Source organism: Streptomyces shinuiensis, from assembly GCF_043660855.1.
In the GTDB taxonomy this organism is placed as follows: domain Bacteria; phylum Actinomycetota; class Actinomycetes; order Streptomycetales; family Streptomycetaceae; genus Streptomyces.
In genome coordinates, this window is the sequence record NZ_JBIHML010000001.1 from 2,140,612 (window position 1) to 2,196,809 (window position 56,198).

Here is a 56,198-nt window from a genome sequence, read left to right on the forward strand (position 1 = left end):
CCACCCCGAACACGATGCGCGTGATCTTCCTGGTCTCCTGCCTGCTGCCGGGGCCGCAGTTCCTGCTCTACATCGCCCTGTGGATCCTGCTGCCGGACGAGCGGAAGATGCAGCGCGCGAGTTGGTGACGCGTCTCGCACGAACACCCCTGCACAGGGGAACGGGCCGCGCGCCGGGGACGGCCCGGTGCGCGGCCCGTGGCACCTCCCGTGGGCGGGGTGGAGGGAGGGGGAGGCGCGGGAAGGGGAAAAGGAGGAGGCGCGTCAGCCCAGCAGCTTGCCGGTCTGCAGGGCGCCGGTGAGCTTGCCCGTCGGCAGGTTGAGCATCGTCGGCTTCTCCGGGCTGCCCAGCGGCAGGCCGCCGAGCAGGTCCCGCACCGGATCCTGCTGCCTGGTGTTGGGCTGCTGCCCCGCCCTGTCCTCGGCGGGGGCGGGCAGCGTCCTGGCCTGCTGGGGTGCGTCGGGGGCGGGCAGCGTCCTGGCGACCTCCTGCACGGGCAGGCTCTTCAGCGTGCCTCCGGCGGTCTTGCCGAGCCCCAGGGTGTCCGCCGCGGAGGCGGCCCCGGCGCCGGTGGCGGCGAAGGCGGCGCCGAGCACGGCGACACCGATCGTCTTCATCGTTCGCTGCTTCATCAGCTGGTACGTCCTCGTGTGGATGGCTTGAGCGGCCTCGCGAACGTAGCCAGGGCGCCGCGTCCGCCGCAAACACCCCGGAACGGCCGGGCGCCCGCGTCCGCCGCCGCGCCCGGCCGCCCGCCGCACCCTCCTCCGGCCGCATCCGGCCGGAGGAAGTGCTGGTCACAGGCCCTTGGCGGCGGCCTCCCGGAACAGCCACTCGGCCTTCAGTTCGGCGTATCCGGGCTTGATCACCTCGTTGATCATGGCCAGACGTTCATCGAAAGGGATGAACGCGGACTTCATGGCGTTGACGGTGAACCACTGCATGTCGTCCAGCGTGTAGCCGAACGTCTCCACCAGGTGCCCGAACTCGCGGCTCATGCCGGTGCCGCTCATCAGCCGGTTGTCGGTGTTGACGGTGGCGCGGAAGCGCAGCCGCCGCAGCAGCCCGATGGGGTGCTCGGCGTACGAGGAGGCCGCTCCGGTCTGGATGTTGGAGGTGGGGCACAGCTCCAGCGGGATCCGCTTGTCGCGCACGTACGCCGCCAGCCGGCCCAGCTTCACCGTGCCGTCGTCGGCGACGTGGATGTCGTCGATGATGCGCACCCCGTGGCCGAGCCGGTCGGCGCCGCACCACTGGAGGGCCTGCCAGATGGACGGCAGCCCGAACGCCTCGCCGGCGTGGATGGTGAAGTGGTTGTTCTCGCGCTTGAGGTACTCGAAGGCGTCCAGGTGGCGGGTGGGCGGGTGGCCCGCCTCGGCGCCCGCGATGTCGAAACCGACGACGCCCTCGTCCCGGTACCGGTTGGCCAGTTCGGCGATCTCCAGCGAGCGGGCGGCGTGCCGCATGGCGGTGAGCAGGGCGCCGACGCGGATGCGCCGGCCGGCCTCGCGGGCCCGGCGCTCGCCCTCTCGGAAGCCCTCGTTGACGGCCTCGACGACCTCCTCCAGCGTCAGCCCCGCCTCCAGGTGCTGCTCGGGGGCGTAGCGCACCTCGGCGTACACCACGCCGTCGGCGGCCAGGTCCTCGGCACACTCGGCCGCGACCCTCACCAGCGCCTCGCGCGTCTGCATGACCGCGCAGGTGTGGGTGAAGGTCTCCAGGTAGCGTTCCAGCGAACCGGAGTCGGCCGCCTCGCGGAACCAGGCGCCCAGCGCCTCGGGGTCGGTCTCGGGCAGACCGCCGTAGCCGCACTCGCGGGCGAGCTCGGCGACGGTGGCCGGACGGAGGCCGCCGTCGAGGTGGTCGTGGAGCAGCACCTTGGGGGCGCGGTGGATCTGGTCCGGAGTGGGGACGGTGGTGACAGTCTCGCTCGTCATTGCCGCACTCTAGCGCCTACGCGCGTAGATATCATCCTCGGGCGGGTCCCGCACCCGCCCGCGCACGGCCCGGACGCGACCCCGGGGCTTTCGATACCCAATGGTGACCGACCGGCACCGCCCGTACACCCCCGCTTCTGCGATCGTTTTCGCCGTGACTCAGCAGGCGTTGCCGCGTCGGGATGCGCGGCTGGGGCGGGCGTTCGGGGACGACCACGCGGTACAGGGCGTGGCCTTGCTGCTTCCGGGAGGGACGGCCGCGGGCACGCGCGGCCGTTCCCGCCGGGCCGCGGCGGCGATCCTGCCGCTGGCGCGGCGGCTGGCGCGGGCGGGGGCGGGGCACGACGTGACCGCGCACGTCCTCCACTACCGCTACCGCGGCTGGAACGGCGCGGACGCCCACCCCGTACGGGACGCCGAGTGGGCGCTGGAGGAGGTCACACGCCGCTACGGCGACGTCCCCGTTTGCCTGGTGGGCCGGGACATCGGCGCCCGGGCGGCGCTGCGGGCCGCGGGCCACCCGGCGGCGGTCTCCGTCCTGGCGCTGGCCCCCTGGCTGCCGGAGGGCCGCGAGGACGGCGGGGAGGAGCCGGTGCGGCAGCTCGCCGGCCGGCGGGTGCTGATCGTGCACGGCACGGACGACGAGCACACCGACCCGGACCGCTCCTACCGGCTGGCCGTGCGGGCGAAGAGGATCAACCCGGACGTCTGCCGCTTCGAGGTCCACACCGACGGCCACGCGCTGCGCCGGCACCGCGCGGAAGTCCTCGCCCTGGCCGAGGACTTCACCCTGAGCACGCTGTGCGACCGGGACTTCGCCCGCCCGGTGGCCGACGCGCTGGCGGCCCCGCCGCCGCTGGGCCTGCGGATGCCGCTGGCGGCCGGTTTCGGCCGCTCCCTGCGCCACTGAGCGCCCCGCGGGGCGCACACGGCACCCCTGCGCGCCCCTACGCCAGCAGCCGCCCCCGGCGGCTCAGCAGGAACGTCCGGAACGCCGCCACAGGCGGGGTGTCCGGGCGGCCGTCCACCCAGGCCACCCCGATCTCCCGCACCGCCCGCGGCCGGCTGACCGCCAGCTCCCGCACCCCCGGCCGGGGCACGGCCGGAGGCGGCAGCAGGGCCACCCCCAGCCCGGCGGCGACCAGCCCGCGCAGCGTCTCGGCCTCCTCCCCCTCGAACGCAATCCTCGGCTTGAAACCCGCCTCGGCGCACAGCGCGTCGAAGATCCGCCGCATCCCGTAGCCCGGTTCCAGGGTGATGAACGGCTCCTGCGCCGCCTCCTCCAGCCGCACCCGCCTGCGCCGCGCCAGCGGATGCTCCTCGGGCACCACCAGCCGCAGCCGCTGCTCGTCCAGCCGCCGCGCGACCAGATCCGGGGCGTCCGGCACCGGGGAGGTCAGGCACAGGTCCAGATCCCCGGCGCGCAGCCGCTCGATCATCGCCTCGCCGTACGTCTGCACCAGCGAGAAGCGCACCCGGGGATGGTCGGCGCGGAAGGAGCGGATCAGCCCCGGCACGGTCTCCGACCCCAGCGTGTGCAGGAAGCCGAACGCCACCTTCCCCGCCGCCGGATCGGCGTCCGCCCGCACCGCCTCCGCCGCCTGCTCCACCGAGCCCAGCGCCCGTTCCACCGAGGCCAGGAAGGTACGCCCGGCCGGCGTCAGCGCGACCGTCCGCCCCCGCCGCGCGAAGAGCGCGACTCCCAGATCGTCCTCCAGCCGGGCCATCGCCCGGCTGAGCGTGGACTGCGGCACCCCCAGCTCGCCGGCCGCCCGCGTGACGTGCTCGTGCCGGGCCACGGCGACGAACTGCGCCAGCCGCGGGGTGAGCACGGCGGCCCAGGAACCGGGGTCGATGTGAGCGGCGTCACCGGATGTGTCGGATGTAACCGAGATGTCTTTTCTGTTGCCGACCGGTGACACAGCACCCTCCCATCTCACCTTATGCACTCCTGCATGAAGACCGGCACCTTTGTGCATTGGACGCATCAGATCCTTGATCGTACGTTCGGGACATGCCTTCCGTCGATACCGGGGCGCCTGTCCGCGCAGGTGCCTCTCCCGAGCGTTTCCCGTCCTCCACCCGGCGCATCAGCCTCGCCCTCTTCGCCGTGGGCCTGGCGACCTTCGCCCTGCTGTTCTCCACCCAGCCCCTGCTGCCCGCCCTCTCGGCCGACTTCGGCGTGACGCCGGGACAGGCGAGCTGGACCGTCTCGGCCGCCACCATCGCGCTCGCGGTGGCCGTGCTGCCGCTGTCCGCCCTCTCCGAGCGCTTCGGACGGCGCGCCCTGATGACGGGCTCCCTGGCGGTCGCGGTCGCCGTCGCGCTCGCGCTGCCCTTCGCCCCCAGCATGGAGGTGCTGATCGCGCTGCGCGTCCTGCAGGGCGCGGCGATCGCGGGCATTCCGGCCTCGGCGACGGCGTACCTGGCGGAGGAGGTACGGCCCGCAGCACTGGTCGGGGCGATCGGCCTGTTCGTGGCGGGCAACAGCGTCGGCGGGATGACCGGCCGCGTCCTCACCGGCTGGGTCGCCGAGGGCTGGGGCTGGCGCACCGGGCTCGCGGCGGTCGGCGCGCTCGCCCTGCTGTGCGCCCTCGCCTACCGGCTGCTGATCCCCCGGGCGCACAACTTCACCCCGGCCTCACTGCGTCCCGCCGAGGTGCTGAACACCGTGCGCGGCCACCTGTCCGACGGGCTGCTGGTGCGGCTGTACACCCTCGGCCTGCTGTTCATGACCGTCTTCGGCGCGGTCTACACGGTGGTCGGCTACCGGCTGACCTCCGAGCCCTTCGGCCTCTCCCAGGGCCTGGCCGGCTCGGTCTTCGTGATCTACCTCGTCGGCACGGTCTCCTCGGCCGCCGCCGGGCGCCTGACCGGACGGCTCGGCCGCCGCGGCGCGCTCTACCTGGCCATCGGTGCCACCACCACCGGCCTGCTGCTGACCCTCGGCGACACCCTCGCGGCCGTACTGCTGGGCCTGGTCCTGGTCACGGCGGGCTTCTTCGCCGGCCACGCGGTCGCCTCCGGCTCGGTGGGCCGCACGGCCAAGACGGGCCGGGCCCAGGCCTCGGCTCTGTACCAGATGGCGTACTACGTCGGCAGCTCCCTGGGCGGCACGCTGGGCGCGATCGCCTACCACGCGGCCGGCTGGAGCGCGACGGTCGCCTTCTCCCTCACTGCCCTGGTCCTGGCGGCGGGCGTCACCCTCTACGCCACGCGCCGCGCGGTGGTCCAGCGCCGCCTGGCGGTCGCGCGGACCTGCTGAGCCCCGTCCCGCGGGTGTCTTTCCGGCCGGCTCAGCCGGCGGGGAAGACGCCCGTGTCGATGGTGAGGCCGAAGGGATCGGGAAGGTGGATGGTGTCCCCGAACTTCCCCGCGTGCAGCACCCGGTAGACGTCCTCCTTCGGCTCCCCGTAGAGCGTCACGGTCGGGCCGCCGGGCGCCCAGCGGTCGACCAGCAGATACAGGGGCACCCCGGCCTGGGCGTAACCGGCGGGCTTGCTGACCCGGTCGTGCCGGGCGTTGGATGACGAGGTGATCTCCACGACGAGTTCCGCATCGTCCGCCGAGACAAACCGATCCGCATCCCTCATCGCGGTTTTCGGCACGACCAGGAGGTCGGGGATGTAGATCCCGCTGCGAGAAGGAACGGAAACGCCCTGAGTCTGGTAGATGCCCCAGTCTCGGGGGATCACCGTGTACAACGCCCGCTGGATCTCGTCAGCGATGTCGTTGTGATCCTTGGCAGGCGGTGGTGACACAGTAACGACCCCATCAATGATCTCCACCTTGGAGCCCTCGGGCCCGTCCGTCTCCTCCCAGAGCCGGACCAGGTCGTCCCAGCCGTGGGCACGCCCCGGCCCCGGATCGACGGTGAGTGCGCTCATGGCGGTCTCCTCTATCGGTGCGTCACCGATCCCAGCATGCCCAACGCACCCCGCGCGGGTCCACCGCCCCCATTCACCCGAACGGGGAACCTCGCAGGTCAGGCAGCGGCGGTCCGCTCGGGCGCGGCGAGCCAGACGAGCCGGGCCGTGACGCCCGCCTCCCGCCCGAACCACCACACGGCCCGCTCCGGCGAGCCGAGCACGAGCCGCGAGGCGCCATCGGCGCCGCTCACCTGCGTACGCCCGTCCTCGTACACCGTGCCCCACGCGGCGACGCACCCGTCCAGCTCCCCGTCACCCGCATCCCACATCTGGACCACGGCGAACTGCCGCGGCGCGAGGTCCACGACCATCGCCCGCAACTCCTCCCCGAAGCCTCCCTGCCCTGCGGCTCCGGGATTTCCGTGCGGTCCGGGGCCGCCGTTCTGCGGGGATACGGTGTCCATGAACGCCTCCTGCGGAAGGGGTGTGAACGCGACTGTGCGACCTGGCGGGAGCAGCCGCACCGGTCGCGGTGTGCCTCACCGTAGCGAGGTCGGTGGTATGCATTCCATCGAAGCGAAAGAATGCATACGCTTCTTCGCTCTCCGGGGTGACCACCGGGAACCGTGTACGAGCCAGGGAGAACGACCATGCCGCCGAGCAAGGTCCCACCGACCATCCGGCAACGACGCCTGGGCGCGGAACTTCGCCGGCTGAGAGAACAGGCGGGGCTGTCCGCCACCCAGGCCGGTGAACTCCACGGCACCACCCAGGCTCGCATCAGCGGCATCGAGTCCGGTGGCTACCCGGTGAGCGCCGAACGCGTACGAGCCCTGGCCCGCTTGTACTCGTGCACGGACCAGGCCCTCATCGACGCCCTCGCCTCGATGACAGGCGGACGGACACGCGGCTGGTGGGAGGAGTACCGGGAGATCCTTCCCGCCGGAGCACTGGAACTGGCCGAGCTGGAGCACTTCGCGCGTTCCGTGCGCATCGCGTCAGCGGTACATCTTCCCGGCCTGCTTCAGACAGCCGACCACGCCCGCGCGCTCTTCCAGGACGTGGTGCCCGCGCTGTCGCCACCCGAGGTGGAACATCTGGTCTCGCACCGGATCAAGCGGCAGGCGGTGCTTTACGGCGAGAGACCGACTCCTCTGACCGTGATCGTCCACGAGGCCGCACTGCGCATGGGCTTCGGCGGTCCGAAAGTCGCCCAGGAGCAACTGCGGCACCTGCTCACCATGAGTGAACAGGATCATGTCAGCCTGAAAGCGATCCCTTTCGGCACCGGGAGTTACCCCAGTTCCGGCGCGGGCATCGTCTACCTCGCTGCCGAGGTTCCCCAATTGGACACCGTTCAGGTGGACACGGACACGCACTCGGAGTTCGTGGCCACTCAACCGCAGTTGGCCAGGTACCGAGCCGTGCTCGACAAACTGGAGGCCAACGCCCTTGAACCGGTGCCATCTCGCGATCTGATCCATGGCATCGCACGAACGCTCTGAAGGAGAAGAGAAGATGTCGACCGACAGGTGGCAGAAGTCCTCCTACAGCGGAACGGCCGCCAACTGCGTCTACGTCGCCGCGAGCGACGACGGCACCATCAAACTGCGCGAGAGCGACGACTCCGGTGCCGTTCTGACCACCACGCCCGAGAGGCTGGCCGCCTTCATACGCAGTGTGAAGACGGGCGAGCTCGACCGCTTCACCGATTCCTGACCTGGACCGGGGTGCGGTGGGGCCGGGGATGTGCGGGGGTCGGGGCCGGTCCGGGGCGAACATTCCGGACGGCATGATTTACGGCCGTTGCCGTGCACCGTTGGGTGACCCAGCGATTGGCCGCAAATCACGCCCCTGGCCTCCGGCATGGGGAACCCCGGAGTGTCCGGAACATCCGCCCCTCCCCGCCCCCTCCCGCCGTTGCCCCGCTGCGGCTGGTTCCCGGCTGTCCGTCGCGCGGTGCCAGTGCTCAGCGCTTGCCCCGACAGATCGGTCGGTCAAAGACCGTCGCAGTAGGAGTGACCGCTACGCTGCGGTGGCTGTGAGCCCAAGTGGTGCGCAGGCCGCAGCCTTCTTCCGGGACGTCCCCCGCAGCCGGACGGTCTGGCTCGTGCGGGACGAGCAGGGGAGCCCGGCGCCTCGGGATTCCGACGGCACACGGAGCCTGCCGTTCTGGTCCACCTCCGCCCGTGCCACCCGGGCGGCACGTGTGTGGGGTCACGGACTGTGGGTGGCATCGATGCCCCTGGAACAGTGGCTGGAGGCCGAATTGCCCTCCGCCGCCGAGGACGGGTTGCTGATCGGGATCAACTGGTCAGGTCCTCGTCTTGTGGGGTGGAGCTTCACCGTCGCAGAGACGCTCAATCGCCTCGCTGCCGCCGGCTGACCGGCACCGCATGCACCATCGGAATGAGCGCGGGCGGCATCGGCAGATCAGGCCCGGTCCGAAGCGCAGTCCGGGTCAGGGCGCTTCGTTCAGCTTGGAGGCGAGCCGTGTATGCCCTGTCCGCGCAGCCGTGTCGCCCTGGAAAAGGGATTGCCCCGGAGGGAGAGCTCACGTTGGCTGGTCGGCATGGCCGAACTGCATACCGATCGCCTCCTCCTTCGTCGATGGCGTGACTCCGACCTCGGACCATGGGCGGCGATGAACGCCGATCCCGAGGTCCGCGAACACTTGGGCGATGTACTCAACCGTGAACAGAGCGATGCCGCTGTGGCACTGTTCCAGGCCGAGTTCGACCGGCGAGGCTACGGGTGGTGGGCGGTCGAGGTGCAGGCCACAGGCGAGTTCATCGGCTTTGCGGGCCTGGACGAAGTGGATGACGGCATGCCGTTCACCGGAGTGGAGATCGGCTGGAGACTCGCCCGGTCGGCCTGGGGCCAGGGCTACGCCACCGAGGCCGCACTGACGGTACTGGGCTACGGCTTCGACACGCTCGAGCTTCCCGAAGTCCTCGCCGTGACCACAGCCACCAACCTTCGTTCACAGGCGGTCATGCGCCGGATCGGCATGACCCGGAACCCGGCCGACGACTTCGACGACCCCGCCGCACCCGAAGGACCACTGCGCCCGAACATGCTGTACCGGATCGCCCGCGGTACGAGAGTCTGACGTTCGCCGCGGTAGCAGGGGCATGTGCACGGAAGATGCGGTACGGCATGCGGGAAGCCGACCCGCAGCGCGCCGGACGGCATGGCTTACGGCCGCCGCTGCGGCCCGTCAGCCGACCGATCCGGTGACCCAGGCGGAAACCTCTGCGTCGAGTTCCTCGGGCGCCTTCGTGTGGCCTGGATGCCTGTAATCCAGACGGTCGGCGTCAGGGTATTTCTCGGCCCATGCTTCCGCCGCATGAGGCGGGTTGACCGGGTCCAGGGGGTTCACGAGGAGAAGCAGTCTCGGTGCTTCCTTCTTATCGGGCATCGTCCATGTGGAGTCCGCACCGGCAGGCATCACCGAGCACGGACGGTGCATGCCCGAGAGCGCGGCTCCGAGAGGATTCCTCTCCTGCGACCCCGCGCCCACTCCCCACCCCCGGTACGCCGTGCAGACGTTGGCAAGGTATCCCACGAACTCCGGAAGCACCTGACCGTCGCGGTGACGGCGGGTGTAGCTACGACTGTTGGACTCTACGACCCCTTTGCCCGCCTTGCCGATATCCGGCCAACTGGTCAGGATCTCGCGCAGTGGTTCAGCGTTCTTTCCGAGGTCGCGGGAGAGAGAGAAGAGAGCGGTCATCCGCTCGTACTCCTCGACGCCGTCGGCGAGACCGGTCTGCGTGCCGTCGTAGCCCATGTCCCGGAGCGTCCGGTGAAGCTTCTGCCAGCAGTCGGAGGCCGCATCGCTTTCGTCGCATTCCATGACGTCCTGCAAGCCCGCCTCCACCGCGAGGCTCCGCTCGACCATGAGCGTGGTCGCGGACGTGCCCGGCGGAGGCGCGGGAGCGTCCATCACCCCCCAGCCGCCGGCGCGCTCCAGCTCGGGCATCACAGCCGTTGCCCGGACCGCGCCGAACGACTGCGCGTACACCCCCGATATCTCCCCCTCCTTCTCGACGAGCTCCTTGAACGACTCCTGGTATTCCGCACGGTCGAGGCGGTAGAGGTCCATGTCGCAGGCGTTCTGGAAATCGTCGGGCCAGTTCTTCGTCTGCCATTCCGAGAGTTCGCCACCCTTCGACACGTCAGTGACGGTTTCGAGGCATTCGGCGCTGACCCCGTGAACAGCCCAGGGCTGGACGAATGTGGCCACCGCCCGGTGGCGCAACCAGGAAGGAAGAAGCGATCGGGCCGCCACGGCGTCCAGCGGACGCAGCCCAGGCCTTCCCGGGTCCCAGAGGACCAGTCCGTCCCGTTCTCCGGGTGTGCGAGCGGTCGGCGCGCCATCCTCACCGAGGGGTGCGTAGATCACCGCCCACACTCCCGTGGGGAGCAGGTGGCAGCGGACGGTCTCGTCGGCACACGGCTGAGGCTCGGGAGCTGTCGACTGCCCGCGCTCGTCAGCCCGGTACACATACAGGCCGGCGAGGACGACGACGGCCAGGGCCACCACGCCGGCGAACCAGCGGACGGCCGTGGCGCGGCCGGGGTTACGCGCCCCCGGCATGCCGCGCTTGCGTCGCACTGGTCACAGGTGTCCTTGGTCGAGGTCGAAGCTTCCGGGAGGTCAATGGACCGAGGGCTGACTGTATCGCGCGAAGCGGGAGACGAGACCGCCGGGAAGCGGTGCCGACGGAAGCGGCGAGCGTCTTCGCCCCGCGCCCGCAGCCGGGCGACGGGCCGATACCGCCCTCGGGGTCCGGACCGCACCACCGTCCGCCCGCAGCCGGGCGACGGCGGGAGGGGACGGGGAGGGGCGGACGTTCCGGACACTCCGGGGTTCCCCATGCCGGAGGCCAGGGGCGTGATTTGCGGCCAATAGGCGCTTCAGTCAGCGGTGCACGGCAACGGCCGTAAATCATGCCGTCCGGAATGTTCGCCCCGGACCGGCACCGACCCCCGCACATCCCCGGCCCCCACCGCACCCGCACCCGGAAAACAAACGCCCCCCTCCGCGTTAACCCGAAGTTGCGGAACCGGTCTCACCGAGAGAATTCCTTTCCGATTCGGAAATCGAACGGAATCAGCTCGCGGAAAGAAGGCGTCCGCCGATAGCCTGGCGCTGCCTCGTGGATCGACGCGGGGCAGCCGCGGGAGCGTCCGAGGGGAGGGCGTTCCGATCGCGGTTCCGGGGGCAGTGGAGCCGGGGGGAAATCGCCGCGCGGTAAATCGCGCGTTCCGGCACACGCAGGCGCCCGAAGGCGCCGAATTCGTTTCTCCGCCGCCCCGGAATCACCGCCGATTCACCGAAGGTGAGGACGACCCGTGCGACGCATGACCTCCGTTCTTCTGGCCCTGAGCGCTCTGGTGGGGGCCTCCGCGCTGACCGCCCCGGCGGCCGCGGCCGCCGCGCAGACCGGCCGCCCGGCCACCGTGCGGACCGCCGTACCGGCCGGCTGGGAGGTGGTCGAGGGCGGCGAGGTGGCCGCCCTGAACGGCGGGGCGGACGGCAAGCGCTCCTCCGCCCCCCAGGGCCCCGCCGCGCAGAACCTCACCGCGCAGGACCTCACCGAGCAGGGCTCGGACGCGGACGAGCTCTCCCTCATCGCGATGCAGTCGGTCCGCAACGAGCGGTTCGTCGCGACGGAGAAGAACTACCCGGCTCCCAACACCGGTGCGCTGCGGGCCCGTTCCGCCGAGATCGGCGGCTCCTGGGAGGAGTTCGTCCTCTACGACCTGGGCGCCTGAGCCCCGGCCGGCCGGACGGGAAAGGCGCCCGTACCCCACGTCCCGGGGGTACGGGCGCCTCCGCGTGAGCCCCGCCCACGGCATACGGCCGCGAGCGCGGGTGTCAGGCGATGCGGTCCAGGATCAGGGGGGTGGGCTCGGCCGAGGCCGTGTCGGCGATCCCGATCGCGTCGCCGGCAAGTGCTTCGAGCGCGTAGTCGAAGCGCTCTGGGGTGTCGGTGTGGAGGGTCAGCAGCGGGGCCCCGGCGCTCACCCGGTCGCCGGGCTTGGCGTGCAGCTCCACCCCGGCCCCGGCCTGCACCGGGTCCTCCTTGCGTGCGCGGCCCGCGCCCAGGCGCCAGGCGGCGACGCCGACGGCGTACGCGTCCAGCCCGGTCAGGACTCCGGAGGCGGGGGCCGTCACGGTGTGCCGCTCGCGGGCGACGGGCAGGGGCGCGTCCGGGTCGCCGCCCTGGGCGGTGATCATGCGGCGCCAGTGGTCCATGGCCGAGCCGTCGGCGAGCGCCTCGGCGGGGTCGGCGTCCGGCAGTCCGGCGGCGGTGAGCATCTCGCGGGCCAGTGTCAGCGTCAGCTCGACGACGTCGGCCGGGCCGCCGCCCGCCAGGACCTCCACCGACTCGCGGACCTCCAGGGCGTTGCCCGCGGTCAGGCCGAGCGGGGTGGACATGTCGGTGAGCAGGGCGACGGTGCGCACCCCGTGGTCGGTGCCGAGCCCGACCATGGTGGAGGCCAGCTCGCGGGCGTCGTCGAGGTTCTTCATGAACGCGCCGGAGCCGACCTTGACGTCCAGGACGAGCGAGCCCGTGCCCTCGGCGATCTTCTTGGACATGATCGAGGAGGCGATCAGCGGGATCGCCTCGACGGTGCCGGTGACGTCGCGCAGCGCGTAGAGCTTCTTGTCGGCCGGGGCCAGTCCGTCGCCGGCCGCGCAGATCACCGCGCCGACCGAGCGCAGGACGTCCATCATCTCGTCGTTGCTCAGCAGTGCCCGCCAGCCGGGGATCGACTCCAGCTTGTCCAGCGTTCCGCCGGTGTGGCCCAGGCCGCGCCCGGAGAGCTGGGGGACGGCGGCGCCGCAGGCGGCGACCAGCGGGGCCAGCGGCAGGGTGATCTTGTCACCGACGCCGCCGGTGGAGTGCTTGTCGGCGGTGGGCCTGGGCAGGGCGGAGAAGTCCATCCGCTCGCCGCTGTCGATCATCGCGGCGGTCCAGCGGGTGATCTCCTCGCGCTCCATGCCGTTGAGCAGGATCGCCATGGCCAGGGCCGACATCTGCTCGTCGGCGACCTCGCCGCGGGTGTAGGCGTCGATGACCCAGTCGATCTGGGCGTCGCCGAGACGGCCCCGGTCGCGCTTGGTGCGGATGACGGAGATGGCGTCCATCAGGGGGTGTTGCTCCTTGGGAGGGGTCGGGGGCGCCGGGCGCGGGTCAGCGGTCGGTGGGGCCGTCCGCGTCGGCGAGGTGGTCGGGGCCGAAGGCGTCCGGCAGGAGGTCGGACAGCGGCCGGACGCCGGAAGCGGTGTCGACCGCCAGGTCCGGGCCTCCGTGCTCCCACAGGAGCTGGCGGCAGCGGCCGCACGGCATGAGGATCTCGCCGCGGCCGTCGCAGCAGGTGAAGGCCACCAGCCGGCCACCGCCGGTGGCGGCCAGCTCGGAGACCAGGCCGCACTCGGCGCACAGCGCGACGCCGTAGGCGGCGTTCTCCACGTTGCAGCCGCCGACGATCCGGCCGTCGTCCACCAGCGCGGCGGCGCCGACCGGGTACCTGGAGTACGGGGCGTAGGCCCGGGACATCAGCTCCCGGGCCCGCTCCCGCAGCGCCGGCCAGTCGGCCCGGCCGGCGCCTGTCGCAGAGGACTCGCTCACCTACTTGCCCTCACCCTTCCGGTAGGCGTGCCCGTTGGCCTTCGGCATCCGCAGCCGCTGCGCGGACATGGCCAGCACCAGCAGCGTGGCGACGTACGGTGCGGCGCTGACGAACTGGCTGGGCACCTCGTCCACCGAGGAGTACCAGACGAACAGCACCAGGCCGGTGATCGCCGCGACCGCGCCGGTCAGGTACTTCTTCCGGTAGATCGCCCAGGCGGTGGCCAGGACCAGCAGGATCGCCAGCAGCAGGAGCAGGGCGTGGACGTTCTGGCCGCCGCCGCGCAGGTTGAGGCTGTCGGTGTAGCCGAACAGGCCGGCGCCCAGGGCGAGTCCGCCCGGCATCCAGTTGCCGAAGATCATCGCGGCGAGGCCGATGTAGCCGCGTCCGCCGGTCTGGCCCTCCAGGTAGATGTTGGAGGCGACCTCGGCGAGGAACGCGCCGCCCATGCCGGCGAAGCCGCCGGAGATCATCACGGCGATGTACTTGTACTTGTAGACGTTGACGCCCAGGCTCTCGGCCGCGATCGGGTTCTCGCCGCAGGAGCGCAGCCGCAGGCCGAAGCCGGTGTTCCACAGCACCCAGCGGCTGAGCGGGATCATGGCGACGGCCACGATCGTCAGCAGGGAGAGGTTGGTGACCAGTCCGCCGAGCAGCCCGGCGACGTCGGAGACGACGAACCAGTGCTTGGCGTTGAGCGTCGCCATCGCGTCGGACAGTCCGGGGACGGTGATCTGGCCTATGGACTCGATGGGCGGGGACTGCTTGCTGGTGCCGCTCTCCATCTCGGCGAAGGTGAAGCTGGACAGGTAGCGGGTGGCGCCGACGGCGAGGATGTTGATGGCCACACCGGAGACGATGTGGTTGACGCCGAAGGTGACGGTGGCGATCGCGTGCAGCAGACCGCCCAGCGCGCCGCCGACGACGCCCATGACCACGCCCGCCCACGGGCCCCACTGGACGCCGGCCCAGGCGCCGAACCAGGTGCCCAGGATCAGCATGCCCTCCAGACCGATGTTGATCACACCGGCCCGCTCGGCCCACAGGCCGCCCAGTCCGGCCAGCCCGATGGGGACGGCCAGCCGCAGGGCGGTGGAGGTCTGTCCGACGGAGGTGATGCCGTGGGCCCCGGTGATCAGCCGCACGGCGGAGACCAGCACCAGCAGGCCCGCGATCACGAGCATCCACTCGGCCAGTGTCAGCCGGCGGCGGGCGGGCTTCTTCGGCTGCTGTGCGGCCGGCCGCTTGTCGAGGACGGTGCTCATGCCGACACCTCCTTGCGGTTCTTCGGACCGGTGCCGTCGCCCTCGTCCGCGGCGGCCTCGGCGGCGAGTTCCTCGCCGACCTTCTGCTGCTGGCGGCGCAGGCCGTAACGGCGCACGGACTCGTAGCTGATGACGACCGCCATCACGATCAGGCCCTGCATGATCGTGGCGATCTCCTTCTCGTAGCCGTTGTAGTCGAGCGTGGGGGACGCCTTGTCGAGGAAGGCGATGAGCAGCGCTCCGAAGGCTATGCCGAGGGGGTGGTTGCGGCCGAGCAGGGCGATGGTGATGCCGGTGAATCCCACGCCCGCGGGGAAGTCCAGGCTGTAGGTGTGAGCGTCGCCGAGCAGGACGGGCATGCCGGCCAGACCGGCGACGGCGCCGGAGATCAGCATGCTGGTGAGCACCATGCGCCTGGCGTCGACGCCGCTGGCGGAGGCGGCGCTGGGGCTGGCGCCGGTGGCGCGCAGGTCGAAGCCGAACCGGGTGCGGTTCAGGACCAGCCAGTACAGCAGGCCGCACAGGGCGGCGACGGCGGTGAAGCCGTAGATCTCGCCGGCCGCGCCCAGGTCGATGCCGGGGAACCAGCCGGATTCCGGTATCTGCCCGGTGGTGAGGTTGTTGCCGCGCTGCTCGCCGAACTGGGCGGGCAGGACGAGGTAGGCGATGATGCTGGTGGCGATGGAGTTGAGCATGATCGTCGAGACGACCTCGCTCACCCCGCGGGTGGTCTTCAGGATGCCCGCGATACCGGCCCAGAAGCCGCCCACCAGCATCGCGACGACCAGGATCAGCGCGATGTGCAGGGGGCCGGGCAGGGTGACCGAGGCGCCGACGAGGGCGGCGGCCATCGCGGCGAGCCGGTACTGCCCGTCGACCCCGATGTTGAACAGGTTCATGCGGAAGCCGACGGCCACCGCGAGCGCCGCCAGGTAGTACGTGGCGGCCTGGTTGACGATGAGCACCTGGATGTCGGCGTGCACCGCGTACTCGGCCATCAGCACGTACGGCTGCACGGGGTTCAGACCGGAGGCGATCAGCACCACCGAGGTCAGCAGCACGGCGACGACGATGGCCAGCGCCGGTCCGCCGAGGGCCAGGACCATCCGCTCCTTGTCGAACTTCTTCATCGGTCCTCTCCCCCGTCCCGGCCCGTGGCGGCGGTCCCGTCGGCGGCTGCGGCGGCTGCGACCGCCGCCTCGTCGTCGAGACGGCCGGAGGCCGCGCCGGTCATGGCGGAGCCCAGGGCCTCAGGGGTGATCGTGGCGGGGTCGGCGTCGGCGACCAGTCGGCCGCGGTACATCACGCGCAGGGTGTCGGACAGGCCGATCAGCTCGTCGAGGTCGGCGGAGATCAGCAGGACGGCCAGGCCGGCGCGGCGCGCGGTGCGGATCTGGTCCCAGATCTGCGCCTGCGCGCCGACGTCCACGCCGCGCGTGGGGTGGGCGGCGATCAGGAGCCGGGGGGTGTGGCTCATCTCGCGGCCCACGATCAGCTTCTGCTGGTTGCCGCCGGACAGGGAGGCGGCGGTGACGTCGATGCCGGGGGTGCGCACGTCGTACTCGGCGACGATCCGCCCGGTGTCGGTGCGGGCGGCCTTGATGTCCAGCCAGGGTCCCTTGCTGTTGGGGGGCTCGGTGACGTGCCCGAGTATGCGGTTCTCCCACAGGGAGGACTCCAGCAGCAGCCCGTGGCGGTGGCGGTCCTCGGGGATGTAGCCGACGCCGCCCTCGCGGCGGCGGCGGGTGGGCCAGCCGGTGACGTCCTCGTCGCCGAGGACGATGGTCCCGCCGTCGGCCTGGCGGATGCCGACCAGCGCCTCGATCAGCTCGGTCTGGCCGTTGCCCTCCACACCGGCCAGGCCCAGCACCTCGCCCTTGTGGATGGTGAAGGAGACACCGTCCAGGATGGTGCGGGCGCCGTCGGCCGGGTCGTACCCGGTGAGGGTGAGGCCGTTCACCCTCAGCATGGGGACCTCGGTGACGGTGGACTCGCGGGTCTCCGGGGAGGGCAGTTCGGCGCCGACCATCAGCTCGGCGAGCTGCTTGACGGTGACGTCGCCGGGGGTGACGGAGGCGACGGTGGTGCCGCGCCGGATGACGGTGATGTCGTCGGCGACCGAGAGCACCTCGCCCAGCTTGTGCGAGATGAAGATGACGGTCAGTCCCTCCGCCTTCAGCTCGCGGAGGTTGGCGAAGAGCGCGTCCACCTCCTGCGGCACGAGCACGGCGGTCGGCTCGTCGAGGATGAGGATGCGGGCGCCGCGGTAGAGGACCTTGAGGATCTCCACGCGCTGCCGGTCGGCGACCCCGAGGTCCTCCACCATGGCGTCGGGGCGGATGCCCAGGCCGTAGGCCTCGGAGATCTCCCTGATCCGGGCGCGGGCCTTCGCGCCGATCCCGTACAGCTTCTCGCTGCCCAGGACGGTGTTCTCGGCGACGGTGAGGTTGTCGGCCAGCATGAAGTGCTGGTGGACCATGCCGATGCCGCGGGCGATGGCGTCGCCGGGGTCGGAGAAGCCGACTTCCCGGCCGTCGACGGCGACGGTGCCCTCGTCCGGCTTCTGCATGCCGTAGAGGATCTTCATCAGGGTCGACTTGCCCGCGCCGTTCTCGCCGACGATGGCGTGCACGGTCCCCTTGCGGACGGACATGTGGATGTCGTGGTTGGCGACGACACCGGGGAAGCGCTTGGTGATCCCGGTCAGTTCGACGGCGGGAGGACTGCTGGACGCGTTGATGGTGCACTCTCCTCGGGCTAAGGAGCGGCTCGTAGGGAGCACGGCGGCGGAGGCGGATGACCGGGGTGGGCCGGGAGGTGGGCCGCCGGGCCGTGCGGGTGAGGGCGACGCTACCGCCTCGACGGCTGACTACGCGCGTAGAGCTTTTTCCGTGCGGTGGGCCCGGCCGGAAGGAAGGGGCCGTCGCCGCGAGCGGTGCGGTGTGGTGCGGTCCTCTTCCGGCCGGGCCCGTGCCGGGGCCGTGCGGGCGGCGGCCGGACGCCCGGGGGACGTCCGGCCCCGCTCCCGCTCCGGCACCGGGCCGGGCCGGATCGGTCGGGAGGGTCAGGACTCGGTGCTGACCTTGATCTCGCCGCCGATGATGCCCTCCCTGGCCTTCTTCACGGCCTCCTGGAGTTCGGTCATCTCGGTGAAGGCCGGGTTGGAGTCGGACAGGCCGACACCGCCGGACTCCAGGTCGAAGCGGCTCTCGCCGCTCATCGGCTCGCCGTTCTGGACGGACTCGACCAGGTTGTAGACCGCGCCGGAGACATCCTTGGTCATGGAGGTCAGGATGCTGTCCTTGTACTTGGCCAGCGTCTTCTGCTCGTACTGGTCGGAGTCGACGCCGATGACCCACTTGTCCTTGGCGGCGACCGCCTCGATGACGCCCTGGCCCGCGAGGCCGGCGGCGTGGTAGATCACGTCGGCCTTGGCGTCGAGCTGACCGCGCGCGGCCTCCTTGCCGAGGTCCGGCTTGGAGAAGCCGTCCATGTTCGGCGGCTGGGTCAGGTACTGGGTCTTGACCTCGATGGACTTGTCGGTGTCCTTCACGCCCTGGACGAAGCCCGCCTCGAACTTCTTGATCAGCGGGACCTCGACGCCGCCGACGAAGCCGACGACCTTGGACTCGGTGGCCTCGGCCGCGGCCACGCCCGCCAGGTAGGAGCCCTCCTCCTCGCTGAAGACGAGGTTGGCGACGTTGTCCGCCTTGACGGTGTTGTCGTCGATCAGGCCGAAGGTGGTCTTCGGGAACTTCTCGGCGACCTCCTCGATCGGCTTGGCGTAGGCGAAGCCCACACCGATCACGGGGTTGTAGCCCTGGCGGGCCAGGTCGGTGAGGCGCTGGACCTTGTCGGCGTCCGACTCGCCGTCGGAGGGCTCGATGTCCTCGCCGCCGATGCCGAAGTCCTTCTTCGCCTTCTCGAAGCCTCTGTAGGCGGCGTCGTTGAACGACTGGTCGCCGCGGCCGCCGACGTCGTAGGCGAGGGCTATGCCCTTGCCCTTCTTGGCGGAGTCGGAGGAGTCCGAGGAGGCGGACTCCGTGGATGTGCTGCCACACGCAGTGGCGCTGAGGGCGAGGGCCGCGGCGGTGCCGACCGCGGCAGCGAGCTTGCTTACCCGGCGCAAGAGGACTTCCCTTCGCTCGAAGCGCCTCCGTTGGCGCTGGCTTCCGCCGCATCGTAACGCGCGTAGATGCCAGGAAAAGGGCTCTTGCGGAGCCGTTATCAGTTCGGTGTTAACAGGTGGTGCCCGCACCCTTGTGGAGGGTGACGCGGGGGCATCCTCCGGGGCGCCGGGCGCCGCGGGCGCCGGACGCCGCCCCGGCCCGCGGGTGGTGGCGCCGGCGCCGCGCCCTTCCGCCCGGGCCCTGCCCCACCTGCGCTTTCCCGCTCGCCACGAGGGCCGGACGGTGAGCGCGGCGGTCCCGGGCCCGCGGCGACCGGAGAGCGGGGACACCCCGCCGGCCGCCGGCCGGGCCGCGGCGTGAGACTGGTCACGTGCGCTCGTGCCCTATTCGCGCTCGGCGTCCAGCAGCGCGGCGGCCGTGAACAGCTCCACGCCCGCCGCGATGGCGCTCTCGTCGACGTCGAAGTCGCCCTGGTGCAGGTCGTGCGGCGTGCGGTCGCCCGGCGGGCGCACGCCCAGCCGGGCCATCGCGCCGGGGACGTGCTCCAGATACCAGGAGAAGTCCTCGCCGCCCAGGCTCTGCTCGGTGTCCTCGACCGAGCCGTGGCCGCGCCGGGAGACCATGGCGTCGCGCAGCAGCTCGGCGGTGGTCCGCTCGTTGACCACCGGGGGGACGCCGCGGATGTAGTTGAGCTCGAACTTGGCGCGGTGCAGCGTCGCGACCTCGTCGATCGCCGCGTGCACCAGGTCGGGCGCGATCCGCCAGGCGGGCAGGTCCAGGCAGCGGATGGTGCCGGACAGCTCGGCGTGCTGCGGGATGACGTTGGGGGCGTGGCCCGCCTCCAGCCGCCCCCAGGTCAGGGCGAGTCCGGCGCGGGTGTCCACGCGGCGGGAGAGCACCGCCGGCACCTCGGTGACGATCTTGGCCGCCGCCGTGACCAGATCGGTGGTCAGGTGCGGGCGCGCGGTGTGGCCGCCGGGGCCGTCGAGGGAGAGCTCCAGCCGGTCGCAGGCGGAGGTGATGGGGCCGGCGCGCAGGCCGATGCGCCCGGCCTCGACCTTGGGGTCGCAGTGGACGGCGACGATCCGGCCCACCCCCTCCAGCACCCCGGCCTCGATGGCGTCGGTCGCGCCGCCCGGCAGCACCTCCTCGGCGGGCTGGAACAGCAGCCGCACCGAGTGCGGCAGCTCGTCCCGGCGCGCCAGGTCGGCCAGGACCAGGCCGGCACCGAGCACGGCGGTGGTGTGCACGTCGTGGCCGCAGGCGTGCGCCCGGTCCGGGACCGTCGAGCGGTACGGGACGGTCTTGGTGTCGGGGATGGGGAGCGCGTCGATGTCGGCGCGCAGCGCCAGCATCGGGCGCACGCCGCGCTTGGCGTCGGCCCCGCCGGGGTGGATGTCGCAGATCAGTCCCGTGCCGCCGGGAAGCACCCGGGGGCCGAGCCCGGCCTTCTCCAGCCGCTCCCTGATGGCGGCGGTGGTCCGGAACTCCTGGTGGCCCAGCTCGGGGTGCATGTGCAGGTCCCGGCGGAAGGCGATGAGTTCGGCACGGATGGCCTCCGGCACGGCGCCGGGCAGGGGCGTCTCATCGGTGGTCCGGATACTGGACTCTGGCGACAACAACTGGCTCACCCTGTCGAGGATAAGCCCAGGTGACAGCCGTGTGCAGAGAGAACGATGAAAGTTCACCCTCCGTAGGGAGAAAAAACGGATCGGCGGTCGCATACGGCCTGGTGCGGATGGGTATGACCTCCGATTCCGCTCGCCTCGCCCCGTTCCGCTATGTGGGACGGGGCGCGATCACGAGGCGGGCGGGGCCGACGGCAGCCGCCGCACCCCCCGCGCGGTGCCGGTGACGCCGGAGAGGAACCCCCGGGCGCGCGGCGAGGCGCCCTCCGTCAGCCAGGCCGGGTCCACATCGCAGACCGCGACCGTCACCCCGGTGCCGGCCAGGGCCAGCGGGAGGGTGTGGACGACGGTGGAGGGGAAGCTCACGATGGTGCGGCCGATGGGGCCGCGGCGGGCCACCAGCTCCAGCGGGAGGTCCGGCCGTACGATCTCCAGCCCCGTCCCGGCCGCTATCCGGTGCAGCTTCCCCGCGCTCTCGCGGCGGTGGGCGAAGTAGCGGGTGGCATCGTGGGCCCGGGTCAGGGAGGCGACGGCCTCCAGATAGCGCCCGGGGTCCACCACACCGGTCTCGACCAGCGAGGTGCCCACCAGATCGGTGCCGCCGGTGAGCGCGGGCGGGCCGAAGCGGGCGCGGGCCCAGGCGAAGTCGTTGCGGGTGACCGACACGTGCTCGGGCGCCTCGACCGGCATCGAGCTGAACACCTCGACCCGCCGGCGCGCCGACGGTGTCATCCGGCGGCGGGCGGAGGCGGAGACGGGCGCGAAGAGCGCGGCACGCGCTCCCCCCGCCCCCCTGCGGTGCCACCGCACCAGGCGCTCGCCGCGGGCGAGCTGGGTGACGAACTCCATGGTGGCCGTCCCGTCGTCGACCACCACCACGCCCCCCGGGCCCCCTGGTACGGCTCCCTCGGTGCGGGCGAGGGAGAGCAGCAGCTGCACGTACCGCGAGAACGGGTCGCCCACCACGATCCGCGCGGCGCGGCGCAGCGGACCCAGCAGGGAGGCGACCGTCCTCAGCGGCGCGCCCGCGCCGCCGCGCGCCTCCTCCCAGCGGACCGCGATCCCCTCGTCGCGCGCCAGCTCGGCCATCCGCCTCAGCTGGCCGCGTGTCATCGCCTCCCGCGGCGGCAGGACGACCACGGTGAGGTCGCCGTCCCCCTCTTCCGCACCTCCCGGGCGGGTCTCCCGGTACGCGGTCCGGTACGCGGTGTGGGCCCACTCCAGGACGTTGAGGAGCTGCACCGGGCTCTCGACGAAGGCGAGGGTGCCCGAGCGGCGCCCGGGGCGCCGCGGGCGTCCGGGGGCCCCCGGAGCGCGGCCGGGACGCGCCCCCCGACACGCCTCGGCCGTGCCCGGCCTCCGGGCCGGCTGCGGCGGAACCCCGCCCGGGGTCCCGCCGGGTGCTGCGCCTGCGCTCACCTTGGATCGCCCCGTCAGCCCGTCGGTCCCGTCAGACCGCTGCCGGCTCGCGGCCGGCGGCGGTCTCCTCGGTCTCGGCCACGACACCCTTGACCCGGCGCAGCTTCTTCATCGGCCCGATCTCGCTGTCGTAGACCCGCTTCACACCGTCGCCCAGGGACTCCTCGATGGTGCGGATGTCGCGCACCAGGCGCTGCAGGCCCTGCGGCTCGACGGAGGCGGCCTGGTCGGAGCCCCACATCGCGCGGTCCAGGGTGATGTGGCGCTCGACGAAGGCGGCGCCCAGCGCGACGGCGGCCAGCGTGGTCTGCAGGCCCGTCTCGTGGCCGGAGTAGCCGATCGGCACGTTGGGGTACTCGGCCTGCAGGGTGTGGATCATCCGCAGGTTGAGCTCCTCGGCCTTGGCCGGGTAGGTGCTGGTGGCGTGGCAGAGCACGATGTTCCCGCTGCCCAGCACCTCCACCGCGTGCCGGATCTGCTTCGGCGTGGACATACCGGTGGAGAGGATGACGGTGCGGCCGGTGGCGCGCATCGCGCGCAGCAGCTCGTCGTCGGTCAGGGAGGCGGAGGCGACCTTGTAGCAGGGCACGTCGAACTTCTCCAGGAAGGCGACGGACTCCACGTCCCACGGGGAGGCGAACCAGTCGATCCCCTTCTTCCTGCAGTAGGCGTCGATGGCCCGGTAGCCCTCCTCGTCGAACTCGACGCGGTGGCGGTAGTCGATGTAGGTCATCCGGCCCCAGGGGGTGTCGCGCTCGATCTCCCACTGGTCGCGCGGGGTGCAGACCTCCGGGGTGCGCTTCTGGAACTTCACCGCGTCGCAGCCGGCGTCGGCGGCGGCGTCGATCAGGGCGAACGCGTTCTCCAGGTCGCCGTTGTGGTTGATGCCGATCTCGCCGGTGACGTAGACCGGGTGGCCCGGGCCCACGGTCCTGGCGCCGAGGGTACGGAGGCGGGGGCTGGTCATGCTCAAGACAGTTCCTTTCCGAGGATCCACGAGGCGATCTCGCGGATCGCACCGGCCCCTCCGGGAGTGGAGGTGACCGCGCGGGCTGCGCCGCGTACGACGTCGTGGGCACTGGCCACGGCGACGGGCCAGCCGACCAGGCCGAAGCACGGCAGGTCGTTGACGTCGTTTCCGACGTAGAGCACGCGCTCCGGCGCGATGCCCTGCTCCTCGCACCACTGCTTGAGGGCGAGGTCCTTCCGGTCGACGCCGTGGAGCACGGGGATCCGCAGCTTGCGGGCCCGTGCGGCGACCACCGGGTTCTCCTCCGTGGACAGGATCAGCAGGGGCAGGCCGGCACGGCGCAGGGCGGCGATGCCGAGCCCGTCGCCGCGGTGGACCGCGACCGTCTCCCGTCCGTCGGAGTCGACGTACACCCTGTCGTCGGTCTGGGTGCCGTCGAAGTCGAGTACGACCGCGTCGACGTCGTCGCGGGCCGGAAGCGCGCCGGGGCGCCCGTCCGTCCCGCCGTCGAGCAGCGGTGCGAGCGCGCGGGCGCGGGCGAGGTCGTGCGGGTCGTCGACCTCCAGCACGCGCGCCGGGTCGGTGCGCACCGGTTCGGTGCGGCCGAAGAAGCGGTGCCCGGCCTCGCGGAAGCCGACGGCGCGCATCGCGTACGCGGCGCCGGTCTCCAGCAGGTCCTGCGGCCGGTCCTGGCGGCGCGGGCGGTACGCCTTGTCGTGGTTGACCCCGTGCCCGCCGGCCGCGCCGTCACCGCCGTCGCGCCAGACGAAGCCGTGGAAGGGGGCGACGGTCAGCGCGCTGTCGGCGCCGCCGGCCACCGCGGCGGCCACGCCCTCGACGTCCTCGCGGGTGAGGAAGGGGCTGGTGCACTGCACCAGCAGCACCGCCTCGGCCGCCCGTCCGTGCCGTTCGGCGTGGACGTCCATGGCGTGCAGGACGGCGGCCTCGCTGGTGGCGGTGTCGCCCGCGATGCCGGCGGGCCGCCGCACGACCTCGGCGCCCGCGCCGCGGGCCGCCTCGGCGATGGCCTCGTCGTCGGTGGAGACGACCGTGTGCGTCACGCCCCGCGCCGCCAGGCACTCCCGTACCGCGCGGACGACCAGCGGAACTCCCCCGACGGTGGCGAGGTTCTTCGCGGGCACGCCCTTGGACCCGCCGCGGGCGGGGATCACGGCGAGGACGACGGGGCTGCCGGAGGCACTGGGGGACACGGGAGGGGCTCCTTGCTGGACTGCGGTCTGAGGGGTGCCGGGCACGCTCACAGCTCCCCCATCCGGCGGATGACCGGCGCCACGCGCTGGACGCCGTGGCGGTACGCCCCGCGCGCCGCGTCCCGCACGGCCGCCCGGACGGCCCGGCGCAGCCCGGAGGCGGGCCGGCCGGTCTCCGCTCCCGTCCGGGGCGCGCCCGAGGGGCCGAGCCCGTGGCGGGCGAGGATGCCGGGGAGGTAGCCGGGGGCGGTGGCGAGCGTGTAATAGGGGGTGACCGGCGGCAGGGCGCGGCGGGCGAGGAGGTCCGCGACGCGCTCGCGGGCGGCGTCGAAGGCCGCCTCGTAGGAGCCTCCCCCGGAGGGGGGACCCCCGGCGACGACGCCCTGCCGGGCCGTCCACGCCGGGTCGGCCTTCGGCAGCAGCCCGGAGTCGAGCCGGTCCCAGGAGGTCAGGCAGCCCGAGCCGATGAAGTGGTGGTTGCCCAGCGCCTCGCGGACACCGAGGTCGGTGAGGACCGCGGTGGGGATGCCCCGGTGCAGCGACTCCAGGGCGGCGGTGGAGCTGACGGTGACCAGCAGGTCGGTGCGGTCCAGCACCTCCCCCATGTGGCCGTAGACCAGGCGGCAGTTGTCCGGCAGTCCACCGGGGATCCGCGCCGCGAGCTTCTGGTAGGGCTGCTCCTCGATGTGCGTGGTGTGCTCGCCCGGCCTGCTGCGCAGCTTCACCAGCACCTCGCGGCCGGGGTGGCGGCGGGCGTGCCCGGCGGCGCGGCGCAGCAGGTACTCGCGGTCGGCGCGGGAGGCGGGGACGGAGGGCTGGACGGCGAAGACGACCGTGTAAGGCCGCTCGTCGGACTCCCGGTACGGCTCGCCGCCGAGGAAGGGCAGCGCGCACTCCACGACGGCGCCGGCGTCCGCGCCGACCCCCTCGTAGACCGCGCGGAAACGCTCGGCGTCGTGGGCGGAGTTGGCCAGGACGACGTCCGCGCCGTGCCGCAGCAGCAGTCCGTCGGCGAGCTTCTCGTAGACGACGCCGACGTAGCCGGTGACGGTGACCGGGCGGCGCCCGCCTCCGCCCAGGCGGTGGGACAGCCCGTGCAGCATCGCCTGGACGGTGCCGCCGACGCAGGAGAGCACCACCACGTCGTACGCGTCGCGGTCGGCCTCCCGCAGGAACTCCGCGGCCGTCACCTCGCGCAGCGAGGCGGCGCGCACACCCACCTCGTCGAGCTGGCGGGCGGTCGGGGTGGCCCGGCCGCGCAGCAGCAGCCCGTCGATGCGCGCGCCGGGGACGATGCGGCGCGCGGTGAGCGCACCCCATTTCCAGCGGGTGTCGGAATCGGCGAGAACGGCGATGCGCGTTGCGTTGTCCGAGGTGTTCTCCGAGGCACTGCCCGAGGTGTCGTACGGGTAATCCGAAGCGGTACGTGATGGCACGTCGCAGACGCTAGAAAGACATTCCGATTCTCGGCCCAACGCGAACACAACAGACGGTTAACAGCACACCGACGAAAGGCCAACCAGTCTTCCGGAAAGCGGGGTTCACCGTTCCGCCACCGCGATTTCACCCGCCCGTACGCCCCTGGACAGCGCCGATGGCGATCGGGCCCCTAACCTCTCCGGAGTGGTCAAGCTCTCCGTCATCGTGCCGTTCCGCAATGTTCGGCCGTACGCCCCCGACACGCTCCGGAGTCTGCGCGCAAACTCGGCGGACTTCGGAAATGGGGACATCGAATTCATTCTGGTCGACGACTTCTCGACCGACGGCACCTCGGAACTCCTGGAACGCGCGGAAAAGGAAATCCCCGGGGCGGTCGTCGTACGCCACCGGCTGCAGGGCGGCGTGGCCCGCGCCCGCAACACCGGTCTGGACGCGGCGCGCGGACGGTACGTCACCTTCCTCGACGGCGACGACTGGGCCGCCCCCGGCCACTACCGCGAACTGCTCGCCGCCGCCGAGGCGCTGGGCTGCGACTTCCTGCGCACCGACCATGTGCGCAGCACCGGCCGCCGGCGCACCCTGGCCCGGGCACCCGAGGGCCGCCGGGGCACCGTGCTGGACCCGCGCGACGCCATCCTCCCCGCGCACCGCACCACCGCCGTCGACTACGCCTACGCCTGGGCCGGCGTCTACCACCGGCGGCTGCTGGACTCCGGGCTCCTGCGCTTCGACGACGGCCTGCACACCGCCGAGGACCGGCCCTGGATCTGGCGGCTGCACCGCGAGGCGGCGTCCTTCGCCGTGGTCGGCCTGACGGGCGTCTTCTACCGGCGCGGGGTGGCGACCTCGCTCACCCGGATCGGCGACGAGCGGCAGCTCGACTTCCTGCGCGCCTACGACCTGCTGGTGGAGGAGACCTCCCGGGACCGGGAGGCCGCCGCGCTGCTGCCGAAGGCCGTGCGCACCTACTGCGCGGTCATCCACCACCATCTGACCGGCGACCGCTTCGAGCCGCGGCTGCGCCGCACGCTGCGCGCCCGCTGCGCGGCGGCCCTGCGCCGGATGCCCGGCGACCTGGTGTCGCAGGTACTGGACTCCATGGACGCCGAGCGCGCCGCGCCGCTGCGCCGGCTGCGCCGCCGTCCCGCCGCGTCCCCCGACGCACCCCTGGCGGAGGCCGCCCGATGACCGCGAACCGCCGGAACGGTTCCCTCGTGCGGCTGCTGGTGGCCTCCACCCCGCACGGCGCGGCGCTGCTGGCCGCCGCGGCGGACGCGGGCCTGCTGGGGACGGCCCGCGAGCGGCTGCTGCTGGTCGCGAACACCGCCCCGGTCCCCGAGACCGTCCCCGCCCCGGACGCCCTGCCCGGTTTCCGGCCGCTGCGCGACCGCTTCGACAGGGTGCTGTCCTGGAACGCCGCCCTCGCCCCGCTCCACCCCGCCGCCTGGGCGCCGCGCCATGACGACGCGCCCCTGTGGGAGAGGCAGTTGCGCTCCCTGTGGGATTTGGGCGACGCGGCGGTCGAGCTGGTGGTGGAGCGCGTCGAGGCCGGTCCGGGGCAGGCGCTGGCCCGGATCTTCCCCGACGCGCCCCTGACGGTGTACGCCACCGGGCTGTCGGCCTACGGACCCACCCCCGGCAGGCTGGGCCCGCTGGTGGGCACCCGGGTGCGGCGGCTGCTCCACCCCGGCCTGGTGCCCGGGCTGCGGCCGCTGCTGCTGGCGGAGTTCGGTGTCGCGGCCGATCAGGTGCCCGGCCGGGTGCTGCGGGCCGTCGCCGCCCGGGCGGCGCGGGAGTTGCCGGACCCGGGCGCGCCCGAGGGGGCGGTGGTGCTGCTCGGACAGGACCCGCACGCTCCCGGCGCGCTCCCTCCCGGCGAGGAGGAGCGGGCGTACGGGCGGCTGCTGCGCGGTCTGCGGGAGGCCGGCCACCGCGCGGTGGTCCTCGCGCCCCATCCCGCGGACCCCGCGCACCGGGTGCGGGGGCTCGCGCGGCGGGTGGCGGAGCTGGGCCTGGAGCTGTACGAGCCGCAGGGGGCGCAGCCGGTGGAGGCGCTGTACGAGCGGCTGCGCCCGGCGCTGGTGACCGGGTGCTCCTTCGGGGCGCTGCTGGCCGCGAGCACGGTCCACGGCCTGCCCGCCTCCCACGGCGGTACGGCCGTCCCCTCCGCCGGCTCGGGCGCGTACGAGGGGGGCGGGCCGGTCCCGGCGGTGATAGCGGACGCGCTGCTGCCGGGCGGGGCCGGTCACGGCGACCCGGCCGACACCGCCGAACTGGCCCGGCTGGTGCGGGCGGTGGCGTTCTGCGCGCAGCCCCGGGTCAACCCGGAGCTGCGCGACGGGACCGAGCGCTTCCTGGCCGCCCACCCAGAGGAGCGCGTACGGCGCTGGTTCCCGCGCCGCCTGCTGGCCTCCCTCGCCCTGCCCGGCGGGCTCCCCGCCGGCCTGGGGCCGGTCGTCCGCAACCCGGTGGTGCGGCGCGCGGCGCGGCGGGCCCGCGCGCTGGGGCGGAGGGCGCGCGGGTGAGCGGGCCGTGCGGAAGGCGCCGCTCCGGGAGCCGGCGCGGGGCCTCGCGCAGGGATCCGCGCGGGGACGCGTACGGCCGCCGCGGCCCGTGTCGTTCGTCACAGCCGTACGTCCGCCCGGGCCCCGGCGGGCCCATCACCGCAGGGTGGACGGTGTGTTGGGGACGGCTTCGCCGCCAGTGCCCGGCCGCGGGGTGATCCGCGTCTCTGTTTGAACGGCGGGAGTCCCCTCATGCTGGAGATCCGCGGCGCCCATTCGCGGCGATCACGGACACAGGGACACCAAAGGCGCACCGGCGCCCCGCACACCGGCGCGCCACGAGGCGAGACGAGGACACCACCATGGGCCACACGACGGCAGCGAGCATCCCGGCACTCCGGCTCCGCACCGGCGGGCCGTCCGAGGAGGACCGCGAGAAGCTGGTCGAGCAGGTGCTCGGCTGGACGCTCACCGTGCTGGTCTCCGTGATCGTCACCGGGCTCGGCCTGCTCTAGGCACCTCCGGCGCGCATACCACACACACGGGGACGGCTCCGCCCCATACGCTGTGAGGAACGAGTCACACGGAGAGAGGGGGCGGAGCCATGTCCATCACCGATGTTGCCCCGGAACCCATCGCGTTCGGAGAGCGTCTGCGCATCCTGCGGACCCGCCGCGGCATGAGCCGACCTGTCCTGGCCGGTTTGCTGGGCCGCTCCCCGAGCTGGCTCAAGCAGGTCGAGCGTGGGGAGATCCAAACCCCTCCACTGTCGATGATCCTGCGGATCGCCGAGGTACTGCGGGTCCGTGATCTGTCCGACCTGACCGGGGACCAGTCCATGCCCACCGCTCTTTTCATCGGCCCCGGCCACCCTCGCCTGCCCGAGGTCCGCGCCGCCGTCGACGCCTTCCCCCTCACTCGCGCCGACCGCCAGGCCCCGGACACCGCGCACCTGCGCGCCCGACTCGACCGCGCCTGGGCCGCCCGCCACTCCGCCCCCAACCACCGCGAAGTCCTCGGCTCCCTGCTGCCTGACCTGATCCGCGACGCCCAGCTCGCCGTACGGCAGTCCGACGCCGCATCCGAGCGACGCACCGCCCAGGCCGTCCTCGCCGAGGTCTACAGCCTCAGCCAGTTCTTCCTGGCTTACCAGCCCGACAGCGCGCTGCTGTGGCGGGTCGTCGAACGCGGCATGGTCGCCGCCCAGGAATCGGAAGACCCCCACGCCCTGGGCACGGTGGCCTGGCTTACCGCCGAGGCCCACCGCGACTCCGGTCACTACGACGGCGCCGACGCCGTCACGATGGAGTGCCTGCGCTACCTCGAGCCCGAACTGCCCGATGCGGACGACCACGTCCGCGCGATCGCCGGAGCCCTGCAGGTGGCCGCAGGTTACACCGCCGCCCGCCGCGGCGACACCGGCGCGGCGTGGGGCTGGTGGGACAAGGCCGACCGCGTCGCCCGGCGCCTGCCCGACGCCTACTACCACCCCGTCACCTCCTTCTCCCGTGCCGTCATGGGAGCCCACGCCGTCACCCTCGCCGTCGAACTCCACGCCGGCGGGGAGAGCGTGAGGCAGGCCGCCCGGGCCGACGCCCGCTGCATCCCCTCCCGCCCGCGCCGAGCCCGGCACCGTATCGAGGAGGCCCGCGGATACCAGCTCGACGGCCAGCCCGAAACCGCGCTGGCCACCCTGGAGAAGGCTCACGAGAACGCACCCGAGACGATCCGCTACAACGGCTACGCCCGGCGGATCATCCTGGAGGAGACCGAGGCGAAGTCTCCCGAGCGACGGCGCCGCGCTTCCGAGTTGGCGGTGAAGGTCGGTGTTCTCGCCGCCTGAGTGATCGCCACCTGAACAGGAGTGCGAGGGGCAGGAATCCTGCCCCTTCTCCCGCTACAGGAGTCCTACTTTCGGTGACGAACCGATCACCGGAACTCTTCGGGGGCTCCTGTGCAGACCTTGCCCACCGCGCCACCACCTGCTGCCCTGCCGGCCACAGCAGATGCCCCGGTCGACATCGACACCGTCATGGCAACGATCGATCGGATCCTGCCCACCAGCACGGTCCTGCCTCGGCCTGAGAACATCGAGAACCTCGTCGCTGAACCGGCCGACCACTCATGGCCGTTGCAGTCCGCCATCGACCGGGTCCGGCCCCCGGCCGTCGACTGCCGTTGGCTGCCGCGCTGTCCCGCACCCGAAGAGGGGTCAGCACGGTGACCACCTCCGTCGATCGGAACAGCTACGCCGCCCCGCTCGTCCGGGCGGGGGTGTGGTGCGAGGCGATCAGCACCTACTCGGGCGTACCGAAGACGGCCACGCGCCGGGACGGATACGCCGCCCTGAGCCCGGAGGCGGCGGTCCGGTGGATACGGGCCGGGGTGCGCACGGTGGCCTGCGTGCTCGGCCCGCATCAGGCCGGATACGTGCTGGACCACTGGGTGGACGGACCCGGCTCGGCACGGGCGTGCGCCCGGCTGCACCGGGGCGAACCCTGCTCGCTGACCCTCTACCCCGGCATCCAGGAACTCACCTGGCAGGCCCGCCCAGTGCGGTTCCTGCACCTGGCGCAGATCAACGGCCGCCCTCCCTGCGGCCGCCGGCACCGGCCGCGACTGCTGCTGACCGGGAGGGGCGACCGTGCCCGGTGACACCCCCAGGCAGCCGACGGCGCGACGAGGACCGGACAGCCCGGCCCGCTGGGCCGCGCGTACCGGACGGCGAAGGCCAACCCCGGCGCCCTCCTCGTCGTAGAGCCCCTTCTCCCTGTACCACCTGATCGAGAGGCACCACACTCCGTGAACCCGACCCCGACCCTGACGCACACAGCCGCGGACCTGTCGGACCTGGTCCTCGGCCCTCTGGAGCTGGGATGGCTGCGGCCCACCGGCCGCGTCCCGGACGTGCTGCTCGCCTGGGAACGCGGGGCGCTGGGCGAGGCGCCGACCGGGCTCGCCTGGGACGTGGTACGCCTGCCCACCGACACCACGTGGGAGACGGTGCGGCAGCTCCGCACGGCCCGCGCACCGCTCGGGCCGGTCCTGGCCACCCCGCTCGGGGTGGACTTCCTCGTCACCCCGGGCTCGGCGGACGGCTGGAACGCCCCCGGCAGCGCCCGCCTGCCCGACCGCACCCTGGTGCCGCTGCCGCACCCGGACTACACCGACCCCCGCCACCTGGGCAACCGGTCCTGGATCGTGCGCCCCACCGGCACGGAACTCACCGACGGCCCCGCCCTGCGCGACGCCTACGTCCGCGCCCGCGCGACGACGCGGACCGCCCGGTGAGCGGAGCCCGCACGGCACCCGACGCCGGTCGCCCCGCGCGCCTCGCCGAGCGGATGAGCGTGGTGCCCTACATCGCCGCCTGGTCCGGTGAGCCGATGGTCCACCCCCGGCCCGTCCGGGTCGCCTTCGGCGGCGGCCGCCTCGGCTTCCCCGGAGAGGACGCCACCTCCTACGGCCACGACTGGCGCGGCGCGCTGTGGGCCCGGCAGTTCCCCGGCCAGGGGAAGGGCGAGCCCCGGTACGAGACGGTCCATGTGCAGCGGCAGCGCCGCGCGATGAGCGACCTGCTGTGCCAGGTCTGCGGGACGACCACGGTGACCGGCGCGATCGGCGAGCGGTTTCTGTTCCTGGTCAAGGACGTGGGCCGCCCGATCTCCGAGGGCGAGCGGACCACGTCGCCACCGGTGTGCGTGCCCTGCGCCCACATCGCCGTGCGCGAGTGCCCCCACCTGGTCAAAGGGCACGTCGCCGCGTGGGTGCGCGACGCCGTCCCGTGGGGCGTGGCCGGCATCGTCCACCACCCCTACTTCGTCCGGCCCCTCCCCAGCGAGGGCCTGGTGGATGTCTCCTACGACGCCCCCGCGCTCGCCTGGATCCTCGCCTACCGGCAGGTCGTGGCCCTGTATGGCTGCACCCCCGTGAACCTCGCCGAACTCACCGCCTGACCCACGCGAAAGGGATGACCGCCCGTGTGCCGGCACACGCCCCCGTGCCCGCCCGCCACCTCCCCCGACCGGGAGGCTGCCCACGTCACCGCGCACTGGCCCGAACAGGGCTGGTCGCTGCTGTGCGACGGCGTCCTGCTGCCCGACGGGCAGGTCATCGCCCCGCACCGCCCGGCCGGCCCCCTCACGGCCGCCGCCGCATGCCCCCTGCCCCCTGCCCCCCGGCAACGGAAGTTCCGAATCCCCTGCGGCCCGCCGCCGGAGGCAGGCAAGACCGCTTCCCCGCCCGGCGGCCCGCCGTCCCTGGGCCGACACCCGGCCGGGCGGGGAAGCACCCAACCCCGAACCCACACCCCTTGGGAGGAACACACTCCATGACCGGCACGCAGAGCACCGACAGCACCGGCCCGAAGACGTGGCTGCTCCAGGGCCTGGTCGAGCGCAACGCCCGCATCCGCAGCGCGGCGCTGGTCGCCTCCGACGGGATGATCCAGGACGCCCACGGCCTGGACGACATCGACACCGCCGATGTCCTGGCGGCCACTGTCTCCGGCCTGTACTCCCTGGCCAGGGGCATCGCCGCCCGCATCGACACCGGGCCCGACGGACACCCGGGCGGTGTGCGGCAGACGATCGTGGAACTGAACCACACCCTGCTGTTCGTCTGCGCCGCCGGCAACCGCACCCACCTGGCCGTCATCGCCGACGGCGACGCCGACCCGGCCGTGGTCGGCTACGAGATGGCCCAGTTGGTCAGGCAGGTCCGCGAGCACCTGGCCGCGCCCGCCCGCACCACGGCGGCCCCGTGAGGCGCGCTGCCGCCCCGCCGCCCCCGCGGCGGGTCACCATTCCCGCCCGCCTTGTGCGGCCCCTGGACATGCTGGACGACGACGGAGTCCTGCGCACCATCCACTCCGTCACCCCCAAACCGGACCGCCGCACGTTCCTCCGCTTCGGCCCCACCCGGTACCGGCTCCTGCGCAATGACGAGGAGGTGACGCTGGTGAAGAACCCGCGCACCCGCCCGGACGACACCGCCACCAATCCCCGGTCGCTGATGCTCGGCGGCCGCCGGGGCCCGTACGCCACACCGCCCGGCTACCTCACCGGCCCGCGCCGCCACCCACGCCACCTCCAGCCCGTCTGACCGTGACTGGTGAGCGCAGGCGGGTGCCAGCCGCCATGCTGGTGCCTGCCCACCGCTCACGTACCACGACGGAGACGACCGTGTTCCCCACGACGCTGTGCACCGACCACATCGCATGGACCACCGCCGACGACGGCCGCTACCGGCTGTTGGCCGACGACGACGGCAACACCTGGCTCGCGGCCTGGACCGACCAGGGTCTCCAGGTGCACACCGCTGCCGGCGGCGCCGAACCTCCCGTGCCTTCGGTCACCGCTGCGGACGACCTGCCCGCGCGTGCCCCCGCGCAGCTCACCGACGCGCTCACGACCCTCGGCACTGTCCAGCGCCTTGCGAACCCGTCGCTGTGGGATGCGCTGTCCACCGCGATCATGCGGCAGGTCATCCGAGCCGGCACCGCCCGCCAGCGGTACCAGCAGTGGGCCCGGCTCCACGGCACCCCCCACACGGTGCCGGGCGGCCCGACCGTCTACTGCGCGCCCGGACCGCGCAAGGTCATGGAGCTGCCCGCGGAGGAGTTCACGGCCGCAGGCATCAAGTTCTTCTACCCCGTACTGCGCGCGGCCGCCCACGCCTACCTGGAACACGGCGACCACTGGCGGCACCTGGACGGCGACCAGATGGTCAAGGAGCTGCTCGCCGCGCGAGTGCCCCGTCTCGGCCCGTGGACCGTACACACCGCCGTCGCCGACTACACCGGCCGCTTCGACCTGTACCCCCACGACGACCTTGCGGTGCGCACCTGGGCGAACAAGGCCGCACCCGGCGTCGCGGACATCAGCGACGGCCGGACCTTCGCCCACCGCTGGTCGCGGTGGGCCGACACTCCAAGCCAACTGCACGCCCTGACGCTGTTCACACTCACCTGGGGGAGCCATGCACCCGGCCCACGGAACACCACTACGCGCCCGTGACCTGATCGCCGGCGCCGACCCGACCCGGCCGCTGGACGCGCTGTTCATCAATGCCCCACTGCGCGACTACGGCACACGGCCCCGCGTCAACGACTTCGTCCTGCCCGTCCTGGGCATGGCCTACATCGCCACCTACGCCGCACAGCGCGGCGGCTTCAACGTCGGAGTCCTGGACGCCGAATCCCACGGCCTGGGCATCGGCGAGACCGCCGACATCGCCAACGCCGCCGCGCCGCGCTGGGCCGGTTTCAACCTCCTCGCCCCCACGTACGAGATCAGCGCCCGGATCGCCGAACGCCTCGACCCGAGCATCGCGGTGATGGTCGGCGGCCACCAGGCCAAGGCCATGCCCACACAGGTGCTCACCGACCCGCGCTGGGCCCGTGCGGAGGCCGTCGTCCTCGGCGAAGGAGAGACCCGTGTCGCCGCCCTCCTCGATGACCTCGGCTCCCGCGCCACACTGCCGGGCGTGATGTGGCGCGACCCGGCCCAGGGCCGCCCGGTGACCGGCGACGGCGACCGCGCCCATCTGGCGCCGCACATCGACCGGCTGCCGTTCGTGGACCGCGCCTTCCTCGCCGACGACCCGCGCCGCGCCGAAGACGGCCGGATCGAGGCGAACATGGTCGGCGCCCGCGGCTGCCCGTACGACTGCTCGTTCTGCGGCGCCGCGGTGTCGGCGAACCCCGACGTCCTCATCCGCACCCGCGACCCGGAGAACATCCTGGCCGAGATGGACCAGCTCCACGCCGACCACGGTGTGACCGCGTTCCGGTTCGTGGACGACCTGTTCCTCGGCCACAAGCGGTTCATCACCGCCTGCATGGCCGCGTTCACCACCGCCCGCGCCGGCGACAGGTACGTGTGGGACGCCACCGGCCGCATCAACATCCTCGCCCGCGCCGACAACGCCCTGATCGACACCCTCGTCGCCAACGGGTTACGGGAAGTCGCCCTCGGCATCGAGTCCGGCAGCGAACGCCTGCTCGGCTACATGGACAAGCGCATCACCCCGGAGATGATCCGCTCCGTGGTCACCCGCCTCACTCAGCGGGGGGTCGGCGTGAAGGGCTACTTCATCCTCGGGTTCCCCACCGAGACCCGCGCCGAGCTGGAGGCCACCGTCCGCCTGGTCCACGACCTGTGGGACATCACCGATCCCCTGCCCGGCCGGTTCCGCGCCTCGGTGTTCGAGTTCCGCCCCTACCCGGGCACCCCCGAATGGAACCGGCTCATCGCGACCGGCCGCTACACCCCCGGCCAGCTCATGGCCTACACCGCCGTCGATCTGACCGGCGACGGCCTGGACGAGGCGATGCGTGCCCGGGACGAGTTCAACTTCTCCACCGGCATCCAGTTCGGCGAGGCGACCGTGAACGAGGTCCGCGGGCGCCTGGTCTCCCTCTCCCGCGCCCAGCACGCCCGCACCGTGGCGGCGGCATGAGAGGGCGGTTCATCGTCGTGGACGGCCCCTCCGGAGTCGGCAAGACCACCATCTGTGAAGCTCTGGTCAACGCCCTGTCGGGGGATGTCCTGCACACCGCGCAGCCGTCCAAAGGTCCGGTCGGACAGCTCGCCCGGCACGGCACCGCCGACTTCGGCGGGACCACCCTCGCGCTGCTGGTGGCCGCCGACCGCGCCCACCAGTGGGTGGCCGAGATCAACCCCGCCCTGGCCGAGGGCCGCACCGTGGTCTGCGACCGCTACGTGCCGTCCTCCCTGGTCCTCCAGACCCTGGAGGGAGTCGATCCGGTCTACCTCCGGCAGATCAACGCCTTCGCCGCCGTCCCGGACCTGACGGTGATCCTCACCGGCGACCCCGGCCGGTGCGCGGAGCGGGCCGCACGCCGGGGCGGCTACTCCCGCTTCCACCGCCTCACCGCGGACGACCGGCAACGCGAGCACGACCTGTACCGAGAAGTCGCCCGCCAATGGGCCGACATGGGCAGGAGGGTGCTCCATCACCACGTGGGAGCAGAACCACCCGAGCAGGTGGTCGCGGCGATCCTGCCCCACCTCCCAAGCCGGCCCCAGTGTCGGCGGACCAGCGCGTCGTACGTCGCGCTGGTCCGCTCCATCTCCACGCCCAACGTCGCCACCAGCGCGGCCATCTCCTCCTGCACCGCGGCCTCATCCGCGCCGTCCGGCACGATCCGCTCCAACTCCATGAACAGCCCGACACCTTCCAGGTCGTCCAGGCACAGCTCCACGCCGTCCAGCATGCCGGTGCGGCGCGTCTTGGCCACCCGCACCGTCGGCCGGTAGCCCATGAGTTGCACCGCCTCGTGCATCGCCTCCCGGTCCATGACCTCGGTCTCCCGCTCGGTGCACGACTGGGCGTTCAGATCCGGGCGCTTGACGGTGAAAGTGTGGCAGCCGCCGGCGGTCCGCAGCCGCGCGAAGGCCACACCGGTCTTGTCGTCACCGAAATCCCACCCGGCCGGGGCGTACGCCTGATCGTCCTGCCACACCGGTTCGGACAGCCACACGCCCCGCTCCTTCAGCGCCAGCAGCAGCGCCTCACGGTCGAGCACCTGGTACTTCACTTCGATCTCACGCACGGACACGTTCTCTTCCCGCCGGGGGCCTCGGTCGCGGTGATCCTGCCACGCCTCAGCCGTACCGGTGGCGCTTTCCCGTCTCTTCCAGCCCTCCGGTATCAGGCCGGATCCGCCGTACCGTAGTTGCGGCCGGCCCGGCCCCACCATCACGGGAGGGGCCGGGCCACACTCGCGCGGGCACGGGCCGGGATCACGGCGCGGCCGCGTTCGACAGGGGCGGCAGGGCGGTCGGCGTAACGCCAACCGTCCCCTCACGCGACGCTGCTCAAGCCTCGAAGCGTGAGGAACCGGCCGCCCCGCTGTCCCCCGAAGCACGGGATCGGCGGGGCGGGTGAACCGGTGAGGTCGAACGGCGGGCTCAGAAGGCGTCGGTGGGGACGTAGGCGCCCCACACCTCCCGCAGGGTGTTGCAGACCTCGCCGACGGTGGCGCGGGCCCGCAGCGCCTCCTTCATCGGGTAGAGCACGTTGTCGCTGCCCTCGGCCGCCTTGCGCAGCGCGGCCAGCGCCCCGTCCACGGCGGCCTGGTCGCGCTCGGCGCGCAGCCGCGCCAGCCGCTCGGCCTGCTGGGCCTCGATGGCCGGATCCACCCTCAGCGGCTCGTACGGCTCCTCCTCGTCGAGCTGGAACCGGTTGACGCCGACGACGACGCGCTCGCCGGAGTCGGTCTCCTGGGCGATGGCGTACGCGCTGCGCTCGATCTCGCCCTTCTGGTAGCCGTGTTCGATGGCGTTGACCGCGCCGCCCAGCTCCTCGACCTTGCCCATCAGCTCCAGCGCGGCGGCCTCGACCTCGTCGGTCATCGACTCCACCACGTACGACCCGGCGAAGGGGTCGACGGTGGCGGTCACGTCCGTCTCGTAGGCCAGCACCTGCTGGGTGCGCAGCGCCAGGCGGGCGGACTTGTCGGTGGGCAGCGCGATGGCCTCGTCGTAGGAGTTGGTGTGCAGCGACTGGGTGCCGCCCAGCACCGCGCCCAGGCCCTGGACGGCCACGCGCACCAGGTTCACCTCGGGCTGCTGCGCGGTGAGCTGCACGCCCGCGGTCTGGGTGTGGAAGCGCAGCATCAGCGACTTGGGGTTCTCCGCCCCGAACTCCTCCTTCATCACCCGCGCCCAGATCCGGCGGGCGGCGCGGAACTTGGCCACCTCCTCCAGGATCGTGGTGCGCGCGACGAAGAAGAACGACAGCCTCGGCGCGAAGTCGTCCACGTCCATCCCGGCCGCCACCGCCGTGCGCACATACTCGATGCCGTCGGCGAGGGTGAAGGCGATCTCCTGCGCGGGCGTCGCCCCGGCCTCGGCCATGTGGTAGCCGGAGATGGAGATGGTGTTCCAGCGCGGGATCTCGGCCCGGCAGTACTTGAAGATGTCCGCGATCAGCCGCAGCGAGGGCTTGGGCGGGAAGATGTAGGTGCCGCGGGCGATGTACTCCTTGAGCACGTCGTTCTGGATGGTGCCCGTCAGCTTCTCCGACGGCACGCCCTGCTCCTCGGCCACCAGTTGGTAGAGCAGCAGCAGCACGGCGGCGGGGGCGTTGATCGTCATCGAGGTGGAGACCTCGCCCAGCGGGATGCCGCCGAACAGCACCCGCATGTCGTCGATCGAGTCGATCGCCACGCCGACCTTGCCGACCTCGCCGTGCGCGATGGGGGCGTCGGAGTCGTGGCCCATCTGGGTCGGCAGGTCGAAGGCGACCGACAGGCCCATGGTGCCGTTGGCGATCAGCTGCTTGTAGCGGGCGTTGGACTCCACCGCCGTGCCGAAGCCGGCGTACTGGCGCATCGTCCACGGCCGCCCGGTGTACATCGTCGGGTAGACGCCCCGCGTGTACGGGTACGAACCGGGCTCTCCCAGCTTCGCCTCCGGGTCCCAGTCCCGGAGTGAGTCGGGTCCGTAGACCGGCTCGATCGGCAGCCCGCTCTCGGTGAGCCGGTCCCTGCCCGTTCCGCGGCCAGTCTCACGTGCCATGTTCGGTGCCTCCCGCTTCGTCGCCCTGTCCGATACGGACTGTAGCGATCGGCGGGAGAGCGGTGGGAGTGCCACAGCCTGGGACCTTGCTCACAAACGAGCGGGGTGGTGCGCGGAAGGGCTCGCGCGGGTGCCGCGCGCGGAACCGCCGGAGGGTGGCCTGTCGTCCGCGGTTCGGGCAGTCTGGCTGCCGGGAATGCGCACAGGTGGGAAAAACCGGTGAAGGTCCGGCGGATCCGAGGGGGTTTCGATGTCCTGGGGGGAGTCCATGCGGCACAGGCCGGTGGGCCGTACCGCGCTCGCCGCGGCGGCCGCGGTGCTGCTGGGGGCGGGGTGCACGGCGCAGCAGACGGGTGCGCGCTCGCAATCGCCCGCGGCGGTCACGGCACCGCCGCCCGCACCGTCCGTGACACGGAGCACACCCGCACCCGACCCGACGCCCACGCCGGCACCGTCCGCGGGCGAGGAGGAGGAACGGCGCACCTCGGCGCCGCCCGGGACACCGACGGCGTCCGCCCCGCCGCCACCGGCACCGCCCGGGACACCGACGGCGTCCACTCCGCCGTCACCGGCGGCGCCGATGATGCGGGAGGGCGCGCAGGGCGAGAGGGTCCGCGAACTCCAGGCGCGGCTGCGCCAGGCCGGGCACTTCGACCTCAACCCGACCGGCTACTACGGCCCGGTCACCACCGCTTCCGTCTCCGGCTTCCAGAAGCGGCGGGGCCTGAGGGCGGACGGCCAGGTCACCCGGGCCACCTGGAGCGACCTGACGGCGCGGACGAGGACCCCCACGCGGGCGGAGCTGTACCCGCCCACCACACGGCCGGTGTCCGACCCCGATCCGAGGTGCCTGACGGGCCGGGCGCTGTGCATCAGCAAGGAGAGCCGGACGCTGGCCCGGATGATCGACGGGAAGGTCGTCTCCGCCATGGACGTGCGCTTCGGCTCGGAGCTCACCCCGACCCGCGAGGGCGAGTTCGGCGTCACCTTCAAGAGCCGGGACCACCACTCCACGCTCTACGACACCCCGATGCCGTACGCGATGTTCTTCAGCGGCGGCCAGGCGGTGCACTACTCCGCGGACTTCGCCGCCAACGGCTACAACGGAGCCTCGCACGGCTGCGTCAACGTACGGGACAGGAAGAAGATCGCCGCGCTCTTCGAGCAGGTGAGGGTGGGCGAGAAGGTGATCGTCTACTGACGTCCCCGGCGCCCTCCCGGACGGGGCGCGGGCCGGTGTGAAGAAGCGCGGGCGGGGCCGGGGGAACGTGCCCCGCCCGCGCTACGCGCATCCCGCAGGTACGGGGGGAACCTCGGGTGGCGCGCTCGCCGATGACCAGTCGGCTTGTTATGTACTGCGTCCGTGGCCCGGAAAGTGTCACACCCGCCGGGCGACGGGCCTCGTGACACCGGTCACACGGCCGCCGGCCCGCTTCCCGGGGTCGCGCCGGCCCGGCGGGGTCAGGCCGTGGGACCGGTCGTCACGGCGTCCCGGGGACGGCCTGACCGTCCGGGCCCGGTCCGGAGTCGGCGGGACGGCCGGAGGCTGCGGGGCCGGCCGTGCCGGTTTCGACGGGGAGGGTGTCGCCGCGCTTCTCGGGGATGGTTTCCCCGCCCTCGATGCCGTCCCCGGTGCCGCCCGTGGCGGGACGTTCGAAGTCGCCCGTACCGCCGGCCGCCGCACCGGACCGCCGGCAGTAGCCGTCCACCCGGTCCGGGCCTCCCGCGGCCCGCTCCAGCTCGGCAAGTTCGCGCCGGTCCAGCTCACCGTCCAGCAGCTTCCCGCACAGTTCCTCCGGGCTCGCTTCCACCTGAGACGGCCGTGCGGTGGAGTCGTCGGCCCGGTCGCCCGCACGGTCCGTCCCCGGAGCCGGCGAGCCGCTCTGCGCCGACCGCCCGCCGGGGCCGGCGCCGGCCGGATCGCCGTCGCCCGCGGCTCCCTGGCCGCCGCGCTCCTCCTCCCCTCCGCCGTGCTCGTGCTCCCCTCCGCCGTCCGCTTCCGGCCGGCCGGAGAGGGAGTCTGCGGTGCCGGCCGACGGGAGGGGCCCGTCCGGCTCGGCGGACACGCTCGTCGCCGGAGCGGGCGAGCCGTTGCCTTCCCCGAACGGCGCGGGCAGCATTCCGCTGCCGGCCGCGATGGCGACCCCGCCGAGCACCCCGCCGAGCGCCAGCCCGGCGGCGCCCACCCGCAGGGGGCGGCCGAACGACCGCAGACGGCTCCGGCGCCCGGCGGCACCGACCCCGGGCCGTGCGCGGGCCGCCCGGAAAGCCGCCAGCGCGGCGGCCTCCCCTGGCAGCTCACCGCCATCACGGGCGCCGGGGGCGGAGGCGCGACCCGCTGTGGCGGCAGCGGTCGCGGGAACGGCGGCGAGTCTGTCGAGGGCCTCGGCCAGCGCCGACGCACCCGGTTCGTCCGCGGACGGCGAGGGATGGGCCGACCGTCCGCGCAGCAGACGCTCCGCGGTCTCCTCGTCCAGCCAGTTGTACCGGTCGTCGGCCCTCACGTTTCCCTCAGCGTCCGTCTGGCCTTTTCCGTCACACTCCGTGCGGCCCCGGCCCTGGGCGCGGGCACCCCGTCGCCGGTCCCCTCCTCCCCGTCCAGCAGCTCGGCCAGCTTCCGCAGGCCCCGGTGCGCGGCGGTGCGCACCGCGCCGGGTCTCTTGCCCAGCACCTGCGCGGCCCCCTTGGCGTCGAGGCCGACGACGACACGGAGCACGACGGCCTCGGCCTGGTCGCGCGGCAGCCGGGAGATCAGGGCCATGGTGTGCCCGGTGCCGATCGACTCCAGGGCCTCGTCGAAGGTGTCGGATCCGGCGGGCAGCACCGCGAGTTCGTTGTCGTCGTCGACCGGGCTGGAGACGGGCCGCCGCCCGCGTGCCCGGACGTGGTCCAGCGCACGGTTGCGTGCGATCCGCGCCGTCCAGCCGCGGAAGCGGTCGGCGTCCCCGTGGAACCGGTCGATGTCCCGGGCGATCTGCAGCCACGCCTCGGAGGCGACGTCCTCCGCGTCCGCGTCCGGGACCAGCGTCCGCACGTATCCCAGCAGGCGGGGATGGACGGCGCGGTAGACGGTACGGAAGGCGCGTTCGTCCCCCTCCCGCGCCTCCCGCACCGCTGCGGTGAGTTCCGCGTCTTCCCCCTGCACGCCTTAGTCCTGCCCCACTTCGCGATGTAGCGCTCGCCCTCGCTCCTGGCCGAGCGCGGTCCCGCCATGATGCTTCGATCTGCGTCGATGCGAAGCAGAACGCTACGACCTAGTGTGCGCTCCCGTCCATGCGGACGGGACGGTAGTTACCGAGTTGACTTCCTCCCCCTCGTGAACGAGGGGGATTCCTACGGCTTACGCCGTGGGGTTTCCTGCTTCGTCGCCGACTGCCCGCCCGGAGTTCTCCGTTGAGGTCTTACACCAGCTCCACAGGCTGTCACCGTCAGTCCGACGGCCAGCAGGTTCTTCGCCGCGTTGACGTCCCGGTCGTGGGTCGTTCCGCAGTCGCACGTCCAGGTGCGGACGTTGAGCGGCATCTTTTCCTGCAGGGTGCCGCAGTGGGAGCACATTTTGGAGGACGGGAAGAAGCGGTCGACCGCGATCACTTCCCGCCCGTGCCAGGCTGCTTTGTACTCCAGCATGCTCCGGAACTCGGTCCACGCGGCATCGGAGATGGCGCGGGAGAGTTTCCGGTTCTTGACCATGTTGCGCACGGTCAGGTCCTCGATCACGAGCGTTTGGTTCTCACGCACGAGGCGAGTCGAGAGCTTGTGGAGCCCATCGCGCCGACGATCGGCGATCCGGGCATGGATCTTGGCCACCTTCTGCCGGGCCTTGGCCCGGTTCGCGGACCCCATGGCCTTCTTCGCCAGGCGGCGCTGTGCCAGGGCGAGGCGGGCGCGGTCGTGGCGCTCGTGCCGGGGGTTGACGATCTTCTCCCCGGTGGACAGCGTCAGCAGGTGGTCAAGGCCGACGTCGATCCCGACGGCCGCGTCCGTGACCGGCAGAGGCTGGATACTGGGGTCGTCGCACAGCAGGGAGACGAACCAGCGACCGGCCGCGTCCTGGGACACGGTCACCGTGGACGGCCGCGCGCCCTCGGGCAGCGGCCGGGACCAGACGATGTCCAGCGGCTCCGCCATCTTCGCCAGTGTCAGCTTCCCGTCACGGAAACGGAAGCCGCTGGTGGTGTACTCGGCGAACTTCCGCGACTTCTTCTTCGACTTGAACCGCGGGTACTTGGCCCGCCTGGCGAAGAAGTTCGTGAACGCTGCCTGCAGGTGCCGAAGGCACTGCTGGAGCGGCACCGAGGAGACCTCGTTGAGGTAGGCCAGTTCCCCAGTCTTCTTCCACGCGGTCAGCATCGCCGACGTGGCGTTGTAGTTCACCCGCTCCTGCCGCGCCCACGCCTCCGTACGGGCCTGGAGCGCCAGGTTGTAGACCTTCCGGACGCAACCGAACGTGCGCGACAGCTCGGCCGCCTGCTCGTCCGTGGGACAGAAGCGGTACTTGAACGCCCGCTTCACCTGCGTCGTGGCCACGCTCACAAACTAGACTGACCACACGTGAAGAGCAACTCCGCGGGTCAGAGCACGGTCTTTCGCCCTGACGGCGAAACCCCGCTCCTTGCCCTGCTCCGCAGGAGTCCGATTCCTCTCCCCGTAGAAGCGGGAAGTCTCCTCGGAGGTACCTGATGAAGGCGGCGGGGAGGACGCGGGGACGGGCGGCGAGGACGGGGCGGAGGGAGTGCGGGAGGAGGGGGAGCGGGAGGAGTAACAGTTTTCGGCCCCCCGGCGCTGAGGAGTGTGACGGACCTCGCTCGGCGCGGCGGTCCGTACTCGACGGCGGCCGGGGTCTCTCCTGTGGGGGGTGGCGACCCCGGCCGTCTTCGCACCCCCGGCCCGGTCGCGGGCCCGCCCTGTAACGGTTGAGTACCTGCCTCTGCCCCAGAGTGACGTTTCCTCTACGGTGAGCGCCTACCGCAGGGTCCCGTGGCGGACGCGGGGCGAGCGAGTCTCCGGACGAACGATCCAGACGACAAGGGCGGGACTTGAGTCCGCGAAGAACACGAGCGCGCAGAACATTGAGCCTGAAGAGGCGAACCTGGCTGACTCTGGGGGCCGTCGCGGTGGGCGGGGCCGGTGTGGTGACCGTCGCCGTGGCCAATCCGCCCGAGGACAAGGGGAGTTCCGTGACCGCGTCGCCGGTCAGGGTGTACTCCGTGAGCCTGAAGACCAGAGGCGAGGGCACAGCGGTGTGACCCGCCGCGACACCAGGCCGTTCAGCCTGCTGGGCATCTCCTGGCCCCGGGCGACCGCGGAGATCGGCGGCCGGGCCGAGGTGCGCACCCGCGACATCGGGACCGGCGAGTGGACGCCGTGGCAGGAACTGGACCTGGACATCCACGTCCCCGAGGGCGAGGAGGGCCGGGAGGCCACGGCCCGCGGTGCGACCGCACCCCGCTGGGTCGGCCCTTCCGACGGCGTCGAGGCCCGGGTGGTCTCCGCCGACGGGCAGACCGGTGACGAGTTCCCCGCCGGTATGCGGCTGGACCTGGTCGACCCGGGCGTGACACCGCGCGAGGCCAGGGAGGCGAACGCGGCCGACCTCGGTCCGGCGGCCTTCGGGACGGCCGTGGGCACGGGCATGCGGCCCGCCGCCTACGTCGCCGAGGACCCGGCGCCCTCCGCCACCGCGAGCGACCCGGCGGACGGCGCCTCGGCGTCATCCGCCGAGGCGGAGCCCTCCGGGACGGAGTCCACCGCTCCGGACACCACCGAGCCGGAGCCCACCGAGCCGGGCACCTCCGGGAGCCCGACGGCGAGCCCGTCGCCGGAGCCGACCGTGCCGACCGCGCCCGATTCCACGGTCACCCGGCCACCGATCGTCTCGCGCGCCGCCTGGGGCGCCGACGAGTCCATGGTCGAGGAGCCGTCGGCGTACCTGGAGGACGGCATCAAGGCGGCCTTCGTCCACCACACGGCGCTCGAGGACATCAACTACACCTGCTCCGACCCGCCCGCGATCGTGCGGTCGCTGATGACGTTCCACGTCGAGAGCAACGGCTGGAACGACCTGGGCTACAACTTCCTGGTCGACAAGTGCGGCACGATCTTCGAGGGCCGGCACGGCGGCGCCGGCCTGCCCGTGGTGGGCGCGCACACCTACGGCTTCAACAGCTACTCCACCGGCATCGCGGTGATCGGCAACTACGCCGCGGGCGACGTGCCCACCCCCGACGTGACCGGCGCCGTCGCCAGGATCACCGCCTGGAAGCTCGGCCAGTACGGCGTGGACCCCACCGGCAGTGTGACGCTCACCGCCATGGGGAACACCGGCGTGTGGGAGGAGGGGCGAGCAGGCCACCCTGCGCACCGTCTCCGGTCACCGCGACGGCTACAACACCGCGTGCCCGGGCCAGACACTGTACGACGAGCTGCCGGAGATCCGGCGCTTCGCCGCGAGCCCGGCCGCGAGTTCCGCCGCCCCCACCGCCGACTTCAACCGCGACGGCTACGCCGATGTGGTCCTGGGCCACCGGGACTCCGGCGGCACCGGCCGGCTCACACCCCTCAACGGGTCGGCCGACGGCCTGGTCTACGTAGGGATGTCGTCCGTCAAGGGCGGCCGTTCGGTCGCCGCGGCCGACATCGACGGCGACGCGTACGCGGACCTGATCGTCGGTCAGCCCTACACCTCCGAGTCCGGCGCCCACAGCGGCGGCCAGATCACCGTGCTGCCCGGTTCGCCGGACGGGCCGACCACCACCGGCCGGAAGGTGATCCACCAGGACACCTCCGGTGTTCCGGGGGCCGCCGAGGCCGGCGACGCGATGGGCTGGTCGGTCTCGGCGGGCGACGTCGACGGCGACGGGCACGCCGACGTCCTCGCCGGCCTGCCCTTCGAGGACCTCACCCGCGACGGCGCCAACCGCCGGAACGCGGGCACGGCGGTCCTGCTGTGCGGCACCTCCTCGGGGCTGAGCACCTCCGGCGCCGTGAGCCTTCACCAGGACACCTCCGGCGTCGCCGGGGTCTCCGAGACCGACGACCGGCTCGGGGCGGGCGTCCTGCTCGCCGACATGTCCGGCTGGGGCCGCGCGGACCTGGCCGTCGGCGCTCCGGGGGAGAACTCCTTCGACGGGACGATCCTCCAGTTCGACGCCGGCAGCCGGGGTGTCTCCACCTCGGGCGCCGTCTACTACGGCCGCTCGGACATGGGTACGCCCGCGGGTGCCTGGCTGGGCTATCCGCTGGCTCCCTGAGCGGGCCGGAGGTGCGCCGGTGGACGGCCACTGAGCGACTGCCGGGCGGCTGCCGGGCGGTCCGCGGCGGAAGGGGCCGGACGGGAGATCCCGTCCGGCCCCTTCCCCACTTCTCCCGGACCGGGTGAGGGTTTTCACGTTCGCCCGCACCGGCTCCACACGGGCGGAGCCCGCGCGGAGCCGCCGTGTCGACGCGCCGCGCGGGAGCGTGGAAGGATCCCGTCCGTGAGTGATGCGGCGGACGGCTGCGACGGGATCCACCCGGAGCACCCCGGGGATCTGAACGCTGCGGTTCTCGGCGTGCGGCGGGGCGACGAGGCCGCCTTCCGGACCGTCTACCGCCGCCTCAACCCCGAACTCCTGCGCTACGCGGCCGTCATCGTCGGTCAGGAGGCGGAGGACGTCGTGGCCGAGACGTGGTTACAGATAGCCCGGGACGTGCTGCGTTTCGAGGGGGACGGCGCCTCCTTCCGCCGCTTCGCCCTCGCCGTCACACGGAACCGGGCCCGGGACGTCCTGCGTCGCAGGAGGAGGCGTGTACAGGAGATCACCGTACCGACCGACGAGCTGCCCGAACCGCTCGCGTCCGGCACCCCCGGCGGGGAGGCCGCCCCGGACACCGCGGAGTTGGCCGGGACGGAGCTGTCGACACGTGAGATCGTCTCCCTCATCGGCACTCTGCCCGTTCCGCAGGCCGAGGCGGTACTTCTGAGGGTGGTTCTGGACCTGGACACGAAGAGCACGGCCGAGATCCTCGGCAAGCGGCCGGGGGCGGTGGCGATGGCGCTGTCACGCGGTCTGAAGAAACTGGCCCGGCTGGTGGAACGGCCCGAGGCAACGGCGGTATGGAGGTGAACGACCCGATGCGGGACGGGGAGGAAGGCGCCCGTGTGACCGAGGCCGCGCTGCGCCGTCTGATCGCTGAGGGCTCCCGGCCGGGCTCCGGCCCGCAGGGTTCCGGCGACCTGCCGTCGGACGACAGCCTGCGCGCCCTCGCGGCCGTTCTCGGCGCCGCGGTGCCACCGCCGGGCTCAGGCGTGCTCAAGGGCGAGGAGGAGGCCCTGGCCGTTTTCCGGGCGGCCCGCGACGAGCGGGCGGCCGCCGCCGCTCCGACGGCGGCGGCCGGTCTGCGGGGCCGTCTCGCCCGGCTGACACGGCGTCTGGGCCGGACGCGTACGGGTGCGCTCGGCGTGGTCGTGGCCGCCGTCCTCGGCAGCGGGGTGGCGGTGGCCTCCGGCGGGGTCCCGTTTCTGCCCGGAAGCGGTCCCAGCGGCACGCCCGACGCCTCCCGGGTAACGGGCACCGCCCCCACTCCTCCCGTCCCCGCGTCCCCGAAGGCCACCACGACCGGGGAGGCCGGCCCGGCCCGGCCGCACCACGACGGCACCGGACCCGGCACCGTGCCGCCCTCGAAGGCGTCGGCGCGGATCGTCGCGCTGTGCCGGGCCCAGCAGCGGGGTCCGGGCAGCCCGGACGGCGCCGTGCGGAAGCCGCTGATCGCCGCCGCGGGCGGACGCGACCGGGTCGCCGCGTACTGCGCCGCGGTCCTGGAGGGCCAGGCGGCGAGGCCCTCCCCCGTCGGCGGTGGCCGGGGCGACGAAAACGGCGGCGGCAGCGGTACGACGCCGGACACCCCGGACCGGCCCGACCAGGCCTCCGGCAGCACCGGCAGCACCGGCAACGGCCAGGAGAACGCCAACCCCGGAAATCCCGGCAGTGGCATCGGGAACCGGAACGGCGGCGACAGTGGGAACCCGGGCGGTGGAAACGCCGGTGGCCGCGGCAGCGCCGACCGGACCGGCGGCCGCCCCGGCAACGGCAACGTAGGCGGCGGCCGGGGCGCCGGCACCCCGGGCGCCCCCGGCGGTGGCGCCGGTGACGGCGGGAACGGAGCCGGCGGTACCCGGGCCGAAGCCGCACAGAACAAGGGCGCCCCCGCGGACCGCCCCGTGTCCGCCCCTCGCTGATCCCCCGCCGTTCCCGCCCGCTCCACAGGATCCGGGGGTCCGGGGAAGCGGGCGGGGAGCCCCTGCGCCTCCGGTTGTCCGGTCGCCGCGTCCGACGCCTCTCCGGGCGACAGGACGCGCTCCACGTTCCGGGTCGGAGGCGGTGACGCCGCACAGCGGTTCCCGCTCCGTGGCGGTCCACCGGCCCCCCGGGTCACTGGAACTCGAAGAGGACGGGCAGATGGTCGGACCCCCCGAACAGTGGGATGACCTGCACGTCCTGCTTCCTCAGAACTTTCGCCACCGCGTAGTCCAACTCGCTCGAGGGAGGGTGCGTCACTTCTCCGGAAGCGATCACGGACCAACTCGGATCCCACCCGTTTCGATCCTCAAGCTGCCGCTTTCCAGGGTTCCTGCGATCTATGTTGTAGTCACCCAGCGCAATCCACGGATAACCCCTCAATGGCACACTGGACGATATACTGGAAAGCAATGGGATCGCATCTCCTCCCCCTTTCGAGAAGGCATGGAGACTCCATATCAGCATGTGGTTGTACCGGATTCCGATCGCCGGCCTGGAGTTGACCTTCGGGAGACCGGGATCACATATGAGTACATCTTTTCGTGTATCCAGCCGAACTGGCACGAGCAGCGCCAGATTGACTCGCCCGGGAGTCACCGGATTCCCCGAAACGTCTGTAATGGCGTAATAGATGTAATAGCTCAGGCTCTGACGGCCGACCCTTACGTCCCACTTTATCTCGTAAAACTCGAAACCGCCCAAGAAGAAGTGACCCAAGACGTTCCCCGGAGGGTTACCGGATCCCTTCGGAGGGTCTCCCGCCTCCTGGAGCGCCAGAACGAGGTCGGGGCCGGCGTGCATCCTGTTCAGAAGCGTCATTATGTTACTGGCGTACTTACTCTCTCCCATCCCTCCTGCGCCCTGCATGTTCCAAGTGATCGCACGCATTGCCCGCCTCTGCCGATTTCCGAGTCCGATCGCCTTCGAGGCGCCCTTTCGGTCGGACATCTCCTCACAGGGTCGCACCGCGCCGCCGGAACGGCGCTTCCTCCCCTCAGTGCCTCCGGGTGCATCGGCGGAGGCCGGCCGCCGGGTGACCCCGCACCGCTTTCGCGGCTCTCGCAAGGCTCTCCCCGGCAGTTCGGCCAACGCGCCTACCCACCCGGGTCGCTCGCGTGCGCACGGCGTGATTCCGCAGCGGCCTCTCCCTGCGCCGAATCCCGAGATTTCCGAGAGAGCACCTCCTGCATGGCCGAGGACATGGGGAGGGACCTGTCGACCGGAGGATCCCCGAGGGACTCGATGGTGTAAGGCGCCGTGGCCACAGCAGGATCTTCCGAGCCGTAGACGAGGGACGCCTGGGCTTTTCCGTCGACACCGAAAACGGTGACCAGATTGACGAGTTCCCAGAAGAGAATTATTTTCTCCGTGTCCTCCTGGTTCGTGAACTCCTGGGAGATGAAAGAGGTGGTCCTCGCGTGCGTACTGACCTGCTGCGAGGTACTGGATGCCGTGTTCAGCGATGCCGATATACTGGTGGATATGGGCCCCCACCCGGCATTCACACTCAACCCCAGGGACGCGGCGAGAGTACTTTCTGCGGTGGTGGTCAGGTCCCTGCCCGACGTGACGGTATAGTTTTCCACTCGGCTCTGATGCGGCCCAATACTGTAGGACTTCGGGAGCCTGCGCCAGTACTGCTCGAGCGTCACCTTTTTTTCCCTGCCCTGGACGGCAGTGGTTCCGCAGCCGACGGTCATCCGCGGCGAGTCCGGAGGGATCACAATATTCTTGTACGGTTTCGGAGGCGGACCGATTCCGTGCGGAACAAGCAGGTCCTGGAGTGTGACGGCGATCGGAACCGGCTGGTCCCCGTCCTTCGCCACTGACACCTGCTTGACGGTCACAAACGCCCCTGTGTACTGGTTGACGAACAACAGATACCATCCGTTCAGGAGCGGGCCGGCATAGAAATCACTCCTTGCCGTCGGAGGAATGCCGCCTGCAGGGAAGTCCACGCCGAATCGTTTGCGTCCTTTCCCTGAATCAAGCCCGAGCTGCGCTCCTTTGTCGGAGAGAAGATAGACACCCAACTCCAGCGGTGTCCTGTTCTCGAACATGAACCACCCGGTGGGACTCTTGGGGTTCACCGGGGAGGTCAGGTTGCCGTACACGGCGTCCAGGGACGCTCGGTTCATCTTCACGCTGCCGGCCTCCCTATGGGACAGCATCGTCGATCTTGAGTTCTGTCGCACAGACCACTGTCGGCTGCGTACTGGTCAGTATCGATCCGATGGCCGACTGCTGGAGCAACTCCGCCTGTTTCACCTTCTGGCCGTCGTAGACGGTCACCCGGTCCACCAATTGCCAGTACATGACCATCATTGGACACCTGTGGTCCGCCGGGCTCTGCGGAAGCTCCCTCTTCTCCGACACGTAGGACCGGGTCTCCTCGCTGACGGAAACCTGCTGGAAAGTCGTGGAGGACGTGTTGAGCGAAGCAGAGATCGAAGCGGACACCGGCCCCCAGCCCGCACCGGCGGAAACTCCCACCGATGCCTCCAGGGAGTGTTGTTCGGTGGTGGTACTCTGCATTCCGGACACCACCTCGAAAGAGCAGCTCTTCGTCTCTCCGGGGGCGATGGTGTAAGAATCGGGGAGGCTCTGCCAGAACTGTTCCCGAACGGCTATGTTCGGCGGTTCGACGGCGTCGGATTTTTTTGGCAGATTCCCGCAGCCGACGACCACCGGAGGGGAGTCATCCGGGATGATGACGCCCTCGCCGATCTTCGGGGCCGGAACCGGACCCACGTTGTAGGGCTCCAGCAGACACCAGCCGGTGACATCGATTTCCTCGGTCCCGGAAGTGACGAGGACGGCCGCGATGAATCCTCCGCTCAAACCGCTCTCGAACAGCAGATAGGAATCTTTGATCGGCTGTACACGTACTTCCGGTCCCGGCGCAGGAGGCACCTTCAGGGCGGTTCCCCCGGGCCCCGGAACCGGTCCCGACGGACCCCCGACGAAGCCCCAGCGTCCGTCCACGGCCGTGTAGACGTTCAGAGGGACCGGAAGCCTGTTGCGGATGGCGACCCCGCCGGGGGACAGAAATCCCCTGTCGGGCGGAGGCGGAAGCTCTCCCGCAAGTGCTTTCCGGTAGGTTTCGTTCATCTGCATGGCCGCTTCCCTCCGTGGAAGCCGACTTCCGGGCCTGCGTGTTCCGCGCCGCTCGCACCCGAAGTCGTGAGGTCTTCTCAGCCCGGCCCGCATTCCACGCTAATCCACACGGGTGCACATCGCATCTTCACGGCCATGACCCGCCCGAGCTCGTTGTCGGCCTCGGTCATTGCTCGGCCTGCCGGGTTGACCGGGTCCGGAGGAAGGGCGACGCGGACGCCGCCGCGAATTCTTCCGCCGCGTGCCCCGGGGCGTTACGTGTCCACGGACCAGGCGGGGTCGGGGGAATCGGCCGTGACGTCCGGAGCCGCACGGCGCCGGGGTGCACGCGGGTGCGCGCAGGGGTTCGGGACCGCGGGAGGCGCCGGGCCCCCACCACCGCAGCCGCCACCCGGCACGGTCGGCCCGGCCCGCTCGCTCTCCGGCCTGCCCGGTCCGCCTGAACGCCACGGACGACGGCCGGGCTCCACCGCGGCGGTACTCGGCCGCCCCCTCCTCCCGGAGGGACGCACTCGGCCGCCGGCTCCGCCTCCGGGGCGCTCCGTGCACCGGGCGGGACACCCCGTAGGGTCGGGCCATGGATCTCCGACTGCCCAGGCCCCGCGGCCGGCTGCTCGCGGCGGCCGCCGCCGGCGCCGTTCTCGTGGGGGGCGGTGTGTGGGCGGCCCTCCCGGACGACGCCCCCGCCGTACGCCACACCGAGCAGAGGCTCACCCTGCCCGAATCGCCGGACGGCGGCGACGGGGACGGCGGGAACGGCGGGAACGGCGGGAACACCGTCCGGATCGACACCTCCTACTTCACCGCCGGCGACCCCGGCACCCGCCGTCCCGCGGTCCTGCTGGGCCACGGCTTCGGCGGCAGCAAGGCCGAGCTGCGCGGCCAGGCCGAGGAGCTGGCCCGCTCCGGCTACGCGGTGCTGACCTGGTCGGCCCGCGGCTTCGGCGCCTCCGGCGGCCGGATCGGGCTGAACGACCCCGACCGCGAGGTCGCCGACGTCAGCGCCCTGATCGACTGGCTGGCGAAGCGGCCCGAGGTCCGCCTCGACGGCGAGGGCGATCCCCGGGTGGGCGTGGCGGGCGCCTCCTACGGCGGCGCGGTCTCGCTGCTGGCGGCCGGGTACGATGCGCGGGTCGACGCCGTCGCCCCGCGCATCGCCTACTGGGACCTGTCCGAGGCGCTCTTCCCGGACGGCGTCTTCAAAGAGCTGTGGGCCGGGGTCTTCTTCACCACCGGTTCCACCGTCGCGGGCGCCGGCGCACCCACCGCCGGGCCGGCCTCCGAGCGGGCGGGCTGCGGCCGGTTCGCCACGGAGCTGTGCGAGATGTACGAGCGGGTCGCCGTCGCCGGGGAGCCGGACGAGGAGGCGCGCGAGCTGCTGCGCGAGCGCAGCCCGGCGGCGGTCGCCGACCGCGTCGACGTACCGGCGCTGATCGTCCAGGGCCGCTCCGACTCCCTCTTCCCGCTCGGCCACGCCGACGCCATGGCGGAGGCGATCCGCTCCAACGGCGCGCCGGTGGCGGTGGAGTGGATCGCGGGCGGCCACGACGGCGGACCCGACGAGACCGAGCGGCTGGACGACCGCACCCGCGCCTGGTTCGACCGCCACCTCAAGGGCGAGAAGGGGGCGGACACCGGTCCGGCCTTCCGCGTCACCCGCACCGGCGGCATGGACACCACCGACGGTGAGACGCGGCTGCGGGCCGCCACCGCCGAGCGCTACCCCGGCCTGGAGGCCGGCAGCCGGACCGTGCCGCTGCGGGGGCGCGAGCAGACCTTCGCCAACCCGGCCGGCGGCAGCCCGCCCGCCGTCTCCGCCGTCCCCGGTCTGAGCGCCTTGGGCGGCGGGCTGTCGGACCTGGGGATCGGCCTGTCGGTGGACTACCCCGGCCAGCACGCACGCTTCGAGTCGGCCCCGCTCCCCGAGGCCGTCCAGGTCACCGGCTCGCCCTCGGTGCGGGTGGACGTCACGTCGGCCTCCGCGTCCGGGGAGGCGGTGCTGTTCGCCAAGGTCTACGACGTGGGCCCCGACGGACGCCAGGTGCTGCCCTCCCAGCTCGTGGCGCCGCTGCGGATCACCGGGGCCGGGGAGGGCCGGAGCGTGGAGGTGCGGCTGCCGGCGATCGACCATCGCTTCGAGGCCGGGCACCGCGTGCGGTTGGTGTTCTCCGCCACCGATCTGGCCTACGCCTCGCCGGTCGAGCCCGCCGCCTACAGCGTCTCCCTCGACGGGGGCGGGCTGAGCGTGCCGACCGCGCCCGGCCTGGCCGTCGAGGCGGCCGGCACCCCGTGGTGGGTGTGGGGCATGCCGTCGGCCGGCGCGGCCGCGGCGGCGGTGCTGCTGCTGACCGGACGCCGCCGCGGGACCGTACCCGCCGCACCACCCGTACCCGCCGCGCCCGGCACCTCCGCGGAGCCCGCCGCCGCGCCGGAGGCGGGCTCCGTACGCGAGGACGTCCCGCTGGAGATCACCGGCCTGTCCAAGCGGTACGCGGGCTCGGCCGACCGCTACGCGGTGCGCGATCTGTCCTTCCGGGTGGAGCGCGGCCAGGTGCTCGGCCTGCTCGGCCCCAACGGCGCGGGCAAGACCACCACCCTGCGCATGCTGATGGGCCTGATCGCCCCCGACAGCGGTCGGATCATGGTCTTCGGCCATGTGATCCGCCCCGGCGCGCCCGTGCTGTCGCGGGTCGGCGCGTTCGTCGAGGGCGCGGGCTTCCTGCCGCACCTGTCGGGCCGGGCCAATCTGGAACTGTACTGGCGGGCCACCGGCCGCCCGGAGAGGGACGCGCGCACCGAGGAGGCGCTGGAGATCGCCGGGCTCGGCGACGCCCTGGAGCGCGCGGTGCGCACCTACTCGCAGGGCATGCGGCAGAGGCTGGCGATCGCCCAGGCCATGCTGGGCCTGCCGGACCTGCTGATCCTGGACGAGCCGACCAACGGCCTGGACCCGCCGCAGATCCGCGAGATGCGGGACGTGATGATCCGCTACGCGGCGGCCGGCCGTACCGTGATCGTCTCCAGCCATCTGCTGGCCGAGGTCGAGCAGACCTGTACGCATCTGGTGGTCATGGACCGCGGCGAGCTGGTGCGGGCGGGTCGGGTGGAGGAGATCACCGGCTCCGGCGACACCGTGCTCGTCGGGGTGCGGGGTCCGGTGCCGGAGGCACTGCCGGAGAAGGTGGCGGCCCTGCCCGGTGTGGGCTCGGCCGTCGCCGTCGACGAGGGGCTGCTGGTACGGCTCGACGGCGCCACCACCACGCAGCTGCTGGCCGAGCTCCTGCGACTGGAGGTACCGGTGGAGCGCGCCGGGCCGCACCGCCGCCTGGAGGACGCCTTCCTCACCCTGATCGGAGGAGAGCGATGACCGCCACCACCCCCACTCCCCCTCCCGCACCGGGCCCGCGGGGCGCGGACCCGTCGGGCGCGGCGCCCGGCTACCACCCGCGGCGCACCCTGCCGCTGCGGGTCGAGGCGGTGCGCCAGCTCCGGCGCCGCCGCACTCTGGTGACCGGTCTGGTGCTGGCCGCGCTGCCGTTCGTGCTGATCGCGGCCTTCGCGATCGGCGGCGAGCCCGAGCGCGGCGGCCGGCGCATCAACCTGATGGACACCGCCACCGCCTCCGGACCGAACTTCGCCGCCATGGCGCTGTTCGTCTCTGCCGGCTTCCTGCTGGTGGTGCCGGTGGCGCTGTTCTGCGGCGACACGGTGGCCTCCGAGGCGAGCTGGTCCTCGCTGCGCTATCTGCTGGCGGCCCCCGTACCGCGCTCAAGGCTGCTGCTGAGCAAGCTGGCCGTGGCGCTGGCGTTCAGCGCGGCGGCGATGGCGCTGCTGCCGCTGGTGGCACTGGCCGCGGGCTCGGCGGCGTACGGCTGGGGCCCGCTGGAGCTGCCCACCGGCGGCACGCTGCCGGCGGACGAGGCGCTGGGCCGGCTGGCGCTGGCCGTGGCGTACGTCTTCGTCGGCCAGCTGGTGACGGCCGGGCTGGCGTTCTGGCTGTCCACGGTCACCGACGCGCCGCTGGGCGCGGTCGGCGGCGCGATCGGGCTGACGATCGTGGGCAACATCCTGGACGCGGTCACGGCACTGGGCGACTGGCGCGAGCTGCTGCCCGCGCACTGGCAGTTCGCCTGGGCGGACGTCTTCCAGCCGGAGCTGGAGACGGGCGGGATGCTGAGGGGCGCGTCGGTGTCCGTGGCGTACGCACTGGTGCTGTTCGCCCTGGCCTTCCGCCACTTCCGCACCAAGGACATCGTTTCCTGAACCGTCCCCCGAGCCGTCTGCCGGTCCGCCCGCCGAGCGGTACCGGGCCCCTGCCCCTCCCGCCCTACGTCACACGGTCCGACAGGGTCCGGAAGTCCTCCCACTCCAGGGCGGGCGGGGAGGGGTCCCACAGCTTCTGCGCCACGGCCCGCAGCGGCATGCGTACGCCCCGGGCGACCTCGGCCGTCGTCTGCGCGCCCGACAGGTCGCACCAGACGGCCAGCCGCCCGCCCACCACGCGGTCCGGTCCGGTCAGCCCGGCCGGTTCGGGCTCGGTGCCGCGCAGCACGGCCGGGGTCCACTCCCGGTAGATCCGCTCCCCGGTCGGGTAGGTGAACTCGTTGGGTTCGCCGAGGACGTAGTAGAGGTACTCGTCGTTGAGGTTGACCATCTCCCAGCCCTCTCGCAGGTACTCCCCGGGCGGCCGGGCGCCGATCTCCTTGCCCGTCCAGTAGGCGACCTGCCTGGGGCGGCTCGGTTCGACGACCCCGCCGGCGTGCTGCCCGTCGTTCCACACCTGGGGTGTGAAGCCCGCCTCGCGCACGGTCTCGGCGCGGTCGTTGAGCCAGGCCGCCGCCAGGTCCCGCACCCGGGCCCGGGGGCCGTGCTCGCGGCGGGCGGTCCCGGCCAGCTCCGGGTAGGCGGCCTCGGGGTCGGAGCGCATCAGCGCCCGGTACTCGTCGCCGCCCAGGTGCCAGTAGGGGCCGGGGCCCACCTGGTCGCGGAAGAGGGGGGCGTACTCGCGCAGCAGGTCGTCCACCAGGCGTGCCGAGCGCGGGTCGGAGATGTCGATCGCGCCGGGCGCCGGATCGCCGTCGGCGTCGCGCAGCTGGAGCCCGGGGTGGGCGTCGAGCACCGCGCCGAGGTGGCCGGGCGAGTCGATCTCGGGGATGACGGTGATGTGCCGGGAGTTGGCCAGCTCGATGATCCGGCTCAGTTCGTCCTTGGTGAGGTGGGGGTCGGAGACGAC

At 72.4% G+C, this 56,198-nt stretch carries 52 protein-coding genes and 4 pseudogenes (2 of these 56 only partly in view); 29 read left to right on the forward strand and 27 right to left on the reverse strand.

Annotated features, from left to right (window positions below; all coding sequences use genetic code 11):
• On the forward strand, nt 1–128 hold the 3' portion of the coding sequence (locus ACGRHY_RS09420; RefSeq protein WP_394634938.1) for a PspC domain-containing protein. 76 nt of this gene lie to the left of the window's left edge; only the last 128 of its 204 coding nucleotides appear in the window; the start codon falls outside the window, past its left edge; its stop codon occupies nt 126–128.
• Nucleotides 129–263: 135 nt separating this feature from the next.
• Here the strand turns inward: ACGRHY_RS09420 and ACGRHY_RS09425 are convergent, their stop codons facing one another.
• Both ACGRHY_RS09425 and ACGRHY_RS09430 read right to left on the reverse strand, forming a co-directional pair.
• Nucleotides 264–632, reverse strand: a complete 369-nt coding sequence (locus ACGRHY_RS09425; RefSeq protein ID WP_394634939.1) for an ATP-binding protein — start codon at nt 630–632, stop codon at nt 264–266.
• A 165-nt stretch (nt 633–797) separates the two neighbouring features.
• Nucleotides 798–1,937: an adenosine deaminase gene (locus ACGRHY_RS09430; protein ID WP_394634940.1), complete on the reverse strand. Its 1,140-nt coding sequence runs from the start codon at nt 1,935–1,937 to the stop codon at nt 798–800.
• 154 nt (nt 1,938–2,091) lie between these two features.
• Here ACGRHY_RS09430 and ACGRHY_RS09435 point away from each other — a divergent pair, with 154 nt between their 5' ends.
• Nucleotides 2,092–2,847 carry an alpha/beta hydrolase gene (locus tag ACGRHY_RS09435; protein ID WP_394634941.1) on the forward strand — a complete coding sequence of 252 codons (756 nt, stop codon included), beginning with the start codon at nt 2,092–2,094 and terminating at the stop codon, nt 2,845–2,847.
• 37 nt (nt 2,848–2,884) lie between these two features.
• Here the strand turns inward: ACGRHY_RS09435 and ACGRHY_RS09440 are convergent, their stop codons facing one another.
• Nucleotides 2,885–3,859, reverse strand: a complete 975-nt coding sequence (locus ACGRHY_RS09440) for a LysR family transcriptional regulator (RefSeq protein WP_394634942.1) — start codon at nt 3,857–3,859, stop codon at nt 2,885–2,887.
• A gap of 92 nt (nt 3,860–3,951) precedes the next feature.
• Between ACGRHY_RS09440 and ACGRHY_RS09445 the strand changes: the two genes are divergently transcribed.
• Nucleotides 3,952–5,202, forward strand: a complete 1,251-nt coding sequence (locus ACGRHY_RS09445) for an MFS transporter (protein ID WP_394634943.1) — start codon at nt 3,952–3,954, stop codon at nt 5,200–5,202.
• 31 nt (nt 5,203–5,233) lie between these two features.
• Here ACGRHY_RS09445 and ACGRHY_RS09450 read toward each other — a convergent pair whose 3' ends face one another.
• Entirely contained in the window at nt 5,234–5,824 is a 591-nt protein-coding gene (locus tag ACGRHY_RS09450; RefSeq protein ID WP_394634944.1) for a Uma2 family endonuclease, read from the reverse strand.
• Nucleotides 5,825–5,922: 98 nt separating this feature from the next.
• A complete protein-coding gene (locus ACGRHY_RS09455) occupies nt 5,923–6,270 on the reverse strand; it encodes a hypothetical protein (RefSeq protein WP_394634945.1) in 348 nt (115 codons plus the stop codon).
• Between the two features lie 186 nt (nt 6,271–6,456).
• Here ACGRHY_RS09455 and ACGRHY_RS09460 point away from each other — a divergent pair, with 186 nt between their 5' ends.
• From ACGRHY_RS09460 to ACGRHY_RS09475, 4 genes are all read left to right on the forward strand, one after another.
• Entirely contained in the window at nt 6,457–7,311 is an 855-nt protein-coding gene (locus tag ACGRHY_RS09460; RefSeq protein WP_394634946.1) for a helix-turn-helix domain-containing protein, read from the forward strand.
• A gap of 13 nt (nt 7,312–7,324) precedes the next feature.
• Nucleotides 7,325–7,525, forward strand: coding sequence for a DUF397 domain-containing protein (locus ACGRHY_RS09465; protein WP_394634947.1), 201 nt, complete (start codon nt 7,325–7,327; stop codon nt 7,523–7,525).
• A 73-nt stretch (nt 7,526–7,598) separates the two neighbouring features.
• Nucleotides 7,599–8,192, forward strand: a complete 594-nt coding sequence (locus tag ACGRHY_RS09470) for a DUF2750 domain-containing protein (protein WP_394634948.1) — start codon at nt 7,599–7,601, stop codon at nt 8,190–8,192.
• Nucleotides 8,193–8,378: 186 nt separating this feature from the next.
• The gene (locus tag ACGRHY_RS09475) at nt 8,379–8,918 is read left to right on the forward strand and encodes a GNAT family N-acetyltransferase (RefSeq protein WP_394634949.1); all 540 of its coding nucleotides are present in this window, start codon (nt 8,379–8,381) and stop codon (nt 8,916–8,918) included.
• Between the two features lie 108 nt (nt 8,919–9,026).
• On the opposite strand, the gene ACGRHY_RS09480 is transcribed toward ACGRHY_RS09475, so the two are convergent.
• The gene (locus tag ACGRHY_RS09480) at nt 9,027–10,427 is read right to left on the reverse strand and encodes an alpha/beta hydrolase (RefSeq protein ID WP_394634950.1); all 1,401 of its coding nucleotides are present in this window, start codon (nt 10,425–10,427) and stop codon (nt 9,027–9,029) included.
• 749 nt (nt 10,428–11,176) lie between these two features.
• Between ACGRHY_RS09480 and ACGRHY_RS09485 the strand changes: the two genes are divergently transcribed.
• Nucleotides 11,177–11,590: a hypothetical protein gene (locus ACGRHY_RS09485; protein ID WP_394634951.1), complete on the forward strand. Its 414-nt coding sequence runs from the start codon at nt 11,177–11,179 to the stop codon at nt 11,588–11,590.
• Between the two features lie 103 nt (nt 11,591–11,693).
• On the opposite strand, the gene ACGRHY_RS09490 is transcribed toward ACGRHY_RS09485, so the two are convergent.
• The 11 genes from ACGRHY_RS09490 to ACGRHY_RS09540 form a co-directional block, all read right to left on the reverse strand.
• Nucleotides 11,694–12,971 (reverse strand): thymidine phosphorylase, encoded by a 1,278-nt coding sequence (locus tag ACGRHY_RS09490; protein ID WP_394634952.1) that lies wholly within the window; start codon nt 12,969–12,971, stop codon nt 11,694–11,696.
• Between the two features lie 46 nt (nt 12,972–13,017).
• Complete coding sequence (locus ACGRHY_RS09495; RefSeq protein WP_394637981.1) at nt 13,018–13,383, reverse strand: cytidine deaminase; 366 nt, start codon at nt 13,381–13,383, stop codon at nt 13,018–13,020.
• 72 nt (nt 13,384–13,455) lie between these two features.
• A complete protein-coding gene (locus ACGRHY_RS09500) occupies nt 13,456–14,721 on the reverse strand; it encodes an ABC transporter permease (protein WP_394634953.1) in 1,266 nt (421 codons plus the stop codon).
• Nucleotides 14,718–15,851 (reverse strand): ABC transporter permease, encoded by a 1,134-nt coding sequence (locus ACGRHY_RS09505; RefSeq protein WP_394634954.1) that lies wholly within the window; start codon nt 15,849–15,851, stop codon nt 14,718–14,720. Before ACGRHY_RS09505 ends, ACGRHY_RS09500 begins: the two co-directional genes overlap by 4 nt.
• Entirely contained in the window at nt 15,848–17,374 is a 1,527-nt protein-coding gene (locus ACGRHY_RS09510) for an ABC transporter ATP-binding protein (protein WP_394637982.1), read from the reverse strand. Before ACGRHY_RS09510 ends, ACGRHY_RS09505 begins: the two co-directional genes overlap by 4 nt.
• Nucleotides 17,375–17,785: 411 nt before the next feature.
• The gene (locus tag ACGRHY_RS09515; protein WP_394634955.1) at nt 17,786–18,850 is read right to left on the reverse strand and encodes a BMP family lipoprotein; all 1,065 of its coding nucleotides are present in this window, start codon (nt 18,848–18,850) and stop codon (nt 17,786–17,788) included.
• Between the two features lie 384 nt (nt 18,851–19,234).
• A complete protein-coding gene (locus tag ACGRHY_RS09520) occupies nt 19,235–20,482 on the reverse strand; it encodes a M20 family metallopeptidase (protein WP_394634956.1) in 1,248 nt (415 codons plus the stop codon).
• 168 nt (nt 20,483–20,650) lie between these two features.
• Nucleotides 20,651–21,898 carry a hypothetical protein gene (locus ACGRHY_RS09525; protein ID WP_394634957.1) on the reverse strand — a complete coding sequence of 416 codons (1,248 nt, stop codon included), beginning with the start codon at nt 21,896–21,898 and terminating at the stop codon, nt 20,651–20,653.
• A gap of 31 nt (nt 21,899–21,929) precedes the next feature.
• A complete protein-coding gene (locus ACGRHY_RS09530; protein WP_394634958.1) occupies nt 21,930–22,865 on the reverse strand; it encodes an N-acetylneuraminate synthase family protein in 936 nt (311 codons plus the stop codon).
• A gap of 2 nt (nt 22,866–22,867) precedes the next feature.
• Complete coding sequence (locus tag ACGRHY_RS09535) at nt 22,868–24,079, reverse strand: cytidylyltransferase domain-containing protein (RefSeq protein WP_394634959.1); 1,212 nt, start codon at nt 24,077–24,079, stop codon at nt 22,868–22,870.
• Nucleotides 24,080–24,126: 47 nt separating this feature from the next.
• Nucleotides 24,127–25,434: a DUF6716 putative glycosyltransferase gene (locus tag ACGRHY_RS09540; RefSeq protein ID WP_394637983.1), complete on the reverse strand. Its 1,308-nt coding sequence runs from the start codon at nt 25,432–25,434 to the stop codon at nt 24,127–24,129.
• A 268-nt stretch (nt 25,435–25,702) separates the two neighbouring features.
• Here ACGRHY_RS09540 and ACGRHY_RS09545 point away from each other — a divergent pair, with 268 nt between their 5' ends.
• From ACGRHY_RS09545 to tmk, 13 genes and pseudogenes are all read left to right on the forward strand, one after another.
• Entirely contained in the window at nt 25,703–26,707 is a 1,005-nt protein-coding gene (locus tag ACGRHY_RS09545; protein ID WP_394634960.1) for a glycosyltransferase family 2 protein, read from the forward strand.
• Nucleotides 26,704–28,044: a hypothetical protein gene (locus ACGRHY_RS09550; RefSeq protein WP_394634961.1), complete on the forward strand. Its 1,341-nt coding sequence runs from the start codon at nt 26,704–26,706 to the stop codon at nt 28,042–28,044. The genes ACGRHY_RS09545 and ACGRHY_RS09550 overlap by 4 nt, the downstream gene beginning before the upstream one ends.
• A 341-nt stretch (nt 28,045–28,385) precedes the next feature.
• The gene (locus ACGRHY_RS09555; RefSeq protein WP_237883063.1) at nt 28,386–28,538 is read left to right on the forward strand and encodes an SCO1431 family membrane protein; all 153 of its coding nucleotides are present in this window, start codon (nt 28,386–28,388) and stop codon (nt 28,536–28,538) included.
• An 89-nt stretch (nt 28,539–28,627) separates the two neighbouring features.
• Nucleotides 28,628–29,866: a helix-turn-helix domain-containing protein gene (locus ACGRHY_RS09560; RefSeq protein WP_394634962.1), complete on the forward strand. Its 1,239-nt coding sequence runs from the start codon at nt 28,628–28,630 to the stop codon at nt 29,864–29,866.
• 377 nt (nt 29,867–30,243) lie between these two features.
• Complete coding sequence (locus tag ACGRHY_RS09565; protein ID WP_394634963.1) at nt 30,244–30,678, forward strand: hypothetical protein; 435 nt, start codon at nt 30,244–30,246, stop codon at nt 30,676–30,678.
• 147 nt (nt 30,679–30,825) lie between these two features.
• The gene (locus tag ACGRHY_RS09570; protein ID WP_394634964.1) at nt 30,826–31,314 is read left to right on the forward strand and encodes a hypothetical protein; all 489 of its coding nucleotides are present in this window, start codon (nt 30,826–30,828) and stop codon (nt 31,312–31,314) included.
• A complete protein-coding gene (locus tag ACGRHY_RS09575) occupies nt 31,311–31,979 on the forward strand; it encodes a hypothetical protein (protein ID WP_394634965.1) in 669 nt (222 codons plus the stop codon). The genes ACGRHY_RS09570 and ACGRHY_RS09575 overlap by 4 nt, the downstream gene beginning before the upstream one ends.
• A 24-nt stretch (nt 31,980–32,003) precedes the next feature.
• A pseudogene (locus ACGRHY_RS09580) lies at nt 32,004–32,150 on the forward strand (DUF5999 family protein); the annotation flags it as partial.
• A gap of 203 nt (nt 32,151–32,353) precedes the next feature.
• Nucleotides 32,354–32,788 carry a roadblock/LC7 domain-containing protein gene (locus tag ACGRHY_RS09585; protein WP_394634966.1) on the forward strand — a complete coding sequence of 145 codons (435 nt, stop codon included), beginning with the start codon at nt 32,354–32,356 and terminating at the stop codon, nt 32,786–32,788.
• A gap of 53 nt (nt 32,789–32,841) precedes the next feature.
• Entirely contained in the window at nt 32,842–33,126 is a 285-nt protein-coding gene (locus ACGRHY_RS09590) for a hypothetical protein (RefSeq protein WP_394634967.1), read from the forward strand.
• An 80-nt stretch (nt 33,127–33,206) separates the two neighbouring features.
• Complete coding sequence (locus ACGRHY_RS09595) at nt 33,207–34,040, forward strand: DNA glycosylase family protein (RefSeq protein ID WP_394634968.1); 834 nt, start codon at nt 33,207–33,209, stop codon at nt 34,038–34,040.
• Nucleotides 34,003–35,484, forward strand: a complete 1,482-nt coding sequence (locus ACGRHY_RS09600; protein WP_394634969.1) for a B12-binding domain-containing radical SAM protein — start codon at nt 34,003–34,005, stop codon at nt 35,482–35,484. The genes ACGRHY_RS09595 and ACGRHY_RS09600 overlap by 38 nt, the downstream gene beginning before the upstream one ends.
• A pseudogene (gene tmk / locus ACGRHY_RS09605) lies at nt 35,481–35,957 on the forward strand (dTMP kinase); the annotation flags it as partial. The gene ACGRHY_RS09600 and the pseudogene tmk, both read left to right, overlap by 4 nt.
• A 44-nt stretch (nt 35,958–36,001) precedes the next feature.
• On the opposite strand, the gene cyaB reads toward tmk, so the two are convergent.
• Both cyaB and ACGRHY_RS09615 read right to left on the reverse strand, forming a co-directional pair.
• Nucleotides 36,002–36,601: a class IV adenylate cyclase gene (cyaB, locus tag ACGRHY_RS09610; RefSeq protein ID WP_394634970.1), complete on the reverse strand. Its 600-nt coding sequence runs from the start codon at nt 36,599–36,601 to the stop codon at nt 36,002–36,004.
• A 358-nt stretch (nt 36,602–36,959) separates the two neighbouring features.
• Complete coding sequence (locus ACGRHY_RS09615; RefSeq protein ID WP_394634971.1) at nt 36,960–38,570, reverse strand: acyl-CoA mutase large subunit family protein; 1,611 nt, start codon at nt 38,568–38,570, stop codon at nt 36,960–36,962.
• A 250-nt stretch (nt 38,571–38,820) separates the two neighbouring features.
• Between ACGRHY_RS09615 and ACGRHY_RS09620 the strand changes: the two genes are divergently transcribed.
• Entirely contained in the window at nt 38,821–39,771 is a 951-nt protein-coding gene (locus ACGRHY_RS09620) for a L,D-transpeptidase family protein (RefSeq protein WP_394634972.1), read from the forward strand.
• A gap of 280 nt (nt 39,772–40,051) precedes the next feature.
• On the opposite strand, the gene ACGRHY_RS09625 is transcribed toward ACGRHY_RS09620, so the two are convergent.
• The 3 genes from ACGRHY_RS09625 to ACGRHY_RS09635 form a co-directional block, all read right to left on the reverse strand.
• Nucleotides 40,052–41,074: a hypothetical protein gene (locus ACGRHY_RS09625; RefSeq protein WP_394634973.1), complete on the reverse strand. Its 1,023-nt coding sequence runs from the start codon at nt 41,072–41,074 to the stop codon at nt 40,052–40,054.
• Nucleotides 41,071–41,715, reverse strand: a complete 645-nt coding sequence (locus ACGRHY_RS09630) for an RNA polymerase sigma factor (protein ID WP_394634974.1) — start codon at nt 41,713–41,715, stop codon at nt 41,071–41,073. Before ACGRHY_RS09630 ends, ACGRHY_RS09625 begins: the two co-directional genes overlap by 4 nt.
• Nucleotides 41,716–41,903: 188 nt before the next feature.
• Entirely contained in the window at nt 41,904–43,103 is a 1,200-nt protein-coding gene (locus ACGRHY_RS09635) for an RNA-guided endonuclease InsQ/TnpB family protein (protein ID WP_491630958.1), read from the reverse strand.
• Nucleotides 43,104–43,524: 421 nt separating this feature from the next.
• Between ACGRHY_RS09635 and ACGRHY_RS30255 the strand changes: the two are divergent.
• Nucleotides 43,525–44,058 (forward strand): annotated as a pseudogene (locus tag ACGRHY_RS30255) (hypothetical protein); the annotation flags it as partial.
• 158 nt (nt 44,059–44,216) lie between these two features.
• Here ACGRHY_RS30255 and ACGRHY_RS09640 read toward each other — a convergent pair.
• Nucleotides 44,217–44,552, reverse strand: a complete 336-nt coding sequence (locus tag ACGRHY_RS09640) for a hypothetical protein (protein WP_394634976.1) — start codon at nt 44,550–44,552, stop codon at nt 44,217–44,219.
• On the opposite strand from ACGRHY_RS09640, the pseudogene ACGRHY_RS09645 reads away from it, so the two are divergent.
• The 4 genes and pseudogenes from ACGRHY_RS09645 to ACGRHY_RS09660 form a co-directional block, all read left to right on the forward strand.
• Nucleotides 44,476–44,808: pseudogene (locus ACGRHY_RS09645) on the forward strand (N-acetylmuramoyl-L-alanine amidase); the annotation flags it as partial. The gene ACGRHY_RS09640 and the pseudogene ACGRHY_RS09645 overlap by 77 nt on opposite strands.
• 271 nt (nt 44,809–45,079) lie before the next feature.
• The gene (locus tag ACGRHY_RS09650; protein WP_394634977.1) at nt 45,080–45,820 is read left to right on the forward strand and encodes an FG-GAP repeat protein; all 741 of its coding nucleotides are present in this window, start codon (nt 45,080–45,082) and stop codon (nt 45,818–45,820) included.
• A 225-nt stretch (nt 45,821–46,045) separates the two neighbouring features.
• Nucleotides 46,046–46,675 (forward strand): RNA polymerase sigma factor, encoded by a 630-nt coding sequence (locus ACGRHY_RS09655; RefSeq protein WP_394634978.1) that lies wholly within the window; start codon nt 46,046–46,048, stop codon nt 46,673–46,675.
• Nucleotides 46,666–47,787 (forward strand): hypothetical protein, encoded by a 1,122-nt coding sequence (locus ACGRHY_RS09660; protein ID WP_394634979.1) that lies wholly within the window; start codon nt 46,666–46,668, stop codon nt 47,785–47,787. The genes ACGRHY_RS09655 and ACGRHY_RS09660 overlap by 10 nt, the downstream gene beginning before the upstream one ends.
• A gap of 193 nt (nt 47,788–47,980) precedes the next feature.
• Here ACGRHY_RS09660 and ACGRHY_RS09665 read toward each other — a convergent pair whose 3' ends face one another.
• The 3 genes from ACGRHY_RS09665 to ACGRHY_RS09675 all read right to left on the reverse strand — a co-directional run bounded on the left by ACGRHY_RS09665 (nt 47,981) and on the right by ACGRHY_RS09675 (nt 50,965).
• Nucleotides 47,981–48,796: an endonuclease/exonuclease/phosphatase family protein gene (locus ACGRHY_RS09665; protein ID WP_394634980.1), complete on the reverse strand. Its 816-nt coding sequence runs from the start codon at nt 48,794–48,796 to the stop codon at nt 47,981–47,983.
• 146 nt (nt 48,797–48,942) lie between these two features.
• Nucleotides 48,943–49,992 carry a hypothetical protein gene (locus tag ACGRHY_RS09670; RefSeq protein WP_394634981.1) on the reverse strand — a complete coding sequence of 350 codons (1,050 nt, stop codon included), beginning with the start codon at nt 49,990–49,992 and terminating at the stop codon, nt 48,943–48,945.
• A 13-nt stretch (nt 49,993–50,005) separates the two neighbouring features.
• On the reverse strand, nt 50,006–50,965 hold the full coding sequence (locus ACGRHY_RS09675; protein ID WP_394634982.1) for a hypothetical protein: 960 nt from the start codon (nt 50,963–50,965) through the stop codon (nt 50,006–50,008).
• A gap of 577 nt (nt 50,966–51,542) precedes the next feature.
• Here ACGRHY_RS09675 and ACGRHY_RS09680 point away from each other — a divergent pair.
• Together ACGRHY_RS09680 and ACGRHY_RS09685 are read left to right on the forward strand one after the other, a co-directional pair.
• Nucleotides 51,543–54,332: a CocE/NonD family hydrolase gene (locus ACGRHY_RS09680; RefSeq protein WP_394634983.1), complete on the forward strand. Its 2,790-nt coding sequence runs from the start codon at nt 51,543–51,545 to the stop codon at nt 54,330–54,332.
• A complete protein-coding gene (locus ACGRHY_RS09685; RefSeq protein ID WP_394634984.1) occupies nt 54,329–55,228 on the forward strand; it encodes an ABC transporter permease in 900 nt (299 codons plus the stop codon). Before ACGRHY_RS09680 ends, ACGRHY_RS09685 begins: the two co-directional genes overlap by 4 nt.
• A 64-nt stretch (nt 55,229–55,292) precedes the next feature.
• On the opposite strand, the gene ACGRHY_RS09690 is transcribed toward ACGRHY_RS09685, so the two are convergent.
• Nucleotides 55,293–56,198, reverse strand: partial view of a beta-N-acetylhexosaminidase gene (locus ACGRHY_RS09690; protein WP_394634985.1) — the 3' portion only. Its footprint extends 720 nt past the window's final position; 906 of the gene's 1,626 nt are visible here — the last part of the coding sequence; its start codon lies off the right edge, out of view; it ends in the stop codon at nt 55,293–55,295.

What these genes read in the sequence shown, in the direction of transcription:
- ACGRHY_RS09445 (WP_394634943.1), top strand. Translation starts at nt 3,952, where the DNA reads ATGCCTTCCGTCGATACCGGGGCGCCTGTCCGCGCAGGTGCCTCTCCC.
- ACGRHY_RS09680 (WP_394634983.1), top strand. Translation starts at nt 51,543, where the DNA reads ATGGATCTCCGACTGCCCAGGCCCCGCGGCCGGCTGCTCGCGGCGGCC.
- ACGRHY_RS09665 (WP_394634980.1), bottom strand. Translation starts at nt 48,796, where the DNA reads ATGTCCGACCGAAAGGGCGCCTCGAAGGCGATCGGACTCGGAAATCGG.
- ACGRHY_RS09470 (WP_394634948.1), top strand. Translation starts at nt 7,599, where the DNA reads ATGATTTACGGCCGTTGCCGTGCACCGTTGGGTGACCCAGCGATTGGC.
- ACGRHY_RS09620 (WP_394634972.1), top strand. Translation starts at nt 38,821, where the DNA reads ATGTCCTGGGGGGAGTCCATGCGGCACAGGCCGGTGGGCCGTACCGCG.
- ACGRHY_RS09600 (WP_394634969.1), top strand. Translation starts at nt 34,003, where the DNA reads ATGCACCCGGCCCACGGAACACCACTACGCGCCCGTGACCTGATCGCC.
- ACGRHY_RS09450 (WP_394634944.1), bottom strand. Translation starts at nt 5,824, where the DNA reads ATGAGCGCACTCACCGTCGATCCGGGGCCGGGGCGTGCCCACGGCTGG.
- ACGRHY_RS09460 (WP_394634946.1), top strand. Translation starts at nt 6,457, where the DNA reads ATGCCGCCGAGCAAGGTCCCACCGACCATCCGGCAACGACGCCTGGGC.
- ACGRHY_RS09675 (WP_394634982.1), bottom strand. Translation starts at nt 50,965, where the DNA reads ATGCAGATGAACGAAACCTACCGGAAAGCACTTGCGGGAGAGCTTCCG.
- ACGRHY_RS09495 (WP_394637981.1), bottom strand. Translation starts at nt 13,383, where the DNA reads ATGTCCCGGGCCTACGCCCCGTACTCCAGGTACCCGGTCGGCGCCGCC.
- ACGRHY_RS09500 (WP_394634953.1), bottom strand. Translation starts at nt 14,721, where the DNA reads ATGAGCACCGTCCTCGACAAGCGGCCGGCCGCACAGCAGCCGAAGAAG.
- ACGRHY_RS09490 (WP_394634952.1), bottom strand. Translation starts at nt 12,971, where the DNA reads ATGGACGCCATCTCCGTCATCCGCACCAAGCGCGACCGGGGCCGTCTC.
- ACGRHY_RS09465 (WP_394634947.1), top strand. Translation starts at nt 7,325, where the DNA reads ATGTCGACCGACAGGTGGCAGAAGTCCTCCTACAGCGGAACGGCCGCC.
- ACGRHY_RS09510 (WP_394637982.1), bottom strand. Translation starts at nt 17,374, where the DNA reads ATGTCCGTCCGCAAGGGGACCGTGCACGCCATCGTCGGCGAGAACGGC.
- ACGRHY_RS09485 (WP_394634951.1), top strand. Translation starts at nt 11,177, where the DNA reads ATGACCTCCGTTCTTCTGGCCCTGAGCGCTCTGGTGGGGGCCTCCGCG.
- ACGRHY_RS09475 (WP_394634949.1), top strand. Translation starts at nt 8,379, where the DNA reads ATGGCCGAACTGCATACCGATCGCCTCCTCCTTCGTCGATGGCGTGAC.
- ACGRHY_RS09560 (WP_394634962.1), top strand. Translation starts at nt 28,628, where the DNA reads ATGTCCATCACCGATGTTGCCCCGGAACCCATCGCGTTCGGAGAGCGT.
- ACGRHY_RS09660 (WP_394634979.1), top strand. Translation starts at nt 46,666, where the DNA reads ATGGAGGTGAACGACCCGATGCGGGACGGGGAGGAAGGCGCCCGTGTG.
- ACGRHY_RS09685 (WP_394634984.1), top strand. Translation starts at nt 54,329, where the DNA reads ATGACCGCCACCACCCCCACTCCCCCTCCCGCACCGGGCCCGCGGGGC.
- ACGRHY_RS09555 (WP_237883063.1), top strand. Translation starts at nt 28,386, where the DNA reads ATGGGCCACACGACGGCAGCGAGCATCCCGGCACTCCGGCTCCGCACC.
- ACGRHY_RS09455 (WP_394634945.1), bottom strand. Translation starts at nt 6,270, where the DNA reads ATGGACACCGTATCCCCGCAGAACGGCGGCCCCGGACCGCACGGAAAT.
- ACGRHY_RS09430 (WP_394634940.1), bottom strand. Translation starts at nt 1,937, where the DNA reads ATGACGAGCGAGACTGTCACCACCGTCCCCACTCCGGACCAGATCCAC.
- ACGRHY_RS09425 (WP_394634939.1), bottom strand. Translation starts at nt 632, where the DNA reads ATGAAGCAGCGAACGATGAAGACGATCGGTGTCGCCGTGCTCGGCGCC.
- ACGRHY_RS09615 (WP_394634971.1), bottom strand. Translation starts at nt 38,570, where the DNA reads ATGGCACGTGAGACTGGCCGCGGAACGGGCAGGGACCGGCTCACCGAG.
- ACGRHY_RS09640 (WP_394634976.1), bottom strand. Translation starts at nt 44,552, where the DNA reads ATGTCCTCGAGCGCCGTGTGGTGGACGAAGGCCGCCTTGATGCCGTCC.
- ACGRHY_RS09550 (WP_394634961.1), top strand. Translation starts at nt 26,704, where the DNA reads ATGACCGCGAACCGCCGGAACGGTTCCCTCGTGCGGCTGCTGGTGGCC.
- ACGRHY_RS09505 (WP_394634954.1), bottom strand. Translation starts at nt 15,851, where the DNA reads ATGAAGAAGTTCGACAAGGAGCGGATGGTCCTGGCCCTCGGCGGACCG.
- ACGRHY_RS09585 (WP_394634966.1), top strand. Translation starts at nt 32,354, where the DNA reads ATGACCGGCACGCAGAGCACCGACAGCACCGGCCCGAAGACGTGGCTG.
- ACGRHY_RS09530 (WP_394634958.1), bottom strand. Translation starts at nt 22,865, where the DNA reads ATGACCAGCCCCCGCCTCCGTACCCTCGGCGCCAGGACCGTGGGCCCG.